Origin of the sequence: Lactobacillus sp. B4007, from assembly GCF_026535895.1 — a bacterium.
In the GTDB taxonomy this organism is placed as follows: domain Bacteria; phylum Bacillota; class Bacilli; order Lactobacillales; family Lactobacillaceae; genus Lactobacillus; species Lactobacillus panisapium.
Genome location: NZ_JAFNPA010000002.1, coordinates 1 through 57,671 on the forward strand (window position 1 = coordinate 1; position 57,671 = coordinate 57,671).

A 57,671-nucleotide genomic window follows, 5' to 3' on the forward strand; every position below is an offset into this window, starting at 1 on the left:
CTATGGAAAGTTTCTTTCACATTATGAAAGTTGAAATGAATTATTTTACACATCACTTTGATACTAAGAAACAATTGGTTAAGGCGATGAAAGAATGGATAAGTTATTACAATGAAGATAGAATTCGGTACAAACTAAAAGGCTTAACTCCGATTCAATATCGGAATCAAGCCTTAAGTAAAATGATATAAAACTAACGTCCAGTTTTAGGGGTTAGCTTCACTTGCCAGCGGTTTTTAAGTTACGCAGTTAATCCGAGGTAAATTTGTTTTTTGATTAAAGCTAAATCAGCATTTTTATCTTGAGAGTTAATGCCAAATACTTTAACTTGAACGACATACGTAAAAATGGGGCTAATAAAAATTCGTAAGAGTTGAATTGAAGTTAGGTCAGAATTGATTTCACCAAAACGCTTTTTTAAATCGTCGAAATAGGCGAAAACACCATTTTTACCTGTAACCTCAGTTTTAAACAGGTCAATAATCTTATTGTCCGTTAATAATTCTTGGATAAATAATTTTAGAAAATCAAAATTAATTAGTAAAAATTGAATCCGATCCTCAACTAAAAATGAAATTAACTTTGTTAAATCATGATAATCATCCAGTTGCACAAAGAAATTATCTTTAATTTCAGTTAACATCGGGCTTAATAACTTGGCCAGTAAATCATCCTTAGATTTAAAATATTTGTAAATTGTTCCTTCGCTGACGCCAGCTTCGTGAGCTATTTCTGCCGTTGTAGTCGCATGGAAGCCTTTTTTTGAAAATAATTTCAGCCCCGCTAATAATACTTTCTTTTTACCAGAAGGAATCTCTTGGTTTGCAATTTCTTCTTGATAACTTGCCAAAACTTTAACCATATCTTATCTCCCAAGTGGTTTTTATACTTTACGATATCTCTTTAAACCTACTACATTCAGGTATATCAATATTACCAGAAAAATGAGCAAAGCTAAAATATCACCAGTTATGCTGCTTAACCCCTTACCATAGAGCATAATTTTGGTTAGGGCATCGCCCGTGTATGTTAATGGTAGAACTTTACCGATATATTGAACCCAATTGGCCATTGTATCTAGTGGAATTATTCCGGAAAAGAATACTTGGGGGACGATAACAATTGGAATCAGCTGCATCATTTGAAATTCGGACCCAGCCAAAGTAGATAGCAAAAGACCGAAAGCCAAAGCTACGAGGGCAAGTAGGAAGCTGACTAAAATAACATTGAAAATGTTACCGACGACTTCGATTTTTAATAGCCAAATGGTTGCCAAAACAATGACGGTAGCTTGAGCTATCGAAATTATGCCGTAACCAAACATGTAACCAAAAACAATCTCGCTTCGTCTGACTGGAGTTGCCAACAAGCGATCGAGTGTGCCACTGGTTCGCTCTTTTAATAAAGCCATTCCTGAAATGAGAAAAACAAATAGGAAAACGAAGAAGCCTAGTAAAATTGGAACCATTTTGGCAAAAAAGCCGGTATCCTTATTGCCGTATTGGTAATGATTGACAATTTTAACATTACTTGTCTTTTTATTCTTAGGTGCTCGAGGTAATGTTTTGGCAAGTAAGGGATTAGCTTTCATAAGTTTCACTTGCATTTTTTGCGTCTTTTTAAGTTTAGAAGTCAAAATTTGAAAACTATTCTTAGTCAATGCAGCGTTTAGTGCCTGTTTAGTCAGAACTGTTTTACCAGAATCCGTATTTGCATGCGTAACGTCATATTTGTTGTCATGATAGTAGATAACGGCATCAACTTTATGACTTTTCAGTTCTTTAGCAGCAACTTTTTGATCCTGGTACTTAACCGTATCAATGCCATCAATTTTTCTTAATTTCCGTGTGATTGACTGGTTAACATCTACCGTGGCAATTGTTGCTTCGGATTTAGAGTTAGCTGAAAACATTACGTTCATCAGCCACATTACTAAAATTGGTGCAAGAAACATTAACGCCAATGATCTTTTGTCACGGAATAATTCTTTTAGAACCTTTTTGGTAATTGCTAAAGTTCTCATTCTGCCGCTTCCTCGCTTTCTGCCTTTAAAAAGACGTCTTCAATTGAGTCAACCTGATACTGTTCTTCTAATTTCTTTGGTTCCGCAAAAGCAATGATTTTACCATTTAAAAGTAGGGCCACGCGATCCGTCAGCTCTGCTTCGTCCATTACGTGCGTCGTAATTAGCACGCTTCGACCTTGGTCACGGATTAACTTAAGTTCGTGCCAAATTTTGCGGCGCAACGATGGGTCAATTCCGACCGTCGGTTCATCAAGCACTAGTAATTCTGGTTGGCCTAAAAGGGCGATAGCTAATGATAACCGCCGCTTCATGCCGCCAGAATAATTGGCTACCCGTTTATTTAAATCAGCGGTTAATTCAACCACATCTGCTGTATAGGCAATTTCATGTTCCAATTCAGTCCCCGACACGCCTTTCATCTTGCCAAAAAATTGAAGGTTTTCTTTAGCGCTTAGAGTTTCGTACAGTGCATCAGATTGTGCCATATAGCCAATTTGACTTAAAATCTGGCGGTTAGGCATTTGTGTACCTAACACAAGCGTTTCTCCACTGTCGACTTTTTCCATCCCAAGCATGGTCTTAATCGTAGTTGATTTTCCCGCTCCAGAAGGGCCGATTAGACCGACGATTTCTTTCGGCATGACATTGAGGTTAATATCATGTAAAACGGTTTGCTTACCATAGGATTTTTGTAAATGAGTTAAATTAATAAGATAAGCCATAATTTCCTCCTTTAATAAGTGAGTGTTCACTCACTGATAGACAGTATTGTAGTAAGTACTTACTCACTTGTCAACTAAAAGTGATAATTTTCTTAACCAAAACTCTTAAAAATGGTGTTTAAATTAAACTTAGAGTTTGTGATTTTGTTCTTTATTTAGTAAGATTGAATAAAATAAAGGAGTATAGTAATGAGTTCTGATAAACCAATTGAAGCTGTTATGCCGCTTTATAAGAAAATCTACCTAGATATTAAACAACAAATCCAAGCAAATAAATTACAGTCTGGCCAGAAGTTACCAAGTGAACAATTTTTGTGCAAAAAATATCAAGTAAGTCGAATAACTGTCCGTAAGGCTCTGAAGTTACTAACTGATGAGAGACTGATTGTGACGGTTCAAGGAAAGGGATCCTACGTCAATATTAAAAAGATGATAGGTAAATTGGATCAGATTCAAGGCTTTTCAGAATTCGCTGGGTCACGTGATCAACCAAGCAAACCTAAAATTTTAAAGCGTGAAATTTTAAAAAATGCAGCAATAGCTAAAGAGTTATTGCTGGCTGAAAAAGCAGATCTAGTATATATCAAACGCCTTTTCGAAATTGCGGATGTTCCAATTGCAATTGATGAAGCGTGGTTGCCGGCTGAGCGCTTCCCAGATTTATTAGTTAAAATTGAGGCCGATTCTTCGCTTTATGATTACCTGGAGCGCAAGTACCACGAAATTCCCACCAATTCGTACCGTGAGATTAGTACAGTTTTGCCCAATGCTAAACAAACAGAAATTTTAAAATTGAACAAAGTTGTGCCACTCTTTGATGTTAATAAAACAGTTTATAACCAATTTGAACAGCCCTTAGAGTTTTCTCATTACGTGGTTAGAGGCGATGAAATGACCTATACAGTTGATTCATCCGCTGATAGTGAATTTCATTTGAATAATAAGAACAAAGAGCAGGAAAAAAATTAACCAATGTTTGCTAACCCCCCGTCATGTTTATAATGAATTGTTTTATTAAGCCAAAATAAATGCTTCTCTTGATCAATCAGGAGAAGCATTTTTGCACGTTAATGTTTAATAATAAAAGAATGGCCTACTTAGTTGCCAATAACAGAACTAAAAAGGCAAGTGTATCGAATAAGAAGTGAACCAGAAAACTAACCCACATATTGTGCGTTTTGATAAAGGCTAGGTTTAACACGATGCGGGTAAAAGCCAGCCCTAAAATGACGTAGCCCAGATTATAGTCGTATGTAGACAAATGAAGTAGGGCAAATACAAGTGCTGAGCCAATGTTACCCCACCAGATAGGGGCAGGTAAATGCAGACTAGTTGCTAGTTGCGTAAGAGCTAGCAAGGGCATGATTGCTAAAAATTCTTCGCCCATAATTTGGATAGCACTGCTAAAGCGCTGGTAAAAGAAGATTGTCCAAACATGCGGAGACTTTAGGGTTAATCCGGCAGCAGCGTTTCCTGAAACGGAACCAAAAATGTTCTGTGAAATTATTCCCGTTACTACTGAAGTTACGTAAGCAACAATAAAGAAAGCAGCAATCAATAACCATTCTTTAGCGTGAGGGAAATGAAATAGTTGCCGCCATCTGTTGTTGGTAGCGATTTGAGCACCAATAATTTGGATAGCAAGAAAAACAGTAACGACAATTAGTTGGAAAATAGCTGCCACGATACTAGGGTGGTTTTCATCAAAAGCTAAAAAGTCTGGTATTTGAATCCCGGGCATGATTAAACAACAATATGCAAGCAAGTTGGAAAAGATAATAATTAACCATTGTTTACCTGATAATTTAAATGAATTTGTAAATGATTCTTCCATTGAAGTAGCCCTCCTATATTGTTTATTGTAGAGTGGTGCCAACCAAATAACAATTTTGGGGCTCACCGGGCCAATGATTTTGCTATTGCAACCTTTATTCTATTATTGACAAGATTATAAACTGCTGTTGCGCTAAATTGCTCTTTTGGCTAATGATATAGTATGCTTAAGTTGGCAAGATAATATTAAAAATATATTCTAATAGAAAGGAACTTAATGATGAAAACAGTGACGATTAATCAGCAAAAATTGCCGGCCTTAGGTATTGGTACATGGGAAATGGGTAATTCGGCTGCGGCAGAAAAAGAAGAGATTAAGGCAATTCAAGCTGGTCTTGATGCTGGTTTACGCGTGATTGACACGGCAGAAATGTATGGCAATGGTCGCTCGGAAAGTTTAGTTGGACAGGCTATCAAGCCATATCAAAGATCAGATTTATTTTTAATTTCTAAAGTTTTACCTCAAAATGCCTCTGCTGCTAAAATGCAACAAAGTGTTGAGAATAGTTTAAAGCGTCTGCAAACAGATTACCTTGACTTATATTTATATCATTGGCGAGGAATGGTTCCACTTGAAGAAACGGTTGAAACACTTCAAAGCTTGCAAGAAAAAGGCTATTTTCGGGCTTGGGGCGTTTCCAATTTTGATATCGCTGATATGGAAGAATTATGGCAATTGCCTAGTGGTAAAAATGTGGCTGCCAATGAGGATCTATATAACCTAGAGACACGCGGAATTGAATACAGTCTCTTGCCTTGGCAAAGAAAGCATCATCTTCCTTTAATTGCCTATAGTCCACTGGGAAGAGGACCAAAAATGGGCAGTACGATGACCCAAGATCCAGCTGTGATGGCCGTTGCTCAAAATCATGGTGCTACTCCTTTTCAAATTCTACTAGCTTGGGTAATGCAACAGCCTGATGTTCTTGCTATTCCAAAAAGCAGCAGTTCCAAGCATTTGCTCTCGAATTTAAAGGCATTAGAAATCGACCTGACTCCCGATGACTTAGCAATTTTGGCAAAAGCATACCCGAAACCAACTAAAAAAGAACCATTAGCAATTTATTAACTAATGGTTCATAACTGATTTGATGTTATTAATTTTAAGAGTGGGAATTAAGTGATTAAAGCAAGAAAACAGTTAAGATTAAATCCCAGAACATATGAAAGATGATGGGCACAAAAATATTTTTGCTTTTGATAAATAGTAGACCAAACAAAATTCCCAGAATGATTACCGTAAATTCAGCTCCAGAAGCGAAGTTGCTTAAAAAAGTTCCGGTTCGATACCAGATTGGGAAATGAATAACCAAAAATAAAATACTATCGATTAACAGAGCAACCCATGTCTTAAATTTGGGTAATAATGCATTTAAAATCCAGCCACGAAAAACTAGTTCTTCAGTAATGCCAACTATTAAAAAGCTGCCAATTAAATCTGTTGGGTGCCAACTCGGATTTATCCGGATTGTTCCACTAGTAAAATAAACGGTAGCAAACAAGTAAATAAGCATAAGGATAAATAATCCTAGGTATGGCCAGAAGCGAAAATGATTTTTAAACATAGTGGAATACCCAATTGCCAGCCGATCAGAATATTTTTTGATTAAGAAATAGGCCGGAATGCTCCAAGTGGCAAATTTTACTAAAGCACTGATTGATTCTTGCAAAAGCGGGATACTAGAATATTGCCAGTTGCATATTTCTTCTACCGCCCACCATAAATAAAAAATAAATAGGTAAGTGATCAGAAGTTTGTTAGAAACAGTTTGCTTATTTGCCATTATTTTTCCTCAGGTATTCTACAATTTTAATCATAAATGAACTAAATTTAGTCTAGCAAGAAGCCAATTTCTGTGCAAGCTGGCAATTATTAACAACTTTAGAATGCAATTGCGTAAACGCTGTCTACTGGCAAAAGCGGTGTAAATAGTTAAAAAACTAAAAAATAAAGTAAAAAAGCTTGAGTTTGCTCAAGCTTTTTCTGTACCCTTATACTAAGTAAGAATTGGGAAGTTAAAGAATGAAAAATTGGTTATTTCGAATTTACATGTACCTGATGAAAATTGGTGCACGATTTACGAAAATTAGGGAAAACAAAATAGTAGTTTTAAATGGGGCCGGCAGATCGGGATCAAACGGTTATCTTTTTGCTAAATATATGAAGAAAAATCATCCTGAATATGAAATCACTGTGGTTGAGCCGTGGCCCTCGTCACACTTGCCGCTAGCGACTTGGCGCGAAATCGGAGCTGCCAAGTTTATTTTAACCACGCATCAACCATTTAAAATTCACGCTAAGCAGGTTAACATTCAATTTTGGCATGGCATTCCACTTAAGCGAATGGGAATTATGGCTAATAATACTAAGCACAAAACCGACATGCGCAATGCTAAACTTTGGCAAAAAAATGCGGATGTAGTTTGTTCGAGCTCAGATTTGTATGAAGCACTTATGAGTGCTTGCTGTGCCATTGAGACTACCAAATACCAAAAAGTGGGCTTCCCGCGCTTGGACGCATTAAAGCATCCTGCATTGTCAAAGGCGCAGCTATTGACCGCTTTATTTAAGGTTCAAGATGAGCAAGCTCAAATTGCGATCTATATGCCGACATTTCGCTATGAAATGGAAGATGAACAAATCATGGCCCAGATTAAGGCCGGCAACTTTTTTGCCTTGCCGGATTTTGATGCTGAATCGTTAAATGATGCTTTAAAAGCAAAGCACCAGTACTTAATTGTTAAACTGCACCCGTACGAAATGCAGCTTTTAGGAACGCAGACCAGTCACTATTCTAATATTGCTTACCTTAATAATGACTATTTATTTGCACATGATTATGATTTATATGAGCTCTTGGGCAATACCGATATGCTTATTACTGACTATTCATCAATTTATTTTGATTATTTAACTTTAGACAAGCCAATTATTTTTGTAACTAATTACCTAAGGCAGTATGAGCAAAAACGGGGGCTTTTGCTTGGTCCTTATGAAGAAGTAGTTCCTGGTATTTGCGTTAAAACACAAGCAGAATTGCTTGCTGGGCTTAGTGCACCTGACCGAAAACAACAGAAACGGCAATATTGGCTGCACCTAACTAATCAATTGCAACATGAATCAGCGTGTGCGGCGATTTATACCTTAATGGCAAATCAGTATTAGAGGAAAAATTGTGAAGAAAACATTTTTAAATATTTTATATAATGCGGTTTATCAAATTTTTCTCGTTTTGGTACCGTTAATTACGGTACCGTATCTGTCCCGCATCTTGGGACCAAAAACTTACGGTATCTATAGTAATGTCAACAATATTGTGCAATTCCTGATGATTTTTTGTACTTTGTCAGTTTCTTACATTGGGATGAGAACCATTTCGCAAACGCGCGCTTTCGGTAATCAGCAAGAATTAACGGATGCTTTTTGGGGATTATGGTATTTTCAAGCGTTAGCTGGTCTGGTTACGATTATTTTGGTGGTTACTGTCACCAGTTTTTGTCATCTTAAATACGGCAATTATCTATTGCTGATGGTGCCATACTTAATCTCGGCACAAGTTGATATTTCCTGGTTTTTCCAAGGGTTGGCAGCCTTTGGCCGGGTGGTTTTAAAAAATACGGCAGTAAAGCTTGTTTCAGTTGTGCTAATTTTATTATGGGTTAAACAGCCAGGGGATTTATGGAAATACATGTTAATCATGTCAGTTTCCACAATGCTAGGTTCATTTGTTTTTTGGTTTGATATTCACCGCTATGTCGGTGGACCAGTTAAGCACTTTTATAAGTACCAAACAACAATTAAAGCAATCATCACACTGCTTATTCCCCAAATTGCGACCCAAATCTATACGTCGCTTGATAAGCCAATTTTAGGGCTTTTTCAAAATTCCACTCAGGTGGCCTATTACGATAATTCACAGCGAATTTCGAACATGGTGCTGGGAATTGTGACTAGTATTTCACTTGTAATTATGCCCAAAATGGCTGGTGAGGGTAAAAAAGAACAACGAGTTATTTTAAAAAAATCACTTGAAGCAACGGTAATGCTGGGAACGATGTTTGCCGTGATTATCATGGCAAATACGAAAGAATTTGTCCCGTTTTTCTTTGGTCATAAATTTATTCCAATGACACCATTGATGTTCTTTTTTGCACTAACAATTGTCATGATTCCAACCGGTGGCGTTTTTGCCAACCAATTTGCCTTAGCCAATCACCGCGACCGTGATTATGCATTACCAGTAATTATTGGTGCCTTTCTTGAAGTAATCTTGAGTTACTTTCTTGACCGCCTTTATGGTGCAACCGGGGCGATGGTAGCAATCTTAATAACCGAATTTATTGTTTTGCTTTTGCGGTTGTGGATTGTGCGTGACGGCTATGACTTTAAGTATTCCTTTAAAGAAATTCCCAAGTACCTGCTTATTTCCGTTATTGTCCTGGCAGTGGGGATGATTTTGCCACCAATAGTTTCATCAGCCTTTTTCAATATGGTAATAAAGTCAATAATCATGTTCCTTCTATATGTAGGATTAATGTTTTTGATGAAACTTGATTTTAACCAAGATATTATTATGTTACTAAAACGATTTTTTACACGAGGATAGAAATGATTCCTAAAATTATTCATTATGTTTGGGTCGGGGGTAATCCTAAACCTAAAAATATTCAGCGATGCATGAAAACGTGGCAAAAGCACTTGCAGGACTACCAGATTATCGAATGGAACGAAGATAATTTTGATATTCATGAAAATAAGTACGTTGAACAGGCCTATAAGGCTAAAAAATGGGCGTTTGTTTCGGATTACATTCGTGCCAAAGCTGTGTACGAAATGGGCGGAATCTATTTGGATACGGATGTCTTGGTGTTAGATAACCTTGAATCCCTTCTTAATAATCGTGCCTTTGTTGGTTTTGAAAATCCGGCTAACCCGTTTACCGCCGTTTTTGGTGCTGAGAAGTATCATCCACTGCTGAAGGATATGCTGGCCTATTATGATGACCGCAACTTTTCATTTGATCATAATGATCAATTGGCGGGAGTTAATACGGTCTCAGTTTCCGATATTTTAAAAACCAAGTATCAAGCGCAGCCGAATAATAAGGAGCAAGTGTTAAGTAGTGGGATTCATGTTTATCCCGACGGTATTTTATGCAATCCATCGCCAAAGTCAAAAACCATTCATGTTTTTACCGGCACTTGGATGGAAGGCGCTAAACCACTAAAACGCAAATTAGTAACTGCTCTAAAAGTGCGCATTAAGACCCAAAAAGAAGCTGCCCTTTACGCTAAGATTTTTCGCTAATGACGCAAGAAGAACTGCAAAAGCTGGTGGAAGAGGTTTCGCTGAAGTATTTTGGTAAGCCTTTTTGTCATGATGTCAAAATTAATTCCCGTATGACAACAACAGGGGGACGCTACCACTTAGCCGATCATCATCTCGAAATTAACGCTCATTTTTTAGCACCGCAGTACCGAGACGCCTTAATTGGCATCATTAAACACGAATTGGTGCATTATCATTTGCATCTTGCTAGCAAAGGCTATCGGCACCGTGATGCTGACTTTAAGGTGTTATTAGCAAAGGTGGGCGGCAGTCGTTATGCCCCTGATATCGGGTTAAAACGCAGCCGCAGAGTTAACTACATTTACCGCTGCCAAAGATGCGGTCAAACCTACCACCGCGTGCGCCGGATTAATGTTCGCCGGTATGCTTGCGGCAAGTGTGGCGGAAAGCTGCGACTTGATGGGACGCCGCGCTAATAACATAAAAATTAATCAATTTTGTTTGACAATTGATTAGGTACCAAACTATAATTTGAGTATAAATATTAGGTACCTAACTAAAATCAAAAAATAAATATTAAGGAGATTTAATCATGAGTCAAACAAGTGATAATTTAATGAAGCAATTACATTTCATTATGCGTGCAAGCCGTTATTTCATGTTTGAAAATAAACTGCCGATTTCGGGTCAAAAACGGGTTTTGGCGGTACTTAAGCTTGAAGATGGTCTAACACAAAACTATTTAGCAGAAATTTTAGCCTTAAAGCCTGGTTCACTAGCAGAATTGTTAAAAAAGATGGAAGCTAAAGGGATCATTAGACGTGAAACTGATGAAAAAGACAAACGGGTAAAACGGGTCTACTTGACTGAAGAAGGTCGTGAAGAGGCTAATAAGCTAGACGCACTGAAAAAGAAGCAAGATACCACTGCCTTTTTTGCCGGATTAAGTGAAGATGAACAGACCGATTTTAGTCATTACTTGGAGAAGATCGCTGATGGCTGGGATGATGACTTTAAACACGAAGCACAAAAGTTTGTTGATCCCGCTTTTCGGATGCAGGCATACTCAAAATGGCACAAGTATGCTGAAAGCCACGACTTTTCTAAAGAAGAAATGCGCCAAATGTGTCACCGGATGCATAACCGGCACCATTACCATGATGAATACTGCCGCGATTTCAAACGACCAGATTTTAAGCATAAATATTGTGATTTTGATAAAAAATGGGAATATGACCGCGACTTTTGGCGAAAATTTTGGCATAATGAAGATGAAGAAATATAATTAGAATAAAGTAAAAAAAGTTTTTCAGTTAATGAAAAACTTTTTGTTTAGACAAATTTAGAAAGCCGGTATTTTAATGGCGTTCAAGTCACGTAAAGGTAAGACTAAGCAAGTTAAGCTAAGCGATTTCTTTCATTTATTAAATCAATTGGACTTAAAGAAATCTCTGTTTGTTATGGGCTTAACTTTTAGTCTGGTTACTAGCGCGGCTAATCTAGTTTTACCACTATTAACTCGTGACCTAGTTGATACAAGTAAATGGGACAAGTTTAACTATCATAGTATGGTAATTATTATTGTTATTTTCGTTGTTCAACTGGTTTTAGGAACTCTCGGCGGCTACATTTTACGCTACTTCGGTGAAAGTGTTGTTAAGAGTTTGAGAGAGAAGTTATGGAACCACTTATTATCATTGCCAATTTCTTATTTTGACGAAAATAAAGCCGGCGAAAGCAGTTCACGGCTGGTTAATGATACGGGAGTCATTAAGGACTTAATTGCTTCGCAATTTCCCAACTTTATTACTGGGGCGATTCAACTCTTCTTTTCGCTGATTATCCTGTTTGTGATGGATTGGCAGATGGCTTTATTAATGTTCACGATTGTCCCAATTGTGGTACTCGTTTTATTACCTGTTGGTCGAATCATGGCCAGGCTGGGACGAAAATTGCAGAGCGCCACGGCAGAATTTAACGGTGACGTTAGTGAAAAGCTGTCTGAAGTGCGGCTAATCAAGGCCAGCAATGGTGAAAATTTTGAACAAAAGCACGGGCAGCGAATGATTCAAAAAATATTTAAGATTGGTGTAGTGGATGCCCGCGTGGAAGCTATTTTGCAACCAATCATGACTACTTTAATGATGGCTGCCTTTGCCGGTATCTTAGCCTTTGGCTTAATTCGTGTTGGCCAAGGCAGTTTATCTAGTGGATCCCTAGTTGCTTTTCTACTTTATTTATTTAATGTAATTGCTCCAGTGGCCAATTTTGCGACTTTCTTTTCTCAAATTCAAAAAGCGCTGGGATCGACTGAACGGATTCAAGCGATTTTAGCAATTAAACCAGAGAAGGACAAAACTAGTCCGAAGACGGATTTAGCTAATAAGACGTTAACGGCTGAAAATTTAAGTTTTAGTTATGAACCAGGGGAGCCAGTTTTAGAATCGGTTTCATTTACCTCCAAGCCTAATTCGGTAATCGCCTTTGCTGGCCCAAGTGGTGGTGGGAAATCAACCATTTTTGCCCTAATTGAACGTTTTTACCAACCTGATAGCGGCAAAATTATGATCGATGAGCAAAATATTGCTGAGATTGATTTGGAAAATTGGCGCTCGCAGATCGGCTATGTTTCGCAAAATAGTGCCATTTTTTCTGGTACGATTCGTGACAATCTGACTTACGGCTTGCCTGGCAGTTTATCTGATGCTGAACTGTGGCGCGGATTGGCGCTTGCCTACGCGGACAAATTTGTCAAAGATTTTCCTAAACAAATGGACACTGAGATTGGTGAACGCGGAATTAAGCTTTCTGGCGGACAAAAGCAGCGCCTGGCAATTGCACGTGCCTTTTTACGCGATCCCAAAATTTTGATGCTTGATGAAGCAACGGCTAGTTTAGATTCTGAATCTGAAAGCAAAGTACAACAAGCATTAGATAAGTTAATGGTGAACCGAACCACTTTGGTCATTGCTCACCGACTCGCCACGATTGTTAACGCTGACCAAATTTACTTTATTGAGCATGGTCAAGTAACTGGTCACGGTACACATCACGAATTAATGAAAACTCATCCGCTATATGCACGTTATGTTAATGAACAGATGGTAGACTAACATTACTGGCAGATAGTGTCATTCTTGATTTAAAAATTTAACTATACTTGTAATATTCATCCATTGTTGCCTTAAACTTGGATGATTTTTTATTTGCCTCAAAAATTTTTTACTAAAAAGGATATATGATTTACAGCTAAAATAATAAGTGTTAATATTATATAAGCACTTATTATAAGGAGAACAAAAATGAAATTTAGTTACGAACAAGAAACGGACTTAACCGCAGCAGATATTTGGCAATATTATGCCAATATCGACAATTGGTTTGCCTGGGAAGGAGATTTAGAAAAGGTTACTTTAGACGGGGACTTCATTCAAGGCACTAAGGGCCAGATGAAATTAGAAGGTCAGCCGGCAATGGATTTTGTTTTAGAATCAGTTACTGCAAATGAGGAGTTTACGGATCGGACACCAATTCCGGGAATGGGAGATGTCTATTTCACTCATCAGATTGGGAAAAAAGGTGCTAAGACGACCATCACTCATTCGGTTGAATTTGTTCCGCAGAATAGAGAAGCTAATTCTGCGGACTTAAAATTTGTTGCAGAAATATTTGCAGATGTACCAGAGTCCATTTTTGCATTAGAAAAGGCGGCAAGAAAAAATGACTGAGTTTTCATCAAAGTATCGTGATGATTCAGCTGCATCTTTAGGTTTATCGTTTGCTAAAGTCTATAATAAATGGCATAAGCAAATTAAGGATGCACTTCAGGCAATTGAACTTACCCACCCGCAGTTTATTGTACTTGCATCTCTAGCATATCTTAGCCAAGATGAGGTCGAAGTTAATCAAGTTGCGCTCTCAAGGCAAAGCGGGATTGATGTTATGACAGTTTCAACGATTTTAAAAAATCTTGAGAAAAACAATTTAGTCAAACGGGAAGTCTCTTTAACAGATACGCGGGCTAAGACAATCAAGATGACTGCCACGGGTATGGAAAAAGTCAACGAGGCAACGCCAATCATTGAAAAGATTGATCAGGAATTTTTTGCTGTCCTAGGGGACAAGCAGGCTGAGTTAAATCAAATTTTACAAAAATTAGTCAACCAATAATAGCGTAAAAAGCATTGGGCAGACATAAAGCATTAAGCTGAAAGTTAGGACAACTAATTGGAAGTGTTTGCTTTATGCCAGCATCTTTGCTTTTTTGTCGTAAAGAGCTAGCTCAGGCAATTTATTTTTAAAAAGCTCTTGTACTAAAATTAATTTTGGGTTATAGTATTGTATGTGTTGCGGGCATGGCGGAATTGGCAGACGCGCAAGACTAAGGATCTTGTGATCGCTTTTAGATCGTGGAAGTTCGAGTCTTCTTGCCCGCACTAAAGATAATGGAGCTTTGGCTCCATTTTTTTGTATAGTTTAATTAAGCCACCACCAACTTTAAGGTGCTTTTTTTATTTTAAAAATTAATTACATTGCATGACTTAAGCTAAGAAGAGTTTATACTTATAGATAATGATTAAAAAGTAAGGGTAAATTTCATGGCGAAAAGACGTAAGGGAAAAAAGCAGTCTAATTTTGTAATTATACTTCGCACGTTTATTATTCTGTTTGTGTTGATAATTGCATTTGTGGCATTTAGATATTATCGCCGGCAAGCAATTCAGTCAGAACAAATCAGGCAGGAACAGCTAGCACGTGAAGAGGCAAGACAAAAAATTATTCGGCAGCATAAGGCTTTTATTAAGGAAATTGGTCCGATTGCTAAAGAAGTTGACCGCGAGTTTGAGCTTCTCCCGAGTATTACAATTGCGCAGGCTTGTCTTGAAAGTGACTATGGTCAAAGCAGTCTATCGCAAAAATATAATAATTTGTTTGGTGTAAAAGGCACTAATCCTAATACTTCAGCAGTTTTAACTACGAAAGAGTACGTTAAGGGCAAATGGATTGTGGTCAAGGCGCGCTTTCAAATTTATGATTCTTACGAGGCATCAATTAGGGCACATGCTAGGCTTTTTCAAAAGGGAACCACTTGGAATAAGCAACAATATAAACACGTTTTAACCGCCAAAGATTACCGCAAGCAGGCCCACGCACTTGTTCAAGATGGGTACGCCACTGATCCGAATTATGCTGATAAATTGATTAAACTAATTGAACAATATCATCTTGATCGGTTTGATAAATAAAAGGCAATCTATCCTAAAAGATGCCTTCTTTTTTGGTACAATAATATAGTTACAAAATTTGGTTTGTGAAGGGAATTAGCATGAGCGAAGAAGCAATTTTAACAGGATTAAACGAGCAACAACAAAAAGCTGTCCAGATTACTGAGGGGCCATTATTGGTTGTTGCCGGTGCGGGATCAGGCAAGACCTCTGTTTTAACCAGGCGAATCGCCTATCTCGTCGAAGAAAAGCAGGTTCTGCCGTGGAATATTTTGGCAATTACTTTTACTAATAAGGCTGCTACTGAAATGCGCGAACGGGAACAAAAATTACTCGGGCCGCAAGCAAATGACATTTGGATGTCGACTTTTCACGCTCTTTGTGTTCGGATTTTACGGCGTGATGCTGACAAAATCGGTTATGGCAGTAATTTCTCAATTGCTGATTCATCTGAACAATTAACACTAATTAAGCACATTGAAAAAGAGCAGAATCTCAATCCTAAGGTGTATGAACCGCGGCGCGTATTATCCGCTATTTCTAATGCTAAAAATGATTTATTAACTCCTGATGCTTTTGCCGCTAGTAGCTCGACCCCATTTGACAAGGTTGCTGCACAAGTATATCGAGAATACCAAAGGCGGTTAAAGCATGACCAGATTATGGACTTTGATGATTTGATTATGCAGACTTTAGTTTTATTTAAAACGGATCAGGCAGTTTTACACTATTATCAAAATAAATTTCGCTATTTGCTTGTGGATGAGTATCAGGATACTAACCAGGCGCAGTATGAACTCTGTCATGAATTAGCTGCCCAGTATAAAAATATTTGCGTTGTCGGTGATGCCGATCAGTCCATTTATGGCTGGCGCGGAGCAAATATGGAAAACATCATGAACTTCGAAAATGACTACAAGGATGCTGGTGTCCAAACAGTTAAGCTAGAGCAAAATTACCGCTCAACTGGTCATATTCTTTCAGCCGCTAATGCCGTGATTGAGAACAATCATAACCGAAAAGCCAAGAAATTATGGACAGACCAAGGAGACGGGGATAAGGTTACCTATTACCGTGCCCAAAGTGGTGATGATGAGGCTCATTTCATCATTTCAAAGATTCAAGAAGAGGTTAATGATCATAATCGCTCTTACCACGATTTTGCTGTTTTGTACCGGACAAATGCTCAATCGCGAACAGTCGAAGAAGCCTTTGTTAAGTCTAATGTTCCTTACCAAATTGTCGGCGGCCATAAATTCTACGATCGCAAAGAAATTATGGATATTATGGCATATCTTAAATTAGTGGCTAATCCCAGTGATTCGATGAGTTTCAACCGGATTATTAATACGCCAAAAAGGGGCATCGGCAATGTCAGTGTGGAAAAGTTTACGACTTTTGCTCGTGACAATAATTTGTCACTTCTTGATGCATTTAGCCACTTGACAATGACCGGCTTAACCGCCAGAGCAGCCAATAAATTAAGTGATTTTGGTGCAAAACTGCGTGATGCAATTGAGTATGCTAAAGATCACAGTGTGACCGGCTTAACGGAAAAGATTTTGCAGGATTTTGGTTATACCGATGCGCTAAAGGCTGAGAAAACGATTGAAGCCGAAACAAGACTTGAAAACTTGGATGAATTTCTTTCTGTAACTAAGCGTTTCGATGATCAATATGAGCCAGAAGATGATGAGTCAAACGCACTGAGTGATTTTTTGGCTGAAGTTTCGCTGTTAAGTGATCAGGATGACCTGGCTAACAATGATGATCAAGTGGCATTAATGACACTTCATGCGGCTAAGGGACTGGAATTTCCTGTTGTCTTCTTGGTAGGAATGGAAGACGGACTGTTCCCACTTTCACGTGCACTTTTAGAAGATGATCAGTTAGAAGAAGAACGCAGACTGGCTTATGTCGGCATTACCCGTGCTAAGCGGAAATTATATCTAACTAATGCTTACTCTAGAATGATGTATGGCAGAATGCAAAATAATCCACCATCAAGATTTTTGGATGAGATCGACCTAGCTGATTTAGAAACAGAAAATGCGGCTGCTCCAAGTATGGCTGATAGCAATTTTCAAGTTCAAACAGCTCCGTTTGCGAATGTTGATGAGCGTGCCCGTGCGCAAGTTTATACCCCAAAGGTCAAGCCTGCAGGTGCTGTGGGGGCTGAGAAAAAAGGTTGGAATGTTGGCGATCAAGTTGAACATAAGGCTTGGGGACGTGGAGTTGTTGCCAAGGTTAATGGTACTGGTGAAGACATGGAGCTTGATATTGCATTTCCAAATATTGGAATCAAGCGCCTTCTAGCAGCATTTGCCCCAATTAAAAAGGTATAATGAAATCGGTAAGATCAAAATAATATTTTTTAATCAGGAGGAACAAAATGGCAGATTTAACTCTTGATGAAGCCAGAAAAGAAGTCGCTTCGCTTAGAGATAAGCTCGATCAGTGGGCTGATGCATACTATTCAAAAGATGCGCCAGAAGTTGAAGACAATGTTTATGACCAAAACTATCAGCGGTTAGTTGAATTGGAACAACAATTTCCGCAACTGGTTACGCAAGATTCAATTACGCAACGTGTTGGTGGTCAACTTGACAGTGAATTAACGAAGGTTACTCACCAGGTGCCAATGCTTTCAATGGGGGATGTATTTTCCAAAGAGGAGCTGCGTGTCTTTGATGAGCGGGTGCAAAAGCAAATCGGTCATGAAGTTGCCTATAACGTTGAACTAAAAATTGACGGTTTATCAATTAATTTGGAATATACGGATGGCAAGCTTACACGGGCGTCAACGCGTGGAAATGGTTTAGTCGGTGAAGACGTAACGCCGAATGCCCGCTTTATTTCAGATATCCCACAAACCTTGCCGGAAAAATTAACCATGGAGGTACGTGGCGAGTGTTATATGGGTAAGGAAGCTTTTGCCAAGTTAAACAGTGAACGTGATGAAAATGGTGAGACCGTTTTTGCTAATCCGCGAAATGCTGCTGCCGGATCATTGCGCCAGCTAGATGCTAGCATTACCAAGCACCGTAATTTAAGTACCTTCATTTATACTTGGGTTAATCCTCCTGAGGAAATCAAGAGTCAACATCAAGCAATTGAGAAGATGACAAGTTTAGGTTTCCACACTAATCAAACAGGTAAACGACTGGCTAAGATGGATGAAATCTTTGCGTTTATTGATGAATACACCGCTAAACGTGATTCACTGCAATACGGCATTGATGGCATTGTACTTAAGGTTGATGACTTGAATTTGCAAAACGAACTGGGCAATACGGTTAAAATTCCGCGTTGGGAAATTGCCTATAAGTTTCCACCAGAAGAGCAAGCAACAGTTGTTCACGAGATTAAATGGACGGTTGGCCGTACCGGTGTTGTAACGCCAACTGCAATCATGGATCCGGTACAGCTGGCTGGGACAACCGTCTCACACGCTGTTTTGCATAACGCCGATTTGCTCAAGCAAAAAGACGTCCGGATTGGTGATACCGTGATGCTGCATAAAGCTGGCGATATTATTCCAGAAATTTCAGAAGTGGTCATGGCTAAACGTCCTAAGGATAGTGAACCTTATCCGATTCCAACAGAATGTCCTTCATGTGGTGAAAAATTAATTCACTTAAAAGATGAAGTTGCATTGCGGTGTGTTAATCCTTCATGTCCTGCTCAGATTGAAGAGGGCATTACCCACTTTGCTTCGCGGCCAGCAATGAATATTGATGGTTTAGGACCGAAAATTGTTCGACAATTAATTGCAAACGATTTAGTTCACAACGTAGCTGACTTATACCATTTACAAGCCAGCGATTTAGCTAAGCTTGATCATTTTAAGGATAAGTCAATTAATAATTTATTGACTGCAATCAACAATTCGAAGAGAAATTCGGTTGAATTACTGTTAACCGGTCTTGGAATTGATCATGTTGGTGCTAAAGCTGCGCGTTTAATTTCCCAAAAGTTTAAAAATATGACAAAGATTATGGAAGCGGACGTGCAAGAAGTAGCTGCAATCGATACAATAGGCATGACAATTGCAGAAGCATTGACGACTTATTTTGCGCAAGATGAAGTGGTTGAACTAGTCAAAAAACTGCAGGCTAGTGGTCTTAACATGGATTACTTGGGTGAAACCGAGGAACAAGTAGAAGAAATTCCTGATAATTATTTCAAAAATAAGACGGTAGTTTTAACCGGAACGCTTTCCCACTTTACTCGTAGTGAATTTACCCAAAAGTTGCAAGCCCTGGGTGCCAAGGTAACTGGGTCTGTTTCTGGTAAAACTGACTATGTCATTTATGGTAAAGATGCTGGTTCAAAATACACTAAGGCGCAAAAGCTTGGTGTGCCGTTATTGACTGAGGAAGAAGCAATTGCTCAGGTTAAATAAAGGAAACAAGTAAAGTGAAAAAATATCTGCAGATAATCGCAATTTTAGGAGCAGCAGTTAGTTTAACAGCTTGTGGTAATTTAAAAAATTCCAATCTGGCTAATAATGCTAAAACGTCATCTAGTTCAAGTACTAAAACTTATCAGACTACAGAAACCGGTAATAACGGTTATACGGTTTTATTAAAAAATGGTCACTATGTTACCAGTCCAATCGCTGGTTTAACAGCAACCGATAATGATAATTCAGTTGACACGCGTGAACTTGAACGTGGACTTATTCAAATTTCTAAAGAGGCATTTTCAACTAACTCATTTGTTTTTCAAGAAGGGCAATACATTACATCAACGGTTGCCAATGACTGGTTAGGTCGAAAATCAAAATCTAATCCTTTGGGACTTAATCCCGAATTAGGAACGAAGAAAAAGTACAATCCGTATTATTTGGAAGAAATCATGGAGCAGGACTTTTTAACTGGCTCGGGGTCAAATTATCGCATAGGCGGGATGAGTATCGGCTTAGCCATTAATTCGATTGATTATTATCAAAAGAAAAAGGGTGGGCCAGAATATCAAATGACAATTCCGCGTTCAGCCCAAAAAAAATATGGCCAGCAGACTGCTGAACAAATAGTGGCGCGATTACGGAAGAAAAAAGCGTTAAAGAATATTCCGATTACGGTTGGCCTTTTTGCTAAAGAAAGTAAAGATTCGTTAGTTAGCGGAACTTACTTTTTGAGCGGGACAGCGGCTGCTAATAGTAGTAAAATAACTAAATGGAAAACTATTAACACCCAAACAGAGGTATTGCCAACTATTGGTAATAAAAAAGCAATCAACAGTAGTAACGCTTCAAGCTTCAACAGTTTTAAGGAATCAATTCAAAATTATTTCCCTAATATTAGTGGCGTTACTGCTACGCTGCGCTATGAAAATGGCAAACTAGCACAAGAAAATATCTCGATTACAACACAGTTTTACGGCTATGAGCAAATTCAAAGCTTTACTAGGCTTGTTTTGTCAACTGCGAAGAAATATTTAGCTAGTGATGTGCCGATTGAAATAAAAATTGGTTCGGTAAACGATATTCAAGCGTTGGTTGCCAAGGAAACAGGAGATAGTAGTTATCAAGTCCATATTTATGGCGGTGAATAAGGAGGTATATGCGTGGAAATCACAGAAGAAACAATTAAGCACGTTGCGACTTTGTCGCGGCTTGAGATTAATGATAAAGATATTGAAAAAGTGACTGAGCAAATGAGCTCAATCATCAATATGGCTGATCAGTTATCAGAAGTTGATACGGATGGTGTTGACGAAACGGTACAAGTAGTTGACCGTGATACTGTATTTAGAGAAGACAAACCTGAGCACTGGCAAGACCGTGATGAATTAATGAAAAATGTTCCTGAACAAGCCAATGGCTTTATCAAGGTTCCTGTAATTATTAATAAGGATGAGGACGAGTAATGAATTATTTAAATGAAGATATTGACTCATTAAACGAAAAGCTTGCCCAAGGAACATTGTCCGCAGACAAATTGGCGCAAGATACAGTCGCAAACATTAAAAAGACGGATGACAAGCTAAACGCGTGGATTACGGTTCAAGAAGATGCTAAGCCAGCAGAAAACTTGGATTTTGCTAAGAATAAATTAGCTGGTATCCCAATTGCTATTAAAGACAACATCATTACTAAAGATGTTAAGACAACAGCCGCTAGCCATATTTTGGACAATTACATTCCAGTTTATGATGCAACGGTAATTGAGCGCTTAAAGAAGGCGCAAGCAACTTTTGTCGGTAAAACTAATATGGATGAATTTGCGATGGGGTCATCAACTGAGCACTCATATTTTGGCGCAACCCATAATCCGTGGAATTTAGATAAGGTACCTGGTGGTTCATCTGGTGGTTCTGCTGCAGCTGTTGCCTCTGGCCAAGTAGTTGCCGCTTTGGGTTCCGACACCGGTGGTTCGATTCGTCAACCGTCTGCTTTTAACGGTATTTTTGGTATTAAACCAACTTATGGTCGTGTATCTCGTTGGGGCTTAATTGCTTTTGCTTCCTCACTTGACGAAATCGGGGTAATGAGTAAGCGTGCTAAAACTTCGGCACAAGTGCTTAATGTTATTGCCGGTGCTGATGACCATGATTCTACTCTTTCAACTAGAGAAGTACCTGATTTCACTAAGTACATCGGTAAAGATGTCAAGGGAATGCGGGTAGCAGTTGTTAAGGAATACATGGATGCCGTTGATGGCGAAGTGCATGATATCATTCAACAACAAATTGATACTTTAAAGGATGCTGGCGCCATTATTAATGAAGTATCGCTTCCATTAACTAAGTATGCCGTTCCTGATTACTACATCATCGCATCAAGTGAAGCATCATCTAACTTACAAAGATTTGATGGTATTCGTTATGGTTACCGCTCAAAAGATGCTAAAAACTTACTTGATGTCTACGTTAAATCACGTTCAGAAGGCTTTGGTGAAGAAGTACAGCGTCGAATCTTGCTTGGTTCATTTGCTTTGTCTGCTGGCTCATATGATCGTTTCTTTAGACAAGCTTCCAAAGTAAGAACCTTAATTTGCCAGGACTTTGACCAGATTTTTGCTGAAAATGATGTTATCGTTGGACCGACAACAACAACACCAGCATTTGGAATTGGCAGTGAAATTTCTGATCCAATTAAAATGTACAATAACGATATTTTAACGATTTCTGCTAATTTGGCTGGAATTCCTTCTGCTAGTGTACCTGCTGGCTTGGTTGAGGGAATGCCAGTTGGCTTCCAAATTATGGCTAAGCGCTTTGACGAAGGCAGTATTTTCCAAGTTGCCGACTTTATTGAACGTAGTAATCATTTTTATGAAAAAACACCAGCTGGAATGGAGGATTAATTGATGAATTTTAAATCAACGATTGGGTTCGAGGTTCACTTCGAACTAAAAACTAAGAGTAAGATTTTCTCACCTTCACCAGTTAGCTATGGTGCAAAGCCGAACACAGAAACAAATGTCATTGACTGGGGAATGCCTGGTGTCTTACCTTACGTTAACAAGGATGTTTATCGTTTGGGAATTATGGTTGCGCTAGCAACACACTCACATATTTTGCCAACCACCCACTTTGACCGGAAGAACTACTACTACCCAGACAGTCCTAAGGCTTATCAGATTACGCAATTCTTCCAACCGCTTGCTCGTGATGGTTATGTTGAAATTGAATCTCATGGTAAAAAGAAGCGAATTGGTATCCATGAAATGCATATCGAAGAAGATGCCGGTAAGAACACGCACGGAACTAACGGCTTTTCTTACGTTGACTTGAACCGTCAAGGTGTTCCATTACTTGAAGTTGTTTCTGAACCAGAAATTGCCGATCCAGATGAAGGTTATGCATACCTTGAAAAACTACGGAAGATTGTTCAATTTACCGGTGCTTCCGATGTTAAGATGGAAGAGGGTTCAATGCGTGTTGATACTAACATTTCAATTCGCCCTGCAGGCCAAAAAGAACTTGGCACTAAGGTCGAAATGAAGAACTTGAACTCGTTTGAACATGTTCGTAAGTCATTAGCTTATGAAGAAAAGCGGCAAGCACAAGTTTTGCTTTCAGGTGGCCGGGTTCAGCTGTCAACTCGTCGTTTTGATGAAGCAACAGGTAAGACAGTTCTTGAACGGGTTAAGGAAGGCGATGCTGATTATCGTTACTTCCCAGAACCTGACATTGCGCCTGATCATATTAGCCAAAAATGGATTGATGAAATTGAATCCACCTTGCCGCGTTCAGCTGAGGAGCGGTACAATCAATATGTAGGCGAGTTTGGCTTAAAAGATTATGATGCACAAGTTCTTTTGCAAACGAAAGAAAGCTCTGACTTCTTTGATAAGACAGTGGCAGCTGGTGCTGATCCACAACTTGCAGCTAACTGGATGAATACACAAGTTAATGGTTACTTAAATGATAACCGGGTTGAACTAACAGATATTAAGTTGACACCTGAACATTTAGCTGCAATGATTAAGCTAATTAAAGACGGAACAATTTCTTCTAAGATTGCCAAGAAAGTTTTTGCTGAAACAATAGCTAACGGCACTGATCCGAAGAAATACGTTGAAGATAAGGGCATGGTGCAATTATCAGATACTAGTGTATTAGAGCCAATGGTTAAAGAAGTGGTTGACAACAACCCACAATCGGTTGAAGACTTTAAGAACGGTAAAGACCGTGCGATTGGATACTTAGTTGGTCAAATCATGAAACAAACTCGTGGTAAGGCTAACCCGAAGGTAATCAACCAACTTCTAAACCAAGAATTACAAAAGCGGTAAAAGTAAATTTTAAGTAATAAGGTAGTTAACTATGACTAAAAAAGCAAGATTGATTTATAATCCTGTATCTGGTCACGAACAGATGCCTAAGAATGTCGCAGACATTTTAGACGTCTTGGAGCGAGCTGGTTATGAAGCCAGTGCTTTTAGGACTACGCCAGAAAAGCAGAGTGCGCAAAAAGAGGCTACTCGTGCTGCCAACGATGGTTTTGATCTCATTGTCGCAGCTGGTGGCGATGGCACAATTAATGAAGTAGTCAATGGAATAGCATTTTTAGAGCAAAGACCAAAGATGGCGATTATTCCAGCGGGAACGACTAACGATTATGCCCGTGCTCTGCATATCCCCCGTGATAGTATTAAGGCAGCCAGTAAGGTAATTCTTAATAATAAGACCCGCAAGATGGATATTGGCCAAGCAACGTTTGCCAAGGATACGCAATACTTTGTTAATATTGCGGCTTGTGGCTCTTTAACGGAGTTAACCTATGGCGTTCCTTCAGAAGTAAAATCTGCGTTAGGTTATGCTGCTTATCTCATTAAGGGGGCAGAAATGTTGCCGCACTTGACTGAAAATGAGATGCGCTTAACCTATGATGCAGGCGTTTACGAGGGAAAGCTATCGATGCTTCTACTGGGAATGACAAACTCGATTGGTGGCTTTGAACAGATTATGCCTGATGCCCAACTTAGCGATGGCTTATTCCAATTAATTATCGTCAAACCGGCTGATCCGGTTAAGTTATTGAAGCTGATGGCTTTGGCCCTAAATGGTAAGCACGTCGACGACCCAGACATTATTTACACTAAGACTCACAGTTTAAAGATTGAACTGATGGGAAAGAGTGTTGGCCGCAAATTACCAGTTAATCTCGATGGGGAAATCGGTGACTACTGCCCTGTTACTTTTAAAAACTTACAGCAACGCATTGAATTTTTTGTTGGTGAATAATAAAAATCATAAAAAGGAGTAATTACTCATAAAAGTAATTGCTCCTTTTTTGCTAGTCGCTATTATAATTATTTTTTCTGACCGGTTGTCTCCAGCAAGTATACTCATTAGACTTACTGCAACAATGTTTTGGGAAGCAAGATTATAGACTTTTGGGCCAATTTTTCCCTTGGCAAAATTGGCTAGGTAAGGGTAAATTATTTGTTTGAAGATGGTACTTAGTAATAAAATGCAATTAAAGTTAGTTTCTTACTAAAAAATATCAAAAGCCGAGGCAAGAAAAATGGATAAATGGCAAGAGAAATGGGCTTATAACAAGTACTGGGTAATGGCTCATTCGCAAGCATATTACGAACGGATTAGATTGCTAGCCAAAAATAACGATTGGTCAGATGCAAAAAATGCTGAGTTTGAAGACTTACTGGCAAAAGCGGCCAGCCAGCCGCCTACAGTTAAAACGTTAACTAACGCTTACCAGCATGTTTGGGGTTACTTTAAGAAAATTGCGACGACTGAAGAAAAACAAACTTATTTACGGTTATTGCAAGAATTATCACCACAAACTGATAAATTAGGACCGTTTTTAAGCCGCTTAACTGAAAAGTATCAAGTTGCTTATTTACTAAACTCGCGTTTAATGCAGGAGTGGAATGAGAAATCATGAGATTATGGCACCAAGATTTAATTTGGCAATTACCGCGGCAACAATTATTAGGACAGCATCGCGAAATTGCCGCTTTACGTGGACGCGGCTGGGGCAAACCTCATGCTACCGTTAATTATGTTTTTCAATATTCGCCATATAAATTGTATCAGTTTCATTTACTGGTGCTAGCCGAAATGGAGCGCCGCCATTATCACCCAAATAGTAACTGGTTTGACCCATACTACCGTGGGCAATATTGTTCCAAATATGAAAACTTGCCGGCTGTCCCTTGGACTGATCCAATTTATCCTGAGCACGATGATGCCTATTTACAGAGTTGCTTGGAAAATTTAGCCCATAAGGGAATTGAGTTAAATTAAGGTAGGGTTTATTAAAATGCGGATATAGCTATGCAGTCTTATGGGCAGGTTTTAAAATAAATAGCCAAACAAAAAAGATGAGCACTTAGAAATAAATGCTCATCTTTTTATTTATCAATAAATTCAGTCTTTACGTTTGGTGGCAAAAGCAACTACCCGATAGCTGAACATGATTGTAATCAGCCATACCTTTATGCGGCTCAAATTAGTTTAGTCGTTCAATATCTTCTTTAGGATTTACCTTAAATTCACGGTAATCTGTTTCGGCTTCGAGTTCTGGGGTTAATTGAACACACCTAATCCGTTGGTTGCCGTAAGTAGAATAATAATAGGTCTTTGATTCTGCACAGATATAAGCAGCATAGCAGGTAAAATCAAATGTTTGGTCAGGAGTTACTACAATGCCGCGCGGGATGCTAACAGATTCGAGGATATGATGAGCCAAAGTCACTGCGCCAATTTCATCTTTTGGCTGCTCAACATTATTTTTCATAAAGGCTGTTCGAACAAAGCGTGAAGTTGGCGTAAAGTCACCAGGGAGGCCAAATGTGCCTGATCCTTGGCTAAAAGGCTTCAAGGTTTTGCCCAAGAACGCAACGTCATCATGTTGCTTAGGTGTGACCGCTAAATAGTTGCGCAGATTAGTTTCATGCCAATGATAGTCAGGACTGTTAGTCATCACGCCAATTGAGTCTTCAATAAGGTGAATGCCATCTTGTTGGGGTTCCACAATTAGGCTTGCACCTGAAGTGTCGGAGAAAATGTAGTGAAGAGGGGGAACAACTTTTAAAGTTGGATTCCCCTCGTCAACAATGGTAATTTGCTTTTTAAATAGGTCTTTAACTTCTGCCAAAGAAGCTGCTTGCGCTAAAATTACTGAAATGATTTTGTCAGGAGAAACTGCCCAGGTACCAGGAGCCGCTTGTTCTTGATATGAAGCATATCCGGGGAAATAAAGGACGGCTCCAGTAACACCAGCATCATTAACCCCGTCACAAGTAATCGGACTATCATCAAGGCTGCCCATACCGATAAAAGCGTGTTTACTAGTAATCTCTTGTCTAGCTTCGTAAGAAACAGCGAAAGTCTTTTGTTTTGGTACAAAAACCACTTGTTCTGCCATTTCCATCATAAAATCCATTGTTCGCGATAAAAAGTGTTTCTTATCCTTAGTTTCCATTGTGAAACTGCTGCAGCCAATCATATTGCTACCTCCATATGTATAATAATGTCATTAATTTTTTTGATATGAAGAAAAGTATAAGAGTAATAGTAATATAATTCAAGCTATTTCTAATAAAAATATTAAAGAATAGCTACTAGTTAAAATGGATTTATAGTTAGCCACAATTGTTGCGCCCCAAGTGCTAAAGAGCCCATAGATTGAAGCAAAGAAAAACCCTCTCCAGAAAAGAACAATACATTCTAATCCGGAGGGGGTAACTTCATTATAACTAACTGCGGCTAATTAGTTGTTATTGCTGCCTGTTCCGCCAAAGATTTCAAGTAAAAACATGAAAATATTGACAAAGTCGAGGTATAACTGCAGGGCACCAAGGACAGCTAAGCCAGTTTCTGCGACCTGATCACCATAATTGTTATAAATGATTTTCATTTTATTAGCGTCACTAGCGGTTAGACCGGTAAAAATAATAACACCGATGAATGAAAAGATATAAGTAATGGCTGGATTATGCAAAAACATGTTGACAATCCAAGCTACTAAAAAGCCAATGAGTGCAGCACTTAGATAAGAATTCCAGTTAGATAAATCTTTTTTGGTAATAGTGCCAAACACGGCCATTGCAATAAAAATCGCTGCTGATGAAATAAAGGCAGTGGTAATTTGCGTACCGGTGTAAAAACCAGCAATTAGAGCAAACTCAAAACCATAAATTACTGCTAAAACGCCTAACATTACCAGACTGGCAACCGGGTTGCGGTCGGCCTTAAAGCTGATTCCCATTGACAGAGCAAAGGGAACTAATAGGATTAACCACATAATTGATACTGGCATGTTCATGACAGCAGTTCGAAAAACGTTCATGGTTAAGTAAGCAGTCAAGGCGGAAATTAACACAGCCCCAGCCATAAAACCATACATTTTGGTTAAAAAGCCGTTCGTCTCGCTAATAGTGTGGATTTGGCGCCGATCTGAATTTGTTTCAAAATTATTCATAAAAACGTCCTTTCTAGTTGAAATGATTAGTAATAAAACTAACACATTTTTAGATGTGAGTGAAGAGCTATTAGTTAAATTAAATCAAAGTTAAGAATGACCTAGAATGTTACTTTTTCCGCTTTTTCTAGTAAAATAGAGAAGTTAACTAATTGTTTGTAAAAAAGGACAAAAAATGGAAAAAAATCAAATTATTGAATTAGAAATTACTGACTTATCATATGAGGCCATGGGCGTGGCGCATTACGAAGGGATGACTGTTTTTGTCACCAATGCTTTACCAGGTGAAACGGTCAGTGCCAAAATCTTAAAGGTCAAGAAGAACTTTGCCTTTGCAAAAATCGAACAAATCATCAAGGAAAGTCCCGACCGTGTGAACATTAAGCTTAATCAATGGGTGCAAACTGGTCTAGCTTCGCTTGCTCATATCAACTATGACAAGCAGCTTGAATTCAAACGGAATCAAGTGGTCAATTTATTGCAAAAAGCGCACTTAGACAATGTGGAAGTCGGCCAAACGCTGCCGAGCCCTGAAGAAACAGGTTACCGTAATAAGGCGCAAGTACCTGTGCGTGAAATTGGCGGTCAACTTGAAATTGGCTTTTTCCGGCGTCATTCACACGATCTTGTGCCGCTAACCAATTTCTTTACAACTGATCCAGAAATTGACCGCGTCTTAGTTGCTGTTCGCGATGTTTTACGTCAGTACCGCGTTCCGGCATATGACGAAATTCATAATGAAGGCGAAGTCAGATACCTCGATGTCCGTCGCAGTAAGGCAACAGGCGAGATTATGGTTATCTTGGTTTGTTTACATAAGGATTTTCCGCAACTGCCAAAAGTTGCGGAAGCGATTAAGGCGATCGAAGGCGTGACCAGCCTTGTGTTAAATTACAATCCGAAGAAAACTAATGTAATTTTGGGCAAAGTTGACTACTTGATTTTTGGTAAGCCACAAATTACTGATCAAATCGGCGACGTGAAGTTCAGAATTTCACCGGAAAGTTTCTTCCAAATCAACTCACTGCAGACGCCGCGATTGTATGACTTGGCAATTAAAAAGGCAGAGCTTACGCCAGATGATGTTGTCGTTGATGCCTATTCAGGTATTGGGACAATTGGGTTGACGGTCGCTAAGCATGTTAAATCCGTTCGCGGGATCGAAAGCGTGCGTGATGCGGTCAAGGATGCCAATAACAATGCTGAAATCAATGATCTGCACAATGCCAAATATGTGACCGGTAAAGCCGAAGAGGTAATGCCAAAGTGGGCAGCTAAGGGGATGAAGACTGACGTCATTTTTGTTGATCCACCAAGAAAGGGCTTGACGCCAGAATTTATCGACGCGGCTGTTAAAACCGGCCCCAAGAAGATTGTTTATATTTCATGTAATCCAGCTACCATGGTCCGCGACTTACAAGAATTCCAAAAATTGGGTTATGATTTTAACCGCATTGACCCAGTTGATATGTTCCCACAAACGCCACATGTTGAGGCGGTAACGGTGCTGGAACGGACTAAGAAATAGGCGATAAATCGCGGACTGGTTACATTTATCGGTGATTAAAAGTGTACTTTTTCCTCTCTGCACGATTGGGATTAGTGCACTTTTTGCTTTTGACGGCTGAGTATGCAATTGGTCTAGTTTTTGAAAAAGATCGCTCTGTATTGCAACCTTCATGATGTGAAAGAGACTCCCACAGGCCCTATTGTCGTGGCAGGTCGCCCGCCGCGACATGCTTTGAAAAACGTGGTGCTGCTTTAGGGTCTGGCAATATGCTTTGGACTGGTGTGCGCAGCCCAAGTATCAATTGTTTGATGTGATCCAGCGCCAATTACTTGCGCCAGGGAGCAGCTGCAAACTTCTTTAAGCAAATTAAGAGCTTGTAATTTTTGCTCAACCGTAAATTTAACCATAGTAAAACCCTCCAGATAGATTTTGGTCCAATCTAGAGGGTTAACTTTCAAGCCTATGCTCTTCTTATATTTTATTTTTAAGGCCTATAGGGCGGATAAAAGTTAGCTTACCTTTTTCGTTTGTAGACGTCATTTCTTTTACCTGCCTTTACGACAACAACGGTAAAAACTTCGTCTTGAATATCAGCAATGATGCGATAACTACCAACCAGGTAACGCCATAAAGTACCAAGTTCACCTTCTAGGGGCTTACCCCAAATGCGTGGATTATCTGACCCTTCGATGTGTTTGTCGAGCCAATTAATAATTCGCCGCTGAACAGGCTTATCAAGACTTTTCTTGAAATCTTTCAGCGCTTTTTGATTGAACGACCACGTGTATCGCATAATCAAAGACCTAATTGCTTCTTAACATCATCACGAGATACAGTTTGGCCGTGGGATTCGCGGATGTTTTTGACTGCATCTTGGTAGTCAAGACTATCCGCGAGCTTTTCTAGAACGGCATTACGCATGAATTCAGTAGAAGTTTGACCATCAAGATTTGCTTGTCTATGAATCAGGTTTAAAACGTCTTCATCAAAACGAATGGTAGTAGATTTAGTAGCATTTGTCATGTTTAGACCTCCTCAGATATGTTAATAATATTATACCATAATAGAATGCAGATGCGTTCTACTATGCTTTTTAAAGCATCAATATTCCTCGACCGTCATAAATGATGTACTTGCCAATTATCCCTAAAACGGGCCAATATTTGAAATTGTGAAATCAAGTTAACAAATACAATGCTTTTTATTGAGCAAAAGTAATTGTCCAACTTAGTTAGCGGCACGTGGAGGCGGAAACGGTGCTGGAACGGACTGAAAAATAGGTGATAAATTGCGGTCTGGCTGCATTTAACAATAATTAAAAGTGTATCTTTTCCGATTTTGATGATGGGAAAGGGTACATTTTTGGCATTTTATAACTTGAAAGTTGTGCTTTGTGGAAAGCTGAAATTGATAATTATGAATATTTATTTATTCACTTAATATGTGCATACCAAAAGTGGCATCACTGATTTCATAAGCTATTTTTTCATATATAATCGAACTAATTTTAAAATTCTTGTAACATCTGGTTTAGTGACTGTTTATATCTTTTCTGAAAATGTCGATAGCAAGCGATTAAAGCAAAATAATGGGTGTGATCATATAGCATGTTCTCTTCTTTAGATAATCTAATAAACATAAAAAGTTCTCCAATGAAGAGAGCTATAAAAATATTACTAATTTACTTGTTAAAAATAAAAATCGAAAATTGCAATTTTAAGTAGAACACCTTATTTGATTTGGTAAATGTAATCTAATCTTCTTTCATATAATTCATCGGGGGTGTGGCAGGCTAAAATCTTGCCCGACAGGTTATTGCACCATTCTTCAATGTCATAGATTTGCATTAAGTCATAATCCTTGACATATTTGCCTTTGGGGATAAAGCCTCTAATTAACCGGTTATGTCGCTCAATCCCGCCTTTATCACAAGAAGAGTGTGAGAGTGCGCATAGTAAACCAGTGTCTGTGTTATTTGTTCTAACTGGGCTAGATTCGCAAATTCAAAACCATTATCGGTGGTAATGGTTTTGAAGACCTCGTTTCAGTGTTCTTGATATTGGCTGCGCAAGGTTTTAAAGGCTGGTCTAAAATAGCTAGGTCGTGATGTTTAATGAGGGCAAGCAAATACATAATGTTAGCAGGATTAATGCCATAACGTCAACCCAATTCTTTAGGCCCAAGTTGATAATTCCGCCCAAAATTTAAGATTTCAACTTTATCTTGCTTAGATAATTTAGCCATAATAAAAACCTCGAAGTTGTCCTAAGTTCGGGGTTCATATCATAGACTATGCATTTTTTGTTTGGCTACTTATACTTCTCGTAAAAATCAAGTGCAAAATAAAAACACCAAATTTATAAAATGTGGTGCTAATTATTAGTTTTAATACTGTGCAATTTAAGGATCTCAGATATTTTCATCATTTCGTCTTCTGAATCATTAGCAAGCGTAACTTGTATTATTAGTGCTTCACCTTCGTCAGCTGTTAAATGTGTTTCATAGCCGTTCTTTTTGAGAAATAATAGTGTTGCCAAAAAAGCCGTTCGTTTATTGCCGTCAACAAAAATATGTTTTTTAGTAATTTTTTGCATAATATAAGCTGCCTTCAACCAAATAGTTGGGTAAAGTGTATGCCCAAAAACAACCATTTGCGGTTGTTCAATGACTAAAGAAAGGCCTTCAGGGTATTGGATGCCTTGGTAACTTTGACCAACTCCTTCAAGAACATATTTATTAATAGCAATAATTTCCGCTGTGGTTAAGTAAATCATTCTTCTTTCAGGCGCTCCATTAATTCTTTATTTTCATTAAATAATTGTTTAATCATATTCTGAGTGTCGGAGCTTACTCTTTGTTTCTTACGGAAGGTAATTGTCTGTCCGTCTGGTGAAATTGTTTTTTCAAATTCATCACCGGGTTTAGCCTGAAGAATTTCTTGATCACTTTTTGTTAACCTAAGACCAAATGAATTGCCTGCTTTAAAGAATTTAGACTTTCCTGTTAGTTTTAACATCATATCACCTCGTAACTACATATTAGCATATGGTGATTACGACAGCTACTAATGATTCTTAATTTAAAAAATTTGATCAGTCGGCTGCTGCAATTATCTGTTTTTTCTTATAAATTTTTAGCATAAGAGCCAAGGTAACGGCGAAGGCCATTAAAATTACATGTAAGGAATAGTTAACCTGCGTGGCGCCAACAATACTTAAAAAATAGTCGAAGTCAGTGGGTCAGCAATTACTAAAATGGTATTTAAAATACCCATTGATGAGACTAAAACATTTCGGACGACTGCTAAAATCAAGTTTCAGCTACTATTGTCGGTAACAAGCAGCAAAAAGGCAATCATGTAAAGGACAAAGATAAAGACCAAAATTATCTGGTCAAAGTGAAAGCAGGTGTGCAGAATTTCTTCTTACTGGGGATGCCTGAATATGGCAAAGAGGTAGAAAAAGAGCTGGCAAAATATCAATGACTTACGGTCGGCACTTGCTGAGTTTGAGCAAATAACAAAAAAGTTGAACATCCGACGAAGGAAGTTCAACTTTTTTGTTTTATAAGGGGGTGTTGATTTTATTAATCCAATTAGCAAAGTCGCTTAGGTTAACGTTTGCTTCAGTTTTACCATCTTCAGCCTCTTTTTTGGTCAACTTAGCCTCTGGTGAGTCAAAAAAATTAACTATCCGAACATCATTATTACTAGCTTGATAATCAAAGCCATTTTCGAGTTTATCTAACACTGGATTATAAATAAATTCAGTAATAGTTTTGCTAGCTAAGTTGGCCTGCTCGTAAATCAGATTAAGTATATCTTTATCGAAATGAATCGTAGTAGATTTAGTGGGTACCTTAATGTAAGTTTCTTAATCTTATTAAAACTGTTTTAGCATGCCAGAACCCATGAGCAATCTACTAGGGCGATCATATTGCTTAATAATTACTGCTTTTTGATTTTTTGATTAATGCGCTTTATTTCTCGGGCAGCTTTCCAGTAATAAAAAGTCCAAAATACCAAAAAGATCAAAATGAACTCAGCTGTAAAAATAATCAGGTTTATCCAACTTAACGGAAACCAACCTGCAAGAATAGCCAAAGGAGTGAAACCGACATAATAGATAATAAAACTAGTTATTGTTTGCTTTAGGTATGACCATTTTCTGATGGAATAAACCATGCTGCCAAAGCCGAAAACCAATCCAATTAGCGCCCAGAGCAAAGCTGAAACTGCAACCGCATCTAAAGGACGAGCAAATTTTTTAACAAAGGCAAAAGTCGATGGATAATAAAATGAATTGGGATTTCCTATGTAGCTAAAAATTAATGAAATTACCAGGCCGATAAAAACACCTGTTGTTGCAAATCTAAAAGCGTAAGATAAATATTTAACTGTTTTTTTCATATGCCAAGCCTCTCTTTCAGGTTTCTGATATTACGTCTGGAAATTTGAATCCGATGGTTATTAGTTAGAACGACATCAATTAGCCCGTTGTCAAGGAGTTCGAGATGATCAATATAATTGAAGTTAAAAATTGCGCTCCTTGAAGCTTCAATAAAGTAATTGGGTAAGTTGGCCTTCATGTTAGACAAACGGTCGTGATAGGAAAACTGCTGGTTTTCTGTATAAATGTTAGTTTCTCTATTGGCCACCTCTAATGAATAAATATCCTGATATTTGACCGGAATAATTTGAGCCTGATAATGACACCATAGAACGTCATCGCTCGAGGACATTACTTGTAAAAAGTCGTTGATCTTGGGTGTCATTTCTTTGATCCAAAGTTCACCGTGTTCCTCCTCCAAATTAGGGTCGATGTGACAATTAATTTTCATCTCTCTGCCTCCTTTGTCATTAAGTATAGTCTATAGATTCGTCCTTTTTCCGTTTCTGCACTAAGTGGTCAAGAATTTGACATCAATGGTTGTTATGGGAGTACATTCGGCAGAGCCCTTAAAATGCAAAGCTATATAAAATAGAAATTTATCGTTCAAAATGTAACTAAATACTATTTGAAAATATTCTGATTAGCACTGATCAAAATATAAAAATTAGGACTAAATTAAAAATTCGCTTATAATAAAAGACATAAAGTAATAATTTGATAAGCATTTTATTTAAAACGCTTAAAGAAATTTATTGATAGATTATTTACTTACTATATTTTTAAAGTCCTTTTATTCTAGATTTAATAATGACTTTCTTTCATAAAATTTGTTAAATATCTGTACAATAAATTCTACATAATGAAATAAAGAGGAGAGACATCATGACTGAAAGAGCCTTTAGCACTGAACTGAATAGGTCGATTAGCGCAAAAGAAGCAAGTGAATTATCTAGGAAAGATGAACTAAATGATTCCAAAGCGTTTAAATGTGTTGACAAAAATTGTGGAATACCCTTAACGTGTACTAATTGGAAACAAACCGGTAAAAGATATTATTTTACACCGTCATCTAAAAATGACCTTCATATTGTTGATTGTACAGAAGTTTCTGAATCTGAATCAGCTAAACAGGCTGAAAAAGAAGCACAAGGAGCGAAAAGTACTATTCAGAAAAACGGTTTAATTAAAATGACTAAATCACTTAATAAAGCCGTAACAAATATTGGAGCTACCAATGATTCAACTGATACGTCAAGTCCTAATAAAACCTCTTCTCGTGCTAATACGAGTGGGAAAATAGGGCGCGAATCTCGAAATATATACTCAGTTGCTAGCTTTGTTGATTTATTTAAAGATAACAATCTTGATAATAATACCCAGATTGTTAGTATTAAGTCTAAAAAAGGAAATGAAGAATTATCTTTAAATGAATTGTTTGTTCCAGCAACGAATAAGAGATTTGATTGGGGTAAAATTAGAATTTTTTATGGAAAAGCTTTTCTTAGTAATACTACAAGAGGAAAAGATATGGTAGAAATAAGATTTTATAATAGTATTCTGCCTAAAATATATTCAAATATTAGCGAGCTTAAAAAAAGAGCAGCGACATCAAATATCACTGAATTTTTGGATAAGAATGTTAAAGCTACAGTTTATTTTAGAGGAAAATTAATTGATAGTGGAAGAAAACTTTATCCTTATAATGATACTTACTATAAGGATCTTCTGTTTCGCTAAAAATTATAAAGGCTCATCAGTTTGATTCTTTTTAAATTAGGTATTAATTTGAAATTTAGGTAAAATATAAAAGTGTTGTTTTTCTACTAAGTCATATTAATATGACTAGAAATTAATTAAGTACATTAATTGAGCCGCCAAATTGTTGGGGGCTTTTTTGTTCATATTAAACATAGGGTAAATTTAATTTAATCTAACTTTTCTTTTTTAAGATATTAGGGTGTATGAGGTTGCAAATCTATTAATTTTAATTCTAAAAAGTAATTTAAGGATTCCTGTCCGATGCAATTTAAACAATGATACAATTAACACTAAGCTACTGTGTAAAATTATGCGAAATTCAGAAAATAACATTTGAAAAAGAGATTAATGGTGTAGCATTGAATGCCAAATTAGATTTGGACGAATATTTAACAAAAGTCGGAGGAAGTCATGTCAAATACTACTACAAGTTTACAGCAAGGGCTATTCAGCGCTGCAGATTCATTGCGCTCGAAAATGGACGCTAATCAATACAAAAATTATTTATTAGGAACAGTTTTCTATAAATATCTTTCTGATCATATGCTTTATTATGTTTTGGAATTGCTAACTGATCAATCGGATGGAACGCTTGAGCAAGCCCAGGAAGTATATGAAGAAAACGCTAATGAGCAGGACCTGATTGATGAGCTAAAAATGTCCTTGGGCTATGTAATTGAGCCAGAATACACGTACAATAGTATTTTAAAAGCAGTGAATGATCATTCTTTTCAGGTTAAGCAGTTGGGGGATGCTTTTAATAAACTTGCAAGTAGTGATCAAGACTTTGAAGGATTGTTTGACGACTATGATTTGTACTCTAAAAGCCTGGGAAGCACGGCTCAAAAGAGAACAGACACGATTGCAAATGTAATTCAAGCGATTGGGAAAATTGAGTTAGTAAAAACTCCTGGTGATAGTCTAGGCGACGCCTACGAGTATCTAATCAGTCAGTTTGCCTCAGAATCTGGTAAAAAAGCGGGTGAATTTTACACGCCGCAGCAAGTTTCTGAATTATTAACGCGTTTAACATTAGTCGGTAAAGATTACACTGATGGCATGGCCGTTTACGATCCAGCAATGGGGTCAGGCTCGTTACTACTAAACTTTAAAAAGTATGTTCCCAACCATGACCGGATTACTTATTATGGTCAAGAAATTAATACTTCAACCTATAATTTAGCCAAAATGAACATGATTCTGCACAATATTGACCAAGCTAATCGTCACCTTCGCAATGGTGATACATTAGATGAAGATTGGCCTGCTGAAGAAGTCAATAATTTCGATGCGGTTGTCATGAATCCGCCGTATTCGTTAAAATGGTCTGCTAATAAGGGCTTTTTGGATGATCCACGCTTTTCTCCTTACGGCGTTTTACCGCCAAAATCGAAAGCTGATTATGCTTTCTTATTACATGGACTGTATCATTTAAAGCACAGTGGGGCAATGTCAATCGTTTTGCCACACGGAGTTTTATTCCGTGGAGCTGCTGAAGGTAAAATCAGACAAAAGCTGCTTGAGAATGGTTCTATTGATGCAGTAATTGGTTTGCCAGCAAATTTGTTTTACAGTACCAGTATTCCAACAGTGATTATTGTACTAAAGAAAGATAAGCAGGACCGTGATGTCTTGTTTATTGACGCTTCTAAGGACTTTGAAAAGGTTAAAACGCAAAACAAGTTACGTGAAGAAAATATTAACCGAATCTTGGATACTTATGCTAAACGTAAAGATGTCGAAAAATATGCTCATAAAGCTAGTTATGACGAAATTAAAGAAAATGACTTCAATTTAAATATTCCGCGGTATGTAGATACCTTTGAAGAAGAGCCTCCTGTAGATGTGCAAAAGCTAGTCTCTGATATGCAAGCAATTAAAAATGAAGAAGCTCAAGTAACTGATGAGATTAAGCAAGCGATGGACGAGCTGGTTGGAACGGATGAAGAGGCTCAAAAAGTGCTTGATCAGTTGAAAAATATCTTATAGAAGTTAGTAAGGTTAGATAAATGAGTGAATGTAGATTAGTGCCACATATCAGATTTATGAACTTTTATAGCGAATGGAATACAGTAAAATTAAGCCGTCTTTTAAATGTATACGATGGTGTACATCAGACACCTACATATACAAAAAGTGGTGTCCCTTTTGTTAGCGTTGAAAATATCAGAAATTTAAAAACCAACAAATATATTTCTAAAAATGACTTTGACTTGCAATTTAAATCTTCTAAACCAGCATGTGGTGACCTATTAATGACAAGGATTGGAGACATAGGAACCGTTAATATAATTAAAAGTGATGGAGATTTAGCATATTATGTTTCTCTGGCGTTATTAAAGCCAAAGGCTAAATCATGTAAAAATGTTAGAAACTCATATTATTTAATGTATTTGGTTGAAAGCCCTAGAGTAAAAAAAGAATTGTGGAAAAGGACTTTGCATATAGCTTTTCCTAAAAAAATAAATAAAAATGAAATATCCAAAATTACAATTTGTACAAGTTCTGATATTGGAGAGCAACAAAAAATTGGTGGTCTTTTTGCCAAATTAGACCGACTACTTGATTTGCAGCAGCAAAAGCTCGACCAGTTGGAATTGCTGAAAAAAGCCCTGCTGCAAAAGCTATTTCCTAAACAAGATGCAAAAATACCAGAATTGCGGTTTAAGGGCTTTGTGGAGGAATGGGGAGATTTTGTTTTAGGTAAAATAGCGAAGTTTCTAAATGGAAGAGCATATAAGCAGAGTGAGTTACTTGAAAAAGGTAAGTATCCCGTATTACGAGTGGGAAACTTTTATACTAATGACTCTTGGTATTACTCAAATCTACAACTACCAGAAAAGTATTATGCTAAAAAAGGAGATTTGCTTTATACGTGGTCTGCAACATTTGGACCACATATTTGGAATGGGAGTACAGTAATTTATCATTATCATATATGGAAAATAGAACTTTCTTCCTTATTAAATAAGGAATTTACTTATCAGCTATTGTTGGAAGATAGATCAAAGTTACTGAATAATACTAATGGGTCAACTATGATCCATCTAACTAAAAGTGAAATGGAGAGCAAACTAGTAAAAATACCTAATATTGCAGAACAACAAAAAATTGGCAACCTCCTTGCCAAAATAGACCGTTTAATTGAACTTGAAAATAAAAAATTTAGTAATTTAAAGCTAGTTAAAAAGTCCTTACTGCAAAATATGTTTGTTGAATAGTTGGAAAGGAGAATGACATGGTATTGACTTCGGTAAAAGAATCTCAAATGGAAGAAGCGCTGATTAATCATCTGACGCAAGGGACTAATCAGTGGCATCTACGAGAAGATTTAAGAACAATTCCGCAATTATGGGATAATTTTTTCAAAATTCTAGAAGATAATAATCGTGATCAGCTTCGTGATGTTCCTTTGACGACCAATGAGAAAGAGACCATTCGGACGCAAATCACGCAGCCCAATTTTTATCAAGCTGCCAAATTTTTGTCAGGTGCTAATCGGCAAGTGCGACACCATTTAAAGCGCGATAATTCGGCTTTGCCAGATGCAGATTTATTAATTTTAGACAATACTAATATATCTGGTGGTTCATCCGTATACGAAGTCGTTCACCAAGTTGAAGTCAATGCTTCAAGCCTGTCAGCTCTTGATCAAGATCGCCGCTTTGATGTTTCTTTGCTTATCAATGGTTTGCCCCTGATTCATATCGAATTAAAAACGCCCAATTTTCCTTATATGGATGCCTTTAGGCAGATTCAAAAGTATATTAAAGAAGATAAGTTTGGCGATATTTATAACTTTGTTGAAATGTTCGTTGTGACTAACGGTACTACTACGCGCTACATTGCAGCAGGACAAAAGTTGAATGCCAATTTTTTGACCACCTGGATTGATCTCAATAAGAAGCCGGTAGATGATTATCTGGAGTTTGCGGAAGTAGTTTTATCAATTCCAATGGCGCATCATATGATTGCAGATTACACGGTTTTGGATGATAAAGCACAAAAGATTATTTTGCTTAGACCGTACCAAATTCAAGCAATTCAGGCAATTTTTAATGCTTCAAAAGCTCGCAAGTCTGGCTTTGTTTGGCATGCTACTGGATCGGGTAAAACTCTTACGTCTTATAAAGTAGCGCGTAATTTATTACAAATTCCTGCTATCGATAAGACAATTTTTCTAATCGATCGTAAAGACTTGGACATGCAGACAACGACTGCTTTCAAAACCTATGCCAACAACGATACGATTGATGTCGACGATACTGCAAATAGTTTTGAGCTGGCAAAGCAACTAGGTGATGGCAATCGCAGTGTGATTGTGACAACTAGACAAAAGATGCATGCAATTTTTAAACGGATGGAGAACTCACCTGAAATTGCAACAAAATATGCGAAATTAAAGGACTTGCAGTTAGCTTTTATTGTTGATGAGTGCCATCGGGCGGTTACGCCAGCGCAAAAACGCGAATTGGATAAGTTTTTCTATCGTCAACCATTATGGTATGGCTTTACTGGAACGCCCATTTTTGCTGAAAATGCCCGAACGGAAAATGGCCAGGAGGCAAGAACGACCGAGCAATTATACGGTCCGGTTTTACATACTTATACCATTGAAGATGCGATTCACGATAAAAAGGTTCTAGGTTTTAAAATCGACAATCAAGGCGATAGCAGTCAAAGTGATAACGACGATGTTTATTTGACTGATGCTCATATGAAGGCGGTAGTTAAACGGGTTTTAGATTTGGCATATCGTAAGCAGGGCCTGAGCAATGGTCATCGTTATTCGGCAATTTTTTCGACTTCTTCAATTAAGCAGGCACAAAAGTACTACCGCATTTTTCGCGAGACCATTGAAAAGGGTGAAGTTCCTCGGCGGATTCAAAAAGTGGCGCCTGATTTTCCAAGAGTAGCTATTACTTATTCAATCTCGCAAAATGAAGCTGAATCGGCTGCTAACCAAGAAGAGATGAAAGCATCATTGCGAGATTATAATCAGATGTTCAATACTAATTTTTCAATGGGCGAATTAGGTGGTTATAATCACAATGTTAACGATCGTTTAGCTTGTAAAGAAAGGGTATATCAAAAGCCTAACCAACAACTTGATATTGTAATTGTTGTCGACCGGCTGTTAACTGGTTTTGACGCACCGCGGCTTTCGACCTTGTACCTTGACCGGCCGCCGATGAATCCACAGAATTTAATTCAAGCTTTTTCAAGAACTAACCGGATTTATGATGCAGGTAAAACTTGGGGACAAGTGGTTACTTTCCAATATCCTGATCAGTATAGTGACGCCATTGATACTGCGCTGACGCTGTATGCCAAAGGTGGCACGAATGATGTTTTAGCGCCAGATTGGTTAACATCTAAAAAACGTTATCAAAGTGCTCGGAAAAAACTTGATCAGTATATTGAAAATCCGGAAGCAGTCGACCAACTTGCTGATGCCCCTATTAAAGAACAAAAGAAGTTTCTGAAAATTTTCCAGGAATATGATAAGACAATTACAGCTATTAAAACCTATGATGAATTAGACACGCAAGAGGATCTTTTGCCAGCTGAACAGATAGATATTAATGATATTCCTTCGGCAACTCTTGATCGACTTGAGGGTACTTACAATAACATTATTGATAAGCTCAAGGCGGATAATGGTGAAAGCGATGAGCCAGTTGATATCGGGATTGACGAAGACTATGAGCTGGAATCTTTCCATACCAAAGAAGTTGATGAAGGTTACATTATGGGTTTGATCAGAGACTATATTTCTGATTCTAATAATGAAGTGGAACGGCGGGCTTTACCACAAGATTCAGGTAATCAAGCACAAGTCGACGATTATATTGATCAATACGCTAAGACTAATAAACCGCGCGCCGACCATATTCGCAGTCTTTGGAATGACGTTCAACGTGAACCTCAAAAATATTCTGCTCAAAAAGTTGAAGAAATCTTGCAACAAGAAATTGATCAAGATAGTCAGCAAATTTTGCAAGACTTTGCGAAAAACTATGGCTTAAATTATAGTAATCTCCAATATGTTGTTAAGAACTATGATCCTGATGTTAAAAATACGAAGGGGATGGGTGATTTAACGAGTAAGAAGTTTTTTGAACAATATAAAGAAGAACACCCTAATAGTGGCTTAACTAACTGGCTTAAATGGAAATCCGAGGTTCGTGAACAGGTGAAGGCCGTCTACACCACCAAGATTAAGCCCCTAGAAACAGAAAATTAAATAGTTAATAAGTGAAGTGGCCCATACTGGAAAAATAGTATGAGCTTTTTCTATCCATTTGCCGTGAGTTCATTGCCCTTATTGAGTGCATGCAATTTCTAATATATAATTTATCTTTATATACGGTTATGAATTAAAAGTACGGCTTTGGGAGTATTTACATGCAAAAGATCAACCAATTACGACTAGATTGTGCTATCAAGCAAAAAAGGTCTTCATATTATTTTAGCTTCTGTTTTAATCTGGTTGGCAATCACCTGTGTTCACCTAACAATGTGGCCGATTTTGACTAAAAACTTATTCACGTTTGTTTGTGCAGCTTTTTTGCTGCCAACGTCCTTTATAATTTCTAAACTAATTTAGGTTGATTTTCAAAACAAAGCAAATCCATTAACTGAGTTAGGAATTATCTTTTCAGTCAATCAAGTGCTTTACCTTTTAATTGCAATGTGGATTTATCCAACAATTCCTGACAAAATGCTAATGGTTATCACAAAACCTTTTTTGGCACACATTTGATGCCATACGATTGGCTATATAAATCACAAGTTTATTTTGTTTTATCAGGTATAATTCCAGTTCTGGTATTAACAATTGGCATCAATTTCGAGCCTTATATATTATTATATGTATGATTATAAATTAGCAGGTATTTATATAGATAGCATTCCTAGAAAGAGCTTATAATCTAAACATTAATTAGGTGTGGCTAAACTGTGTTATCATATATGCTTGAAAGCGATTTATTTAAAAGTGGTATAATTGCATATGAGTTAAAGAGTCAATTCTCTAACGCGTGTTCACTTTAAGGCGGGAGGTCAAAATGATGGAAAACAAAATTATAACGCTGGGTGAGGTCTTGGAAAAATTAGAGGCTGCAAAAGAACAAGAAAAATATGATACTGAATACTCTAAAGCAATTTTTGACGTTGAGGAGGGAGGAGAAGACAGGGAGATTAAAAAAGGCAAGAAATCTAAATCTTACCGTAGAGATTGGCTAGTAATCGCTGATATTTACTGTAATAATGAACATGAGAAATATAGTCAACATTTTCATTTAGAAAATTATATCCAGTTTAAACTAAAGAATGGAACTAGTTTAGGAGATAATTTTAAAACGAAGTGTTATCGTTACTTCCGAAATATTGCATTAATACTTTATATTAGAGAAGAGATTTTTGGGGAGTCAAAAGAAAAGCTGGAGCCGCTTTATAAAGAAGCAAAAAAATATTATGAAAATAAAAAGAATAAAATAAACGATGTAAAATTTGCTGTTAAAATGCGTAACGGATAGAGAGACTGTTGAATCATTAAAAACAATAGGTAATATAAGTATGTATTTGCTTTCAAACAAGTATTTGCCATTTTTGTTTAAATATGATGGAAATTTGATCATATCATCGGAGTATGTGATTGACATGATTTTCAGCGAAATTCAAAATCATTTAAATAATTGTTCCAAAGTACATAAAATAATACCCATTTTACAAAGCTCTTAAATCATGTTAATCTAATTTTAACAAAAATACCGATTTAGCTTTTACGGAAATGCTATCCGTTAAATAGCTTCAACATCATACTACCGGACTTAAAAAATGACCAATACAATTAAATATTACCTTTATACAGCCTTTAAAAATACACGCTTTTCCCGCATAATCAGCGTGTTATTTGTTGTTCAAATTTTAAAACTAAATTTAGTGCAATTTTCACTGTTAGAATCAATTTATATGTTTGCCCAGTTTTTCTCAGAAATTCCTAGTGGTATTTTAGGCGACATGTTTCAAAATAAGAAAGTAGTGCTTGCAGGTCTATTGGTCTCAGTGCTAACGCCACTAATAACAATTTCTGCGCTTTTTCTACCCAAGGACCTGGTTTTCCCAGTTTTGGTACTTTCTTTTGGGCTGGAAGGAATAGCCAATGCTTTAACCAGTGGTGCTGATGATGCTTTATTTTATGAGGGGATCCGCAATGATGGTGCAGAAAACAGTTACGGCAAAATCCGCGGGAATATGCAATTGATTAGCTCAATTATTCTCGGGTTAGCCACGGCCGTTGGTGGGTATTTATTTACCCTTAATGTCAAAATGCCATACCTCTTTCAGTCATTGTTTTTACTCGGAGCAATATCTATTATCGCTGTTACAAAAGAACAGAAAAAGATTGCGACATCTGAAAATGAAACAAAAGAATCATACTCGCGCATGTTAAAAAGTATTTTGTCAGTTTTCAAAGATATGGTTCATTCGCCAAACATTCTTTTTTTGTTTATTTTTATGATTATCATCACAGCCGTTGTCAATGCGATTTTTATGCTGCTACCCAATTATCTTTCCCAGTTGGGTTTCGATGCATCCGCAAACGGCAGCGTCTTTATGTTGTTTAGCTTTGCGGGTGGTCTAGTAGCCACACAGGCATATCGTTTAATTAAATTAAAGTTTTCAACGCTAACAATTTTAATCGCTAGTATATTATTAGTTTCAACCGGGCTGCAACTGCAAAGCAACAAGTATTTCTTTTTGCTAGGTGCCGGCTTACTGTATATTACGTTAGATATTTTAGATCCGGTGGTCATGCAAATGCTAAACTTGTGGGTTGGCGATCAGTCTCGTGCAACTTTTATTTCTGGCTTGTCCTTTGCCACTAGTTTAGTCACGATGATCATCAATCCAATTATTGGAGCAATTGTGCAAAGTTACGGGACAATTATTATGCTAACTTCAACTACGGTCGTTACAGTTGTGCTGATTGGCATTGCATATGTCTTAATTTTACGAACAAAGGGAGGGTCCAGTCATGAATAAAATAGAAACTTTACGTTACCTTGATCAGCATCAGATTAATTATGAAAAAATTGATCATCCAGCTGTTTTCAATATGGCCGATTTAGCTAATTTACATTTGCCTCATCCCGAAGCAGATGCGAAAAACTTATTTATTCGCGACGATCAGAAAAAGCATTACTATTTACTGACGGTTAAGGGCAATAAAAAAGTTAACCTGCAGGAATTTCGCCAAAAATTTGGCACGCGGCGGTTAACTTTTGCTTCACCAGAAGATTTAAAAAAGTTTTTGCAAGTAACGCCTGGCTCTGTCACGCCCTTAGCGTTACTAAATAATGTAGATGTGCAGATTCCACTATACTTGGATGCGTATTTTTTGAAACAGCCTCTTATTGGCATGCATCCCAATGACAATACAGCAACTATCTGGCTTAATAGTGGTGACTTGATCAACTTGATTAAAGCACATGGCAATCCTGTCCATTTAGTTGATTTTGCTTAAAACGACTAAATTAGTTAGATTTCTTTTTTCAGGATTTCAACTAAAACCTTTTCTTTTAGTTCCTGGCTATCGACTTTAGTCGTGATTTCATATCCGCGAGCAAGAACATCACATAAATATAACTGCGACACTTGGCCAGCAACAGTGCCAACGCTGCTAAATTCACTCACAGCGGTTTGGAGCTGAACGTCTCCAAGTTCCGCAATTGGGGAGTTAAGATCATTCGAAATAGTAATGATTTTAGCTCCATTTTTTTTGGCAAATTTTAGGGAATCGTAAGTATCTTTTGTATGACCTGAAAGGGATAAGCCAACAACAACATCTTTTGGGCCGAGTAACGAACTGATCTGAACCTGAATATGCGGATCACTTTCTGCGTGAGCAATTAATCCGATTCTTAGCCAGGTCTTGGCAAAATCGTTGGCGGATTCGCCCGAATGCCCAACACCAAACAAATAAACCTGTTTAGCTTGAGCTAACAAATTAATTGCTTTATGTAGATTGGCGCTAGTCAGTAGGTTTTCGGTTTTTTTAATTGAATCGATTAGCATCTTGGCACTATCAGTATAAAATTCGCTAGGAGTCGAAGTTAACTCGTTGGTTTTGGTTAAAGACTCTTGGGCCAGAAAAATTTTTAGCTTGGCAAAACCAGTAAAACCCAATTTCTTACAGAGACGAATAATTGTCGCATCACTGGTATTGGTGGCTTTTCCTAAAGATTTAATTGAGTCATAAATTACGTGTTCAGAATGGGTGGCAATGTAATTGGCCAGTTTGATTTCCGATTTAGTTAAGTTGTCTTTATTTTGATTAAATAGCTGAATGAAGTTCATTTTTTAAACTCTTTCTTGATTATGTCTAAATTATAACAGTTTTTTTCTGGCAATCGATTGCAATTACCGGATAAAGATAATATGATTGTTTTTGGAGGAAAACTTCAAAATTTATAACTTTTGAAGTAATAATACGAATGAAGAAAAACAAATTTGCTAAACAGGTTCACGGAGGACTGATTATTTCATGTCAGGCACTACCAGGGGAGCCGCTATATACCGAAAAGGGAGGAGTGATGCCTTTGATGGCACGAGCTGCTGAACAAGCAGGTGCAGTTGGAATTCGTGCCAACAGTATTCGTGATATTAAGGAAATCAAGGCGGCAGTTAATTTACCAATAATCGGGATTATCAAAAAAGACTATCCACCTGAGAAGCCTTTTATCACGCCAACAATGAAAGAAGTAGATAAGTTAGTTGAAACAGGGGTTGAGGTTGTTGCGTTTGACTGCACTTTAAGAGCGCGACATGATGGAAAAACAATCAACGAATTTATTACTGAAGTGAAAAGGAAATATCCGGAACAATTATTAATGGCAGATATTTCTAATTTTGACGAAGCAAAAAATGCATATGAGTGTGGGATGGATTTTGTCGGCACAACACTTGCCGGTTATACCGAAGAAAGTGTCAACATGCCGGGACCGGATTATGAGTTGATTAAGAAAATTGTTGCGGCGAAGATACCGCTAATTGCAGAAGGAAAAATTCATACTCCGGCCGAACTGAAAAAAGTGATAGAGCTTGACCCGGTAGGAATCGTAGTTGGAGGTGCGATTACTAGACCGCTTCAGATTGCTAAAACATTTACTGAGGTGTTCAAGCAGAAATAAGAAGGAGAGAAAAATGACTAAAAAGAATAGATTGGCGGCAACCGGCCAGTGGTTTTCGCAATTAGGACAAGCTTTTATGCTCCCAATTGCGATCTTACCAGTTGCTGGGTTGCTCTTAGGACTAGGGGGTGCATTAACAAATGACGCTGCAATAGCGGCTTTCCCGGTATTAAACCAAGTTTGGCTACAGGATATCTTAAAAATTATGAATTTTGCTGGGAACGCTGTTTTCAGCAATCTTGCATTAATTTTTTCAATTGGGCTAGCAGTTGGCTTGGCAAAAGGTGACAAAGGAACGGCTGGCTTAGCTGGTGGTGTTGCTTATTTGGTTTATACCGCTACAATATCAGGCTTATTACAGATCTTTAATTCCAAAAATACGATTGATACTGGTGTTTTGGGAGCAATCGTTATTGGCTCTGTCGTTGCTTATCTGCATAATCATTATCGCAAAATTCAGTTGCCGCAATTTTTGGGCTTCTTCGGTGGCTCAAGATTTGTTCCCATCATATCTTCAATTGCTGCTATTTTTATTGGAGCGATCTTTTACTTGATTTGGCCGCCCATTCAGGGTTGGTTGACTGCGGCTGGTCATGCGATTGCACAAATGGGCAGTTTTGGTAGTTTTCTATATGGCTTCTTGTTAAGATTAACCGGTGCAGTTGGCTTGCACCACACAATTTATCCAATGTTTTGGTATACCGCTTTAGGTGGAACAGCGAAAGTAGCCGGAAAAACAGCTGTTGGAGCACAAAATATCTTTTTTGCCCAATTAGCTGATCCCAATTTTCATGGTCTGTTTACCTACGGTACACGCTTTTTTGCTGGGCGCTTTGCCACGATGATGTTCGGCTTGCCTGGTGCAGCTTTAGCAATGTACTTTTGTCTGCCGAAAGCTAATCGTAAACAAGATGGCGGGCTCTATCTTTCAGGTGGTTTAACCTCATTTTTAACCGGAATTACTGAACCGCTCGAATACTCTTTCTTGTTTGTCGCACCCTGGTTGTATGTGATTCATTCATTCCTAGATGGCTGTTCTTTTTATTTTGCCGACATTATGAATATTAGAATTGGTAATTCTTTTTCGGGCGGCTTAATTGATTACTTGCTCTTTGGCGTTTTGCAGGGAAAAGATAAAACTAATTGGCCAAATGTCTTACTCATAGGAATTATTTGGTTCTGTTTGTACTTTTTTGTGTTTACTTTTTGTATTAAAAAGTTTCACGTCAATATTCCGGGAATGCAGGAAACAAAAGCTACTGTTGATAAGGAAAATTCATCTACTACAATAACACAAGATAATTTAACTACAGAAGCTGGTCAAATTATAACCGCTTTGGGTGGCAGGCAAAATATTAAAACTATTTCTGCTTGTGCTACTAGATTAAGAATTGCCTTAAATGATAATTCAAAGATTGATGAAGAAGTCTTCAAGACACTCGGCTCGCCCGGCATTTTGCGCGTTGCGGGTGGAGTGCAGGCAATTTTTGGAGCTAAAGCGGATTTATATAGTCAGGAAATTAATGACTTGTTGTCGCAACCTGCTTCAGCGCCTTCAGCCGTTTCGGCAGCTAAGGATGTTAAGCCAGTTAAGACTGTCAATAATTCGGGGGAAGATGGCTATTCTAAATGTTACTTTACGGCTCCGGTAAATGGTACTTTTATTCCGTTAGAACAAGTTGACGATGAAGTGTTTTCTAAGAAAATGATGGGCGAAGGGTACGCAATAGAACCTACAAGTACAACTATTTATAGCCCTATCGAGGGGCAAGTCGTTTCTATTTTTGCTACCAAACACGCTCTTGGAATCAAAACGGCGGCCGGACTTGAAGTTTTGCTCCACTTAGGAATTGATACGGTTGACCTTAACGGTAAGCCATTTACCATTAAGGTCCATGAAGGTGATCAAGTGACAACTGCAACTGAACTAGCACAAATGGATTTAACGCAAATAAAGGATGCAGGTAAAAAGGCAACAGTAATCGTTGCCGTCACGAATTCGGCTGCACACTTAACTAAGGGAAGGTCTTTAGTCAAAGAACAAGCAGAAGTAGCTGCTCAGTCCAAAGTCTATGAGGTATTGCTAAAGTAAAAGCTGCCACCATTATTTCAGCTAAAAAATATTAATACAATTGTTTCCACTTTTTCATATTGACAAGCCGTATATAAGATGCTAAATTAAAAACTAATTAAATAATTTCATCTTGAAAAGCAGAGTAATTATCATGGTAACCAATAAAGAGAGCTGGCAATTGGTGAAAGCTAGCAGGTAACAGATAATGAACATGGGCTTCTATTTGATGACTGCTGGTGACAGTTAGCCAGCAGCGGAATTGCATCCGTTATTATTGCAAGCTATTGTTAGATAGCTAGTGAGATTTATTACGTGAGTAATAAATAAAGTTAAAGGTGGTAACGCGAAGCACTCGTCCTTATTGAAGGAACGGGTGCTTTTTAATTTGTTTTTGGAGGTATTTAAATGACCAAAACAGTCTTTACTAACGTAAATTTGTTTGATGGAGTAACTGACCATATTCGTCCTAACACTTATTTGGTGGTTGATGATGAAACTGGCAAAATCGTTGAAGTTGGAGCAAACACTGAGCTTGAAGCTGATAAAACGGTTGACTTACAAAATAAGTATGTCATGCCAGGACTGATCAATTGTCATACTCATATCATTATGGATCCCTTGACCGCAGATGGCGGGACTGAAACCGGTGAAGTAGCAGCAGTTGTTCGCGCATTAAGCAATTTGCATGATTTGTTAAAATCTGGTGTTACATATATTCGTGAATGTGGCAGCACATTTGATATTGACATTGAATTGAGCAAGCTCATTAAAGAGGGCAAAATAACGAAGGTGCCGGAGATTCTGCCATCAGGTCGCCCATATTCAATGACCGGCGGACATGGTGATCAACCTAATTTTGGTCACTTGGTTGACTCGCCGGACGAAATGCGCAAGGCCGTCCGCCAGGGCTTAAAGAAGGGTGCCAAGGCAATTAAAGTTATGGCAACAGGTGGTGTGATGACAGAAAACGACTTTATGGATGATCCGCAACTAAGTGAAGAAGAAATCCACGTTGCAGTTGAAGAAGCCCACCATAAGGGATTAATCGTTGCAGCCCACGCTGAAGGCAATCCCGGAATTTTAAACGCAATTAAGGCTGGCGTTGACAGTATTGAGCATGGTTTTTATGTAAACGATGAAGAAATCAAGTTAATGCTTGAAAAGGGGACCTACTTGACGCCAACTATAGTTGGTGCCTGGGCATTTATTGAATATGCGCCTGGTAAGATTCCTGAATGGGAAATGGCTAAAATTGCGGCGGCTTGGAAGGATCTGCGCGGTAATATTACTCATGCCAAAAATGCTGGTGTGCCAATTACCTTAGGAACCGATGCCGGAACGCCATTTAATGATTTTAAGATGACGCCTGAAGAACTGCCATTATTGGTAGAACAAGGTTTTACCAATTTGGAAGCTTTACAAACGAGCTTGAATTCGGCTAAATTGATGAAAATTGACAATGAGTACGGCACGCTTGAAGAAGGAAAATTTGCTGACTTCTTAGTTTTAGATGAAAATCCACTAGAAAAGATTAGCGCAGTTGTCCAAAAAGACAAGGCTGTCTACAAAAAAGGTAGTCGTGCATATTAAATTTAAGCAAAACTATTGCTTTTACGAACAAGTGTTTTATAATAAAAAGAAGCTACTTACATAAGTAACTTCTTTTTGTTGTTTAGGAGGAGAAAAAATGGAACAAAAGTTTTTAGACGTGATGAATGATGAAGGTCCTGTAACAATCGTTACTGTCAATGCTAATCCAGCTGGTGTTGTTAACACCTGGATGTCATACGTCAAAATTGATGAAGACAATAATTGCCTCTATATCCCGGCTGCTGGGATGCACAGTATTGAAGAAGATTTTGCCGATGACAATACCGTTTTATTGACAATGGGCTCGAAAAAAGTTGAGGGAACAGCTGGTCCTGGGGCTGGTTTTCATGTTTCAGGGACTGGCGAATTTTTGAGTGAAGGTTCTGAATTTACCGCAATGAAGGAACGTTTTCCATGGATTCGTAAGATCTTAAAGGTTAATGTTGACCAAATAACTCAAAAAATTTAGTTTGAGCCGGTTGTGAGTCATTTTGCGGTAAGCAGAGTTTTAATTAAAGTTAAATTATGCTTTTTATTTAAATAAATCTTTAATTTGTTACTAATTTTAGATAAAATGGTAACTATATTAATTTATCCAAAAAAGGAGGATTTATGAATGAAAGCATTACTTTACAATATGACGCCGGAACAAAAGGTTTATGTCGATGAATGGAATAAAGAACATCCTGATGATGATCTTGAAACAACCGATGATGAACTAGAAGCCGGGACAGTTGAACAAGCCAAAGGTTTTGATGTTGTTAGTGTCTTACAGATTTTTGACATTAATGATGAAGAAGTTTACCAAAAGTTGGCTTCCTATGGCATTAATCACATTGCTTTGAGGTCAGTTGGCTTTAATATTATTAACTTTGATTACGCCCACAAATATCATATTCTGATTACAAATACGCCTGCATATTCGCCAAGAGCTGTGGCAGAGAACACTTTAACTTCTGCAATGTACTTATTGCGCAAGTGGGGTCCAATTCTAAAAAATGAAAAGGAAGATTTGAACTTTATTCGTGAAGCAAGTTTAATGAGCGATGAAATCTACAATCAAACAGTTGGTATTATTGGAGTTGGCCGAATCGGTACTGCTGTGGCCGAGATATTTCATGCTCTTGGTGCCCGGGTAATTGGCTACGACTTAATTGAAAATCCAGCAAACGAAGCATTCCTTAAATACACTGATTTCGATACTGTGATTAAAGAAGCTGATATTTTAACCCTGCATACGCCACTTGAACCTGAAATTGAAAATATGATTAGTGCTAAGCAATTCAAGGAAATGAAGAATACTGCTTACTTGATTAACGCTGCACGGGGTCCACTAGTTAATACGCACGATTTAATTGCCGCATTGCAAAATCAGGAAATTGCTGGTGCTTCACTTGATGTCATGACGGGTGAGGAAGAAATTGTGATGAAAAAATTTACCACTATTTCCGAATTACCTGAAGATTACCGCGAATTGGTAAAAATGCCTAATGTCGTTTTCACACCTCATTCAGCATACTACACGAAGACTTCGGTTAAGAATATGATTAAGCAAAGCATGACCGATGCTAAGCGCGTTTTAAACGGGCAAAAACCAGTTTATCCCGTTGAAGACTAAGTAACTAACTGTTAAGAAAATGACTAGCCACAAAAGGCTGGTCATTTTTTTGCTGATTTGCTAGTTGTTGGATATATCAATTGCTTGCGGAATATTGTTATAATGGATTAGCAGATAAAGAGCTGGAGGTAAAGATGAAAAGGTTTCATCATAAATACACGTTACCAGCAATTATATTGCTGCTAATGGTTGCAATTGGCTTACTGATTACTGGCACATTAAATATTCGCAATCAAACAACTTTGCCTGCGAATTCTAATTCAAGTGCAATTGGCGTAGAGCTAAATCAAAATTTTGGTTACATTGACTTACATGAGTTGCAATCAAATGGGATCTCTTTTGTCTACTTGAGAAGCACCCAGGGTCGCTCCTATTTTGATGATGATTATTTATCTTACCGTGACCAAGTTTTGGGAACAAAATTAGCTTTCGGAACTAGTATTTTCTATAGTAATGAATCCACTCCTACGGAACATTATCAATATTTTATGAAAAAGGTAGGCATGAATACAGGGAGTCTGCCAATTTTGATTGAACCTGCAGTTAATGACCGCAGCATTCGTTATATAAAGCAAATGGCTCAGTTTACCCGCATGTTAACCGCGCAAGGGAAAAGAGTAATGGTTGAGGTCGAAATAAAGTATAAAAAGTATTTTCCCCAGAATGTTCTTTTTATTACCTCAGGTAAAAAAGCTCCTAATAAATTGCAGTATTCATTTTGGCGCTATACCAACAACGGTCGCGTTAAAGGGGTCAAGGGACTTGAAGATGGCGTAACCATGTTAGCTTATAATGGCTCAGTATCACAATATAAACAGAAATATGGACAGTTGACACAATAATGAAAACAGAAATTAAATCTACATTGACAAAATTAGGCTTAACAGAGCCTACATTAATTCAGACGCGAACCAGTCAGTTAATACTTGACGGCACTAGTCTGATCGCGCTTGCTAAAACTGGTACGGGAAAAACATTGGCGTATTCGTTACCAGCTTTAGAGCGAATCGAGCGGAAAAAACCAAATAGCCTGGTAATCATTGCTCCAACCACAGAATTGGCTGTGCAGATTCGCCATGCGATCAATCCCTTTATTCATGCACTAGGTTTAACTGGTATCACCTTAGTTGGTGCGGGAAACCGTAAAAGGCAAGAAGATAATTTAAAGAAAAAGCATCCAGAAGTGGTTGTTGCTACGCCCGGTAGATTTTTTGATTTTTATTCAAGCAACCGAATTAAAACTGAACAAATCCAAACGCTAGTCATTGATGAAGCTGATGATATTTTAGAATTTAGCAAAATGGAGCTCCTTAGCTCTTTAGGGCAGAATATGCCAGCTACTTCGCAAATTTTATTATTTGGTGCCACTGAATCAGAAATCACGCAAAATGCTGCTAAGCTGTTTGACCGGGAATTTGTCCTCGTTGATGTGCGCTCTGAGCAAACAACTACGGTGCAAAATTATTTTTTACAAATTGACAATGCTCATAAAATCGATTTTGTTCAGCGTTTAATGCGCCTGGAACATTTTAAGGGGATTTTGTTCTTTGATTCGAACCAGACACTGATGCGTTTTGCGGGAATTCTTGCTCACACCAAAACTAAATTTGGTTTGTTAGCAAATGAATTTGGCAAACAAAAAAGGGAACAGGCACTGCTCGATTTTAGAGCCGGTCGAAGTAAGCTCTTGCTTGCAACTGATCTAGCTGCGCGTGGTTTGGATATACCTGGCGTTACTTACGTTATTAACTACGATATTCCTAGCGAAACCAACACTTATTTACACCGGGCAGGCAGAACCGGAAGAATGGGTGCTAGAGGATTTGTTGTTACCTTGGGTGATGACCATGATCAGCGTGATTTAAGAAAATTGTTAGAAGAAACGGTGCAAATTACGCGAGTTTACTTTGCAGGCAATAAGTTAGTGACAAAGCAACCTGAAAAAAAGCCGGTTATTGCTAAAAGTGGGGGCAATAAGGCTGGTCAAAGTGAACTGACTAAAAAGAAAAAACACAAGAAACGGCGCAATAAAAATAAGGGTTATCACCCGCATTATTTAAAGAAGAAGGAGTAAAAATGAGTCGAATAGTTGCTTGGTTAGAGGACTATCTTTTGCCTTTGGCAAATAAATTGGGTCAAACTACCTGGCTGGTTGCCTTGCGCGACGCCTTTGTTTCGGTAATGCCGATCACTATTGCCGGCTCAATTGCGGTTCTAGTTAAAAGCTTAATCGAAGCTGCCAAAATCAACTTGGGATGGAAAACATTTGCTTGGATAATGCAGCCATTAATGCTAGTTAGTGATGTGGTTTGGCGTGGGACTTTTGCTTTATTTGCCTTATTTTTGTCAATGTCATTAGGCTATCATTTAGCCAAAAGCATGGAAGTAGATCCAATTGCGGGTGCGATTGTTTCGCTGTCATCATTAGCGATGAGTATTGCCAACCTAACTAAATATCACATAGGTGGAAAAATGGTTTTACTCCATCATTCCTTTGATATTTCTCAGTTCTCGACGACCGGAATTTTTACCGCCATTTTGTTTGGAACAATCGGTGTTTCAATTTTTGCACTTTGTGTAAAAGCTCGTTTTAAACTTAATCTAACGACAACCTTGCCCTATGCAGAACAGATGGCACTGGATTCACTAATTCCAGCAATCATTGCTATTTTTTGTGTGGGAATGATTAATTTTGCTTTTCAAACTATTACCGGGACCTTTTTTGGCAATTGGCTACTGCATTCCATTCAAACGCCGCTAGTAAAACTAGGCCAGGGCTTTGGCATGGTACTTTTGGTAACTTTGTTAGTGCAGGTTTTTGCCTTTTTCGGCATTAATGGCTTAGGGGTGTGGGCGCCGCTACTTGATTCTATTTGGCTGACAGCACAAAATGTTAACGTAACGGCGGTGCGTAACGGTAAACCAGCTTCTTTCATTTGGGTTCGTGGTTCCTTTGATTCTTTTGCTTGGTTTGGTGGCGCTGGCGGTACCTTAATGTTAATTGTGGCAATTTTGCTTTTTTCAAAAAGAAGTGATTACCGTACTATTGCCAAAGTGGCCCTTGCTCCGGGTGTTTTTAACATTAATGAGCCGATTGTCTTGGGCTTACCAGTTGTTTTGAACCCAGTTTATTTCATCCCGTTTGTTTTAGCACCGGTTGTCAACGTTGCGTTTTCATATTGGGTAACTTTAATGGGACTAGTTAACCCGGTTCAAGCGGCTGTGCCTGGAATCGTGCCACCGATTATCGGACCTTTTTTGGCCTGTAATTATGATTGGCGTGCCATCGTTTTGTGTATTGTTAACATGCTTATTGCTCTGGCAATCTGGACGCCTTTTGTTTTCGCGGCTGATAAAATTGCTGACACTAACAATCCAGAACCATATTTTACACGGCAATATTAATTACTAAAAAAATTGGCTTTTATCAATTAAATTTGGTAAAGTTAATTTACTACGACCCTGTAGTTCATCTGGATAGAACAATGGTCTCCTAAACCGTAGAGGTGAGTTCGAATCTCACCGGGGTCATTAAAATTAGCTAATGGACGATCTATTTATTGATACAGTTTCAATATTGGGTCTGTTTCTTTCAAAATCTACTAAGCTTTATAATTTTTGCCGACTAATAAGTTATAAATAATTTTAATTAGCAAAAAGTCTGATTTCCTATAGGGAGATCAGACCACATTACGAAAAATTTATTCACTTTTTGATTGCACTAATATCTAAAGTTAACGCAAATATATAAATGGGGTACTAATTATAGTTCTAATCCACTAATATAAATGAATTTTAAGCGGTAATATTATTGTCAATAGATAGAATAGTTTGTAAGATTAAGTGGTTATTTAACCTTTTTTATAAGGATCATCATGGCCATAAGAATTCTTTAAGTTAATTTTGCCGTCACGTTTTTGGCTAATTAACTCAGTTTTTTCTTTTTTGGCGCGTTCTTTGGCAAATTCTAATGCATCATCTTTACGATCAAATATTTTTAAAGGTTTTTCTTCACCAGCGATCTTAACAGCCCATTGATCACCGTGAGTTGTAACCCAAACATTTTTTGTAACTTCTTCTTTACTCATTTTATTCACCTCTTTTCGCACTTTCTACCGTGATTATACAACAGAAATATTTTTAAGAGTTAAATGATGCATATTGAAAATATGTTTACTTTTTCATTCTGCTGCAAAAATTACTAAAGACGATATTTGTTAACAAGACAATAAATACCGCAAAAGTAGTTTCTTCTGCGGTATAGAGCTTAAGTTAATGTGAGTTTACCGATTTTTTCTCCGTGCTGAACGTTAGTTGAGGAAATGATTGATAAATCTTTAATTTTTTTCATATTGGTAAAAATGACCATGATATCGGGTGATTTTTCGGCAACCATTATTTGTTTGAGATCCATCGTTCCAATTAAATCACCAGCATTTATTGCTTGGTCTTTTTTGACCAGCAAGTTGAAGGGCTTACCCTTTAATTCAACTGTGTCGATACCAAGGTGTAACAGTACTTCTAATCCTGAATCTGTCGTTAATGAAATTGCATGTTTGGTTGAAAAAATGTTCGTGATTGTGGCATTAAGCGGGCAGTATAAATCATTTTCTACTGGTTCAACTGCATAACCATCTCCCATGATTTTTTGTGCGAACATCTTGTCTGGAACCGAACTTAAAGAAAGTAGTTTCCCGGTAGCTGGGGCAAATAGTTCCACTGGTTTACTAAAAATTTTTTTGAATAAGTTAACCATGTTGTCTCCTTAATATTAATTTTGATATTCTTGCCAAACTTCAGCCATTCGCTCCATTGCCTGTCTAATGAGCGTATGCGAAGTTCCCAAGTTTAATCTGATGAAGTTATCGGCATTTGCGACATAATCATCACCAATTCCAACTATTACACCAGCTTTTTCCGCCATGATTTTGGCGATCTTATGCATATCAATTTTACTTTCAGAAATATCGACCCAAGGAAGATATGATGAGTCCATCTCCATCATTTGCCAACCCTTAAAATTTTTATTGATTGCCTCTTTGGTAATTACCAAATTTTCTTTAATGTAATTTGTGCATTGGTCAAGCCAAGCATCACCTTTTTCATAAGCTGTCGTCATAGCAATTTGGCCAGGGACATTGGGTGAGGTTACTGAATTACGAGCATATTGCTGCCGTAACTTTTGGCGAATTTCTGGATTAGGAATAATTGAATAAGATAGCTTTAACCCACCCAAATTAAAAGCTTTATTTGGAGAAGTAAACATTACTAAATTATCAAGATATTGCTGATCAAGTTGCAACGAACTGACAAATTCGCCCTGCATAATCTGTTCAGAGTGAACCTCGTCTGAGACAAGCAAGACATGGTATTTTTGACATAGTTGGGCCATCCTGGTTAATTCTTCTTTATTCCAGACTCGACCTGAAGGATTATGAGGATTGCAGAAAAAGGTCAACTTGGGATGCTGGGTTTTCATTGCTTCTTCTATTTTGGTCCAGTCAAGTTGATAGCGATTTTTTTCCTTAATTA

Annotated in this window: 56 protein-coding genes, 2 tRNA genes, 3 pseudogenes and 1 other annotated feature (1 of these 62 running past the window's edge); of the genes and pseudogenes, 41 read left to right on the forward strand and 20 right to left on the reverse strand. The window is 37.8% G+C overall.

Features of this window, described 5'->3' with window-relative positions; translation table 11 throughout:
- Positions 1-191 (forward strand): IS3 family transposase (locus J3U54_RS03215; protein WP_267385068.1); only part of this gene is annotated, 191 nt, incomplete at its 5' end.
- Positions 192-241: 50 nt separating this feature from the next.
- Here J3U54_RS03215 and J3U54_RS03220 read toward each other — a convergent pair.
- From J3U54_RS03220 to J3U54_RS03230, 3 genes are read right to left on the reverse strand one after another with little or no spacing between them, the layout of a single operon-like run.
- The gene (locus J3U54_RS03220) at positions 242-862 is read right to left on the reverse strand and encodes a TetR/AcrR family transcriptional regulator (RefSeq protein WP_267385069.1); all 621 of its coding nucleotides are present in this window, start codon (positions 860-862) and stop codon (positions 242-244) included.
- Between the two features lie 21 nt (positions 863-883).
- Entirely contained in the window at positions 884-2,023 is a 1,140-nt protein-coding gene (locus tag J3U54_RS03225; RefSeq protein WP_267385070.1) for an ABC transporter permease, read from the reverse strand.
- Positions 2,020-2,748, reverse strand: coding sequence for an ABC transporter ATP-binding protein (locus J3U54_RS03230; RefSeq protein WP_267385072.1), 729 nt, complete (start codon positions 2,746-2,748; stop codon positions 2,020-2,022). The genes J3U54_RS03225 and J3U54_RS03230 overlap by 4 nt, the downstream gene beginning before the upstream one ends.
- A gap of 189 nt (positions 2,749-2,937) precedes the next feature.
- Here J3U54_RS03230 and J3U54_RS03235 point away from each other — a divergent pair, with 189 nt between their 5' ends.
- Positions 2,938-3,717: a GntR family transcriptional regulator gene (locus J3U54_RS03235; protein WP_103752003.1), complete on the forward strand. Its 780-nt coding sequence runs from the start codon at positions 2,938-2,940 to the stop codon at positions 3,715-3,717.
- A gap of 124 nt (positions 3,718-3,841) precedes the next feature.
- Here the strand turns inward: J3U54_RS03235 and J3U54_RS03240 are convergent, their stop codons facing one another.
- Complete coding sequence (locus tag J3U54_RS03240; RefSeq protein ID WP_103752004.1) at positions 3,842-4,582, reverse strand: CPBP family intramembrane glutamic endopeptidase; 741 nt, start codon at positions 4,580-4,582, stop codon at positions 3,842-3,844.
- A 219-nt stretch (positions 4,583-4,801) separates the two neighbouring features.
- On the opposite strand from J3U54_RS03240, the gene J3U54_RS03245 reads away from it, so the two are divergent.
- Positions 4,802-5,650 (forward strand): aldo/keto reductase, encoded by an 849-nt coding sequence (locus J3U54_RS03245; RefSeq protein WP_267385347.1) that lies wholly within the window; start codon positions 4,802-4,804, stop codon positions 5,648-5,650.
- Between the two features lie 55 nt (positions 5,651-5,705).
- Here J3U54_RS03245 and J3U54_RS03250 read toward each other — a convergent pair whose 3' ends face one another.
- Positions 5,706-6,365 (reverse strand): CPBP family intramembrane glutamic endopeptidase, encoded by a 660-nt coding sequence (locus tag J3U54_RS03250; protein ID WP_267385074.1) that lies wholly within the window; start codon positions 6,363-6,365, stop codon positions 5,706-5,708.
- Between the two features lie 239 nt (positions 6,366-6,604).
- Here J3U54_RS03250 and J3U54_RS03255 point away from each other — a divergent pair, with 239 nt between their 5' ends.
- The 19 genes from J3U54_RS03255 (at position 6,605) to J3U54_RS03345 (ending at position 25,821) form a co-directional block, all read left to right on the forward strand.
- Positions 6,605-7,747, forward strand: a complete 1,143-nt coding sequence (locus J3U54_RS03255) for a CDP-glycerol glycerophosphotransferase family protein (protein WP_267385076.1) — start codon at positions 6,605-6,607, stop codon at positions 7,745-7,747.
- Between the two features lie 10 nt (positions 7,748-7,757).
- Positions 7,758-9,188, forward strand: a complete 1,431-nt coding sequence (locus J3U54_RS03260; protein WP_267385078.1) for an oligosaccharide flippase family protein — start codon at positions 7,758-7,760, stop codon at positions 9,186-9,188.
- 2 nt (positions 9,189-9,190) lie between these two features.
- Positions 9,191-9,889 carry a glycosyltransferase family 32 protein gene (locus J3U54_RS03265; RefSeq protein WP_267385079.1) on the forward strand — a complete coding sequence of 233 codons (699 nt, stop codon included), beginning with the start codon at positions 9,191-9,193 and terminating at the stop codon, positions 9,887-9,889.
- Entirely contained in the window at positions 9,889-10,347 is a 459-nt protein-coding gene (locus tag J3U54_RS03270; protein WP_267385080.1) for a SprT family protein, read from the forward strand. The genes J3U54_RS03265 and J3U54_RS03270 overlap by 1 nt, the downstream gene beginning before the upstream one ends.
- Before the next feature lie 116 nt (positions 10,348-10,463).
- The gene (locus J3U54_RS03275) at positions 10,464-11,156 is read left to right on the forward strand and encodes a MarR family winged helix-turn-helix transcriptional regulator (protein WP_103752010.1); all 693 of its coding nucleotides are present in this window, start codon (positions 10,464-10,466) and stop codon (positions 11,154-11,156) included.
- A 76-nt stretch (positions 11,157-11,232) separates the two neighbouring features.
- On the forward strand, positions 11,233-12,984 hold the full coding sequence (locus J3U54_RS03280) for an ABC transporter ATP-binding protein (RefSeq protein WP_267385081.1): 1,752 nt from the start codon (positions 11,233-11,235) through the stop codon (positions 12,982-12,984).
- Between the two features lie 189 nt (positions 12,985-13,173).
- Positions 13,174-13,599: a hypothetical protein gene (locus J3U54_RS03285; RefSeq protein ID WP_103752012.1), complete on the forward strand. Its 426-nt coding sequence runs from the start codon at positions 13,174-13,176 to the stop codon at positions 13,597-13,599.
- Positions 13,592-14,041 carry a MarR family winged helix-turn-helix transcriptional regulator gene (locus J3U54_RS03290; RefSeq protein ID WP_267385082.1) on the forward strand — a complete coding sequence of 150 codons (450 nt, stop codon included), beginning with the start codon at positions 13,592-13,594 and terminating at the stop codon, positions 14,039-14,041. The genes J3U54_RS03285 and J3U54_RS03290 overlap by 8 nt, the downstream gene beginning before the upstream one ends.
- A 179-nt stretch (positions 14,042-14,220) precedes the next feature.
- Positions 14,221-14,307, forward strand: a tRNA-Leu gene (locus tag J3U54_RS03295).
- A 162-nt stretch (positions 14,308-14,469) separates the two neighbouring features.
- Positions 14,470-15,117, forward strand: a complete 648-nt coding sequence (locus tag J3U54_RS03300) for a glycoside hydrolase family 73 protein (protein ID WP_103752014.1) — start codon at positions 14,470-14,472, stop codon at positions 15,115-15,117.
- 80 nt (positions 15,118-15,197) lie between these two features.
- Entirely contained in the window at positions 15,198-17,441 is a 2,244-nt protein-coding gene (gene pcrA, locus J3U54_RS03305) for a DNA helicase PcrA (RefSeq protein WP_220232864.1), read from the forward strand.
- A gap of 47 nt (positions 17,442-17,488) precedes the next feature.
- Complete coding sequence (gene ligA, locus J3U54_RS03310) at positions 17,489-19,501, forward strand: NAD-dependent DNA ligase LigA (RefSeq protein ID WP_267385085.1); 2,013 nt, start codon at positions 17,489-17,491, stop codon at positions 19,499-19,501.
- 14 nt (positions 19,502-19,515) lie between these two features.
- Positions 19,516-20,655, forward strand: coding sequence for a CamS family sex pheromone protein (locus J3U54_RS03315; RefSeq protein ID WP_267385086.1), 1,140 nt, complete (start codon positions 19,516-19,518; stop codon positions 20,653-20,655).
- Positions 20,656-20,667: 12 nt separating this feature from the next.
- Entirely contained in the window at positions 20,668-20,970 is a 303-nt protein-coding gene (gene gatC / locus J3U54_RS03320; protein WP_103752018.1) for an Asp-tRNA(Asn)/Glu-tRNA(Gln) amidotransferase subunit GatC, read from the forward strand.
- Positions 20,970-22,409 (forward strand): Asp-tRNA(Asn)/Glu-tRNA(Gln) amidotransferase subunit GatA, encoded by a 1,440-nt coding sequence (gene gatA / locus J3U54_RS03325; protein ID WP_220232868.1) that lies wholly within the window; start codon positions 20,970-20,972, stop codon positions 22,407-22,409. The genes gatC and gatA overlap by 1 nt, the downstream gene beginning before the upstream one ends.
- A gap of 3 nt (positions 22,410-22,412) precedes the next feature.
- Complete coding sequence (gene gatB, locus J3U54_RS03330; RefSeq protein WP_103752020.1) at positions 22,413-23,843, forward strand: Asp-tRNA(Asn)/Glu-tRNA(Gln) amidotransferase subunit GatB; 1,431 nt, start codon at positions 22,413-22,415, stop codon at positions 23,841-23,843.
- 31 nt (positions 23,844-23,874) lie between these two features.
- The gene (locus J3U54_RS03335) at positions 23,875-24,795 is read left to right on the forward strand and encodes a diacylglycerol kinase family lipid kinase (RefSeq protein ID WP_220232870.1); all 921 of its coding nucleotides are present in this window, start codon (positions 23,875-23,877) and stop codon (positions 24,793-24,795) included.
- Positions 24,796-25,078: 283 nt separating this feature from the next.
- Positions 25,079-25,459 carry a YbgA family protein gene (locus tag J3U54_RS03340; RefSeq protein ID WP_267385088.1) on the forward strand — a complete coding sequence of 127 codons (381 nt, stop codon included), beginning with the start codon at positions 25,079-25,081 and terminating at the stop codon, positions 25,457-25,459.
- Positions 25,456-25,821, forward strand: a complete 366-nt coding sequence (locus tag J3U54_RS03345; protein ID WP_220220880.1) for a TIGR02328 family protein — start codon at positions 25,456-25,458, stop codon at positions 25,819-25,821. The genes J3U54_RS03340 and J3U54_RS03345 overlap by 4 nt, the downstream gene beginning before the upstream one ends.
- A 205-nt stretch (positions 25,822-26,026) precedes the next feature.
- Here J3U54_RS03345 and J3U54_RS03350 read toward each other — a convergent pair whose 3' ends face one another.
- Both J3U54_RS03350 and J3U54_RS03355 read right to left on the reverse strand, forming a co-directional pair.
- Positions 26,027-27,025 carry a choloylglycine hydrolase family protein gene (locus J3U54_RS03350; RefSeq protein ID WP_267385089.1) on the reverse strand — a complete coding sequence of 333 codons (999 nt, stop codon included), beginning with the start codon at positions 27,023-27,025 and terminating at the stop codon, positions 26,027-26,029.
- A gap of 264 nt (positions 27,026-27,289) precedes the next feature.
- Positions 27,290-28,000, reverse strand: a complete 711-nt coding sequence (locus J3U54_RS03355; protein ID WP_267385090.1) for a Bax inhibitor-1 family protein — start codon at positions 27,998-28,000, stop codon at positions 27,290-27,292.
- Positions 28,001-28,175: 175 nt separating this feature from the next.
- Here J3U54_RS03355 and rlmD point away from each other — a divergent pair, with 175 nt between their 5' ends.
- Entirely contained in the window at positions 28,176-29,528 is a 1,353-nt protein-coding gene (rlmD, locus tag J3U54_RS03360) for a 23S rRNA (uracil(1939)-C(5))-methyltransferase RlmD (protein ID WP_267385092.1), read from the forward strand.
- Between the two features lie 233 nt (positions 29,529-29,761).
- Here the strand turns inward: rlmD and J3U54_RS03370 are convergent, their stop codons facing one another.
- The 9 genes and pseudogenes from J3U54_RS03370 to J3U54_RS03410 form a co-directional block, all read right to left on the reverse strand.
- Positions 29,762-29,917 (reverse strand): hypothetical protein, encoded by a 156-nt coding sequence (locus J3U54_RS03370; protein WP_267385093.1) that lies wholly within the window; start codon positions 29,915-29,917, stop codon positions 29,762-29,764.
- A 107-nt stretch (positions 29,918-30,024) separates the two neighbouring features.
- The gene (locus J3U54_RS03375; RefSeq protein WP_220220885.1) at positions 30,025-30,303 is read right to left on the reverse strand and encodes a type II toxin-antitoxin system RelE family toxin; all 279 of its coding nucleotides are present in this window, start codon (positions 30,301-30,303) and stop codon (positions 30,025-30,027) included.
- Between the two features lie 2 nt (positions 30,304-30,305).
- Positions 30,306-30,533, reverse strand: a complete 228-nt coding sequence (gene relB / locus J3U54_RS03380; protein WP_267385094.1) for a type II toxin-antitoxin system RelB family antitoxin — start codon at positions 30,531-30,533, stop codon at positions 30,306-30,308.
- Between the two features lie 707 nt (positions 30,534-31,240).
- Positions 31,241-31,593 (reverse strand): annotated as a pseudogene (locus tag J3U54_RS03385) (IS30 family transposase); the annotation flags it as partial.
- A 289-nt stretch (positions 31,594-31,882) separates the two neighbouring features.
- Positions 31,883-32,284 (reverse strand): type II toxin-antitoxin system death-on-curing family toxin, encoded by a 402-nt coding sequence (locus tag J3U54_RS03390; RefSeq protein ID WP_267385096.1) that lies wholly within the window; start codon positions 32,282-32,284, stop codon positions 31,883-31,885.
- A complete protein-coding gene (locus tag J3U54_RS03395; protein WP_267385097.1) occupies positions 32,281-32,526 on the reverse strand; it encodes a hypothetical protein in 246 nt (81 codons plus the stop codon). Before J3U54_RS03395 ends, J3U54_RS03390 begins: the two co-directional genes overlap by 4 nt.
- Before the next feature lie 547 nt (positions 32,527-33,073).
- Complete coding sequence (locus J3U54_RS03400; RefSeq protein WP_267385098.1) at positions 33,074-33,259, reverse strand: hypothetical protein; 186 nt, start codon at positions 33,257-33,259, stop codon at positions 33,074-33,076.
- Between the two features lie 197 nt (positions 33,260-33,456).
- Complete coding sequence (locus tag J3U54_RS03405) at positions 33,457-33,918, reverse strand: DUF3021 domain-containing protein (protein ID WP_267385099.1); 462 nt, start codon at positions 33,916-33,918, stop codon at positions 33,457-33,459.
- Complete coding sequence (locus tag J3U54_RS03410; protein WP_267385101.1) at positions 33,915-34,349, reverse strand: LytTR family DNA-binding domain-containing protein; 435 nt, start codon at positions 34,347-34,349, stop codon at positions 33,915-33,917. Before J3U54_RS03410 ends, J3U54_RS03405 begins: the two co-directional genes overlap by 4 nt.
- Before the next feature lie 434 nt (positions 34,350-34,783).
- Between J3U54_RS03410 and J3U54_RS03415 the strand changes: the two genes are divergently transcribed.
- The 9 genes and pseudogenes from J3U54_RS03415 (at position 34,784) to J3U54_RS03445 (ending at position 45,191) form a co-directional block, all read left to right on the forward strand.
- A complete protein-coding gene (locus J3U54_RS03415) occupies positions 34,784-35,638 on the forward strand; it encodes a hypothetical protein (protein ID WP_267385102.1) in 855 nt (284 codons plus the stop codon).
- A 432-nt stretch (positions 35,639-36,070) separates the two neighbouring features.
- Complete coding sequence (locus J3U54_RS03420) at positions 36,071-37,648, forward strand: type I restriction-modification system subunit M (protein ID WP_267385103.1); 1,578 nt, start codon at positions 36,071-36,073, stop codon at positions 37,646-37,648.
- Between the two features lie 20 nt (positions 37,649-37,668).
- Positions 37,669-38,880, forward strand: a complete 1,212-nt coding sequence (locus tag J3U54_RS03425; protein WP_267385104.1) for a restriction endonuclease subunit S — start codon at positions 37,669-37,671, stop codon at positions 38,878-38,880.
- A 17-nt stretch (positions 38,881-38,897) separates the two neighbouring features.
- Positions 38,898-41,906 (forward strand): type I restriction endonuclease subunit R, EcoR124 family, encoded by a 3,009-nt coding sequence (locus J3U54_RS03430; RefSeq protein ID WP_267385105.1) that lies wholly within the window; start codon positions 38,898-38,900, stop codon positions 41,904-41,906.
- A gap of 192 nt (positions 41,907-42,098) precedes the next feature.
- Positions 42,099-42,425, forward strand: a pseudogene (locus tag J3U54_RS09135) (DUF7010 family protein).
- Positions 42,419-42,541: pseudogene (locus J3U54_RS09140) on the forward strand (DUF7010 family protein); the annotation flags it as partial. The pseudogenes J3U54_RS09135 and J3U54_RS09140, both read left to right, overlap by 7 nt.
- A 188-nt stretch (positions 42,542-42,729) precedes the next feature.
- Positions 42,730-43,200 (forward strand): hypothetical protein, encoded by a 471-nt coding sequence (locus J3U54_RS03435; RefSeq protein ID WP_103752039.1) that lies wholly within the window; start codon positions 42,730-42,732, stop codon positions 43,198-43,200.
- 301 nt (positions 43,201-43,501) lie between these two features.
- On the forward strand, positions 43,502-44,710 hold the full coding sequence (locus tag J3U54_RS03440) for an MFS transporter (RefSeq protein ID WP_267385106.1): 1,209 nt from the start codon (positions 43,502-43,504) through the stop codon (positions 44,708-44,710).
- Positions 44,703-45,191 carry a prolyl-tRNA synthetase associated domain-containing protein gene (locus J3U54_RS03445; RefSeq protein WP_267385107.1) on the forward strand — a complete coding sequence of 163 codons (489 nt, stop codon included), beginning with the start codon at positions 44,703-44,705 and terminating at the stop codon, positions 45,189-45,191. Before J3U54_RS03440 ends, J3U54_RS03445 begins: the two co-directional genes overlap by 8 nt.
- A gap of 14 nt (positions 45,192-45,205) precedes the next feature.
- Here J3U54_RS03445 and J3U54_RS03450 read toward each other — a convergent pair whose 3' ends face one another.
- Positions 45,206-46,024 carry a MurR/RpiR family transcriptional regulator gene (locus J3U54_RS03450; protein WP_267385108.1) on the reverse strand — a complete coding sequence of 273 codons (819 nt, stop codon included), beginning with the start codon at positions 46,022-46,024 and terminating at the stop codon, positions 45,206-45,208.
- Positions 46,025-46,161: 137 nt separating this feature from the next.
- Between J3U54_RS03450 and J3U54_RS03455 the strand changes: the two genes are divergently transcribed.
- The 9 genes from J3U54_RS03455 (at position 46,162) to J3U54_RS03495 (ending at position 55,670) form a co-directional block, all read left to right on the forward strand.
- Complete coding sequence (locus J3U54_RS03455; protein WP_267385109.1) at positions 46,162-46,857, forward strand: N-acetylmannosamine-6-phosphate 2-epimerase; 696 nt, start codon at positions 46,162-46,164, stop codon at positions 46,855-46,857.
- Positions 46,858-46,870: 13 nt separating this feature from the next.
- Positions 46,871-48,949, forward strand: coding sequence for a glucose PTS transporter subunit IIA (locus tag J3U54_RS03460; RefSeq protein WP_267385110.1), 2,079 nt, complete (start codon positions 46,871-46,873; stop codon positions 48,947-48,949).
- Positions 48,950-49,052: 103 nt separating this feature from the next.
- Positions 49,053-49,294 (forward strand) — a binding site (T-box leader).
- A gap of 42 nt (positions 49,295-49,336) precedes the next feature.
- Positions 49,337-50,521 carry a metal-dependent hydrolase family protein gene (locus J3U54_RS03465; protein ID WP_267385112.1) on the forward strand — a complete coding sequence of 395 codons (1,185 nt, stop codon included), beginning with the start codon at positions 49,337-49,339 and terminating at the stop codon, positions 50,519-50,521.
- A 97-nt stretch (positions 50,522-50,618) separates the two neighbouring features.
- Positions 50,619-50,990 (forward strand): FMN-binding protein, encoded by a 372-nt coding sequence (locus tag J3U54_RS03470; RefSeq protein ID WP_103752046.1) that lies wholly within the window; start codon positions 50,619-50,621, stop codon positions 50,988-50,990.
- A gap of 147 nt (positions 50,991-51,137) precedes the next feature.
- Positions 51,138-52,139 (forward strand): NAD(P)-dependent oxidoreductase, encoded by a 1,002-nt coding sequence (locus tag J3U54_RS03475; protein WP_267385113.1) that lies wholly within the window; start codon positions 51,138-51,140, stop codon positions 52,137-52,139.
- A gap of 134 nt (positions 52,140-52,273) precedes the next feature.
- On the forward strand, positions 52,274-52,981 hold the full coding sequence (locus J3U54_RS03480) for a GH25 family lysozyme (protein ID WP_220235250.1): 708 nt from the start codon (positions 52,274-52,276) through the stop codon (positions 52,979-52,981).
- The gene (locus J3U54_RS03485) at positions 52,978-54,213 is read left to right on the forward strand and encodes a DEAD/DEAH box helicase (RefSeq protein WP_410476855.1); all 1,236 of its coding nucleotides are present in this window, start codon (positions 52,978-52,980) and stop codon (positions 54,211-54,213) included. Before J3U54_RS03480 ends, J3U54_RS03485 begins: the two co-directional genes overlap by 4 nt.
- Positions 54,214-54,215: 2 nt before the next feature.
- Complete coding sequence (locus J3U54_RS03490) at positions 54,216-55,544, forward strand: PTS sugar transporter subunit IIC (RefSeq protein ID WP_267385114.1); 1,329 nt, start codon at positions 54,216-54,218, stop codon at positions 55,542-55,544.
- A 53-nt stretch (positions 55,545-55,597) separates the two neighbouring features.
- Positions 55,598-55,670: transfer RNA gene (locus J3U54_RS03495), tRNA-Arg, on the forward strand.
- Between the two features lie 320 nt (positions 55,671-55,990).
- Here the strand turns inward: J3U54_RS03495 and J3U54_RS03500 are convergent.
- The 3 genes from J3U54_RS03500 to J3U54_RS03510 all read right to left on the reverse strand — a co-directional run.
- Positions 55,991-56,227, reverse strand: coding sequence for a DUF2188 domain-containing protein (locus J3U54_RS03500; RefSeq protein WP_220220926.1), 237 nt, complete (start codon positions 56,225-56,227; stop codon positions 55,991-55,993).
- Between the two features lie 179 nt (positions 56,228-56,406).
- On the reverse strand, positions 56,407-56,895 hold the full coding sequence (locus J3U54_RS03505; RefSeq protein WP_220235253.1) for a PTS sugar transporter subunit IIA: 489 nt from the start codon (positions 56,893-56,895) through the stop codon (positions 56,407-56,409).
- A gap of 15 nt (positions 56,896-56,910) precedes the next feature.
- On the reverse strand, positions 56,911-57,671 hold the 3' portion of the coding sequence (locus tag J3U54_RS03510; RefSeq protein WP_164715363.1) for a MalY/PatB family protein. Its footprint extends 433 nt past the window's final position; only the last 761 of its 1,194 coding nucleotides appear in the window; its start codon lies off the right edge, out of view; the stop codon is at positions 56,911-56,913.

Coding starts and splice junctions, on each gene's coding strand:
- J3U54_RS03220 (WP_267385069.1), bottom strand. CDS start 862: ATGGTTAAAGTTTTGGCAAGTTATCAAGAAGAAATTGCAAACCAAGAG.
- J3U54_RS03225 (WP_267385070.1), bottom strand. CDS start 2,023: ATGAGAACTTTAGCAATTACCAAAAAGGTTCTAAAAGAATTATTCCGT.
- J3U54_RS03230 (WP_267385072.1), bottom strand. CDS start 2,748: ATGGCTTATCTTATTAATTTAACTCATTTACAAAAATCCTATGGTAAG.
- J3U54_RS03235 (WP_103752003.1), top strand. CDS start 2,938: ATGAGTTCTGATAAACCAATTGAAGCTGTTATGCCGCTTTATAAGAAA.
- J3U54_RS03240 (WP_103752004.1), bottom strand. CDS start 4,582: ATGGAAGAATCATTTACAAATTCATTTAAATTATCAGGTAAACAATGG.
- J3U54_RS03245 (WP_267385347.1), top strand. CDS start 4,802: ATGAAAACAGTGACGATTAATCAGCAAAAATTGCCGGCCTTAGGTATT.
- J3U54_RS03250 (WP_267385074.1), bottom strand. CDS start 6,365: ATGGCAAATAAGCAAACTGTTTCTAACAAACTTCTGATCACTTACCTA.
- J3U54_RS03255 (WP_267385076.1), top strand. CDS start 6,605: ATGAAAAATTGGTTATTTCGAATTTACATGTACCTGATGAAAATTGGT.
- J3U54_RS03265 (WP_267385079.1), top strand. CDS start 9,191: ATGATTCCTAAAATTATTCATTATGTTTGGGTCGGGGGTAATCCTAAA.
- J3U54_RS03270 (WP_267385080.1), top strand. CDS start 9,889: ATGACGCAAGAAGAACTGCAAAAGCTGGTGGAAGAGGTTTCGCTGAAG.
- J3U54_RS03275 (WP_103752010.1), top strand. CDS start 10,464: ATGAGTCAAACAAGTGATAATTTAATGAAGCAATTACATTTCATTATG.
- J3U54_RS03280 (WP_267385081.1), top strand. CDS start 11,233: ATGGCGTTCAAGTCACGTAAAGGTAAGACTAAGCAAGTTAAGCTAAGC.
- J3U54_RS03285 (WP_103752012.1), top strand. CDS start 13,174: ATGAAATTTAGTTACGAACAAGAAACGGACTTAACCGCAGCAGATATT.
- J3U54_RS03290 (WP_267385082.1), top strand. CDS start 13,592: ATGACTGAGTTTTCATCAAAGTATCGTGATGATTCAGCTGCATCTTTA.
- J3U54_RS03300 (WP_103752014.1), top strand. CDS start 14,470: ATGGCGAAAAGACGTAAGGGAAAAAAGCAGTCTAATTTTGTAATTATA.
- pcrA (WP_220232864.1), top strand. CDS start 15,198: ATGAGCGAAGAAGCAATTTTAACAGGATTAAACGAGCAACAACAAAAA.
- ligA (WP_267385085.1), top strand. CDS start 17,489: ATGGCAGATTTAACTCTTGATGAAGCCAGAAAAGAAGTCGCTTCGCTT.
- gatA (WP_220232868.1), top strand. CDS start 20,970: ATGAATTATTTAAATGAAGATATTGACTCATTAAACGAAAAGCTTGCC.
- gatB (WP_103752020.1), top strand. CDS start 22,413: ATGAATTTTAAATCAACGATTGGGTTCGAGGTTCACTTCGAACTAAAA.
- J3U54_RS03335 (WP_220232870.1), top strand. CDS start 23,875: ATGACTAAAAAAGCAAGATTGATTTATAATCCTGTATCTGGTCACGAA.
- J3U54_RS03340 (WP_267385088.1), top strand. CDS start 25,079: ATGGATAAATGGCAAGAGAAATGGGCTTATAACAAGTACTGGGTAATG.
- J3U54_RS03345 (WP_220220880.1), top strand. CDS start 25,456: ATGAGATTATGGCACCAAGATTTAATTTGGCAATTACCGCGGCAACAA.
- J3U54_RS03350 (WP_267385089.1), bottom strand. CDS start 27,025: ATGATTGGCTGCAGCAGTTTCACAATGGAAACTAAGGATAAGAAACAC.
- J3U54_RS03355 (WP_267385090.1), bottom strand. CDS start 28,000: ATGAATAATTTTGAAACAAATTCAGATCGGCGCCAAATCCACACTATT.
- rlmD (WP_267385092.1), top strand. CDS start 28,176: ATGGAAAAAAATCAAATTATTGAATTAGAAATTACTGACTTATCATAT.
- J3U54_RS03370 (WP_267385093.1), bottom strand. CDS start 29,917: ATGGTTAAATTTACGGTTGAGCAAAAATTACAAGCTCTTAATTTGCTT.
- J3U54_RS03375 (WP_220220885.1), bottom strand. CDS start 30,303: ATGCGATACACGTGGTCGTTCAATCAAAAAGCGCTGAAAGATTTCAAG.
- relB (WP_267385094.1), bottom strand. CDS start 30,533: ATGACAAATGCTACTAAATCTACTACCATTCGTTTTGATGAAGACGTT.
- J3U54_RS03390 (WP_267385096.1), bottom strand. CDS start 32,284: ATGATTTACTTAACCACAGCGGAAATTATTGCTATTAATAAATATGTT.
- J3U54_RS03395 (WP_267385097.1), bottom strand. CDS start 32,526: ATGTTAAAACTAACAGGAAAGTCTAAATTCTTTAAAGCAGGCAATTCA.
- J3U54_RS03405 (WP_267385099.1), bottom strand. CDS start 33,918: ATGAAAAAAACAGTTAAATATTTATCTTACGCTTTTAGATTTGCAACA.
- J3U54_RS03410 (WP_267385101.1), bottom strand. CDS start 34,349: ATGAAAATTAATTGTCACATCGACCCTAATTTGGAGGAGGAACACGGT.
- J3U54_RS03415 (WP_267385102.1), top strand. CDS start 34,784: ATGACTGAAAGAGCCTTTAGCACTGAACTGAATAGGTCGATTAGCGCA.
- J3U54_RS03420 (WP_267385103.1), top strand. CDS start 36,071: ATGTCAAATACTACTACAAGTTTACAGCAAGGGCTATTCAGCGCTGCA.
- J3U54_RS03425 (WP_267385104.1), top strand. CDS start 37,669: ATGAGTGAATGTAGATTAGTGCCACATATCAGATTTATGAACTTTTAT.
- J3U54_RS03430 (WP_267385105.1), top strand. CDS start 38,898: ATGGTATTGACTTCGGTAAAAGAATCTCAAATGGAAGAAGCGCTGATT.
- J3U54_RS03435 (WP_103752039.1), top strand. CDS start 42,730: ATGATGGAAAACAAAATTATAACGCTGGGTGAGGTCTTGGAAAAATTA.
- J3U54_RS03440 (WP_267385106.1), top strand. CDS start 43,502: ATGACCAATACAATTAAATATTACCTTTATACAGCCTTTAAAAATACA.
- J3U54_RS03445 (WP_267385107.1), top strand. CDS start 44,703: ATGAATAAAATAGAAACTTTACGTTACCTTGATCAGCATCAGATTAAT.
- J3U54_RS03450 (WP_267385108.1), bottom strand. CDS start 46,024: ATGAACTTCATTCAGCTATTTAATCAAAATAAAGACAACTTAACTAAA.
- J3U54_RS03455 (WP_267385109.1), top strand. CDS start 46,162: ATGAAGAAAAACAAATTTGCTAAACAGGTTCACGGAGGACTGATTATT.
- J3U54_RS03460 (WP_267385110.1), top strand. CDS start 46,871: ATGACTAAAAAGAATAGATTGGCGGCAACCGGCCAGTGGTTTTCGCAA.
- J3U54_RS03465 (WP_267385112.1), top strand. CDS start 49,337: ATGACCAAAACAGTCTTTACTAACGTAAATTTGTTTGATGGAGTAACT.
- J3U54_RS03470 (WP_103752046.1), top strand. CDS start 50,619: ATGGAACAAAAGTTTTTAGACGTGATGAATGATGAAGGTCCTGTAACA.
- J3U54_RS03475 (WP_267385113.1), top strand. CDS start 51,138: ATGAAAGCATTACTTTACAATATGACGCCGGAACAAAAGGTTTATGTC.
- J3U54_RS03480 (WP_220235250.1), top strand. CDS start 52,274: ATGAAAAGGTTTCATCATAAATACACGTTACCAGCAATTATATTGCTG.
- J3U54_RS03490 (WP_267385114.1), top strand. CDS start 54,216: ATGAGTCGAATAGTTGCTTGGTTAGAGGACTATCTTTTGCCTTTGGCA.
- J3U54_RS03500 (WP_220220926.1), bottom strand. CDS start 56,227: ATGAGTAAAGAAGAAGTTACAAAAAATGTTTGGGTTACAACTCACGGT.
- J3U54_RS03505 (WP_220235253.1), bottom strand. CDS start 56,895: ATGGTTAACTTATTCAAAAAAATTTTTAGTAAACCAGTGGAACTATTT.